At 62.0% G+C, this 57,330-nt stretch carries 49 protein-coding genes (1 of these 49 only partly in view); 27 read left to right on the forward strand and 22 right to left on the reverse strand.

Features of this window, described 5'->3' with window-relative positions:
• The first annotated feature begins 168 nt into the window (after positions 1–168).
• On the forward strand, positions 169–1,314 hold the full coding sequence (locus K7431_RS21320) for a MalY/PatB family protein (protein WP_012723977.1): 1,146 nt from the start codon (positions 169–171) through the stop codon (positions 1,312–1,314).
• Between the two features lie 55 nt (positions 1,315–1,369).
• Here the strand turns inward: K7431_RS21320 and K7431_RS21325 are convergent, their stop codons facing one another.
• Positions 1,370–1,585, reverse strand: coding sequence for a TOBE domain-containing protein (locus K7431_RS21325; RefSeq protein WP_003173733.1), 216 nt, complete (start codon positions 1,583–1,585; stop codon positions 1,370–1,372).
• A gap of 318 nt (positions 1,586–1,903) precedes the next feature.
• On the opposite strand from K7431_RS21325, the gene K7431_RS21330 reads away from it, so the two are divergent.
• From K7431_RS21330 to K7431_RS21340, 3 genes are read left to right on the forward strand one after another with little or no spacing between them, the layout of a single operon-like run.
• Positions 1,904–2,860 carry an aliphatic sulfonate ABC transporter substrate-binding protein gene (locus K7431_RS21330; RefSeq protein ID WP_043205280.1) on the forward strand — a complete coding sequence of 319 codons (957 nt, stop codon included), beginning with the start codon at positions 1,904–1,906 and terminating at the stop codon, positions 2,858–2,860.
• A 22-nt stretch (positions 2,861–2,882) separates the two neighbouring features.
• Positions 2,883–3,704: an ABC transporter permease gene (locus K7431_RS21335; RefSeq protein WP_043205279.1), complete on the forward strand. Its 822-nt coding sequence runs from the start codon at positions 2,883–2,885 to the stop codon at positions 3,702–3,704.
• Positions 3,701–4,417 carry an ABC transporter ATP-binding protein gene (locus K7431_RS21340; protein WP_012723974.1) on the forward strand — a complete coding sequence of 239 codons (717 nt, stop codon included), beginning with the start codon at positions 3,701–3,703 and terminating at the stop codon, positions 4,415–4,417. The genes K7431_RS21335 and K7431_RS21340 overlap by 4 nt, the downstream gene beginning before the upstream one ends.
• A gap of 159 nt (positions 4,418–4,576) precedes the next feature.
• Here K7431_RS21340 and K7431_RS21345 read toward each other — a convergent pair whose 3' ends face one another.
• The gene (locus tag K7431_RS21345) at positions 4,577–5,497 is read right to left on the reverse strand and encodes a FecR domain-containing protein (protein ID WP_043205277.1); all 921 of its coding nucleotides are present in this window, start codon (positions 5,495–5,497) and stop codon (positions 4,577–4,579) included.
• Positions 5,494–6,012, reverse strand: coding sequence for a sigma-70 family RNA polymerase sigma factor (locus tag K7431_RS21350; RefSeq protein WP_012723972.1), 519 nt, complete (start codon positions 6,010–6,012; stop codon positions 5,494–5,496). The genes K7431_RS21345 and K7431_RS21350 overlap by 4 nt, the downstream gene beginning before the upstream one ends.
• A 238-nt stretch (positions 6,013–6,250) precedes the next feature.
• On the opposite strand from K7431_RS21350, the gene K7431_RS21355 reads away from it, so the two are divergent.
• Positions 6,251–7,216 (forward strand): threo-3-hydroxy-L-aspartate ammonia-lyase, encoded by a 966-nt coding sequence (locus K7431_RS21355; protein WP_012723971.1) that lies wholly within the window; start codon positions 6,251–6,253, stop codon positions 7,214–7,216.
• On the forward strand, positions 7,213–7,593 hold the full coding sequence (locus tag K7431_RS21360) for a RidA family protein (RefSeq protein WP_012723970.1): 381 nt from the start codon (positions 7,213–7,215) through the stop codon (positions 7,591–7,593). Before K7431_RS21355 ends, K7431_RS21360 begins: the two co-directional genes overlap by 4 nt.
• Here the strand turns inward: K7431_RS21360 and K7431_RS21365 are convergent.
• Positions 7,581–8,207, reverse strand: coding sequence for a helix-turn-helix transcriptional regulator (locus K7431_RS21365; RefSeq protein WP_012723969.1), 627 nt, complete (start codon positions 8,205–8,207; stop codon positions 7,581–7,583). The genes K7431_RS21360 and K7431_RS21365 overlap by 13 nt on opposite strands.
• 258 nt (positions 8,208–8,465) lie before the next feature.
• Here K7431_RS21365 and K7431_RS21370 point away from each other — a divergent pair, with 258 nt between their 5' ends.
• From K7431_RS21370 to K7431_RS21390, 5 genes are all read left to right on the forward strand, one after another.
• Positions 8,466–9,716, forward strand: a complete 1,251-nt coding sequence (locus K7431_RS21370; RefSeq protein ID WP_005788524.1) for a ribonucleotide-diphosphate reductase subunit beta — start codon at positions 8,466–8,468, stop codon at positions 9,714–9,716.
• A gap of 150 nt (positions 9,717–9,866) precedes the next feature.
• Positions 9,867–10,355, forward strand: a complete 489-nt coding sequence (locus K7431_RS21375) for a DUF1289 domain-containing protein (protein WP_012723968.1) — start codon at positions 9,867–9,869, stop codon at positions 10,353–10,355.
• A gap of 168 nt (positions 10,356–10,523) precedes the next feature.
• Positions 10,524–11,438, forward strand: coding sequence for a class I SAM-dependent methyltransferase (locus K7431_RS21380; RefSeq protein WP_043205274.1), 915 nt, complete (start codon positions 10,524–10,526; stop codon positions 11,436–11,438).
• A gap of 148 nt (positions 11,439–11,586) precedes the next feature.
• Positions 11,587–12,303: a phosphatidylcholine synthase gene (gene pcsA / locus K7431_RS21385; RefSeq protein WP_012723966.1), complete on the forward strand. Its 717-nt coding sequence runs from the start codon at positions 11,587–11,589 to the stop codon at positions 12,301–12,303.
• 183 nt (positions 12,304–12,486) lie between these two features.
• A complete protein-coding gene (locus K7431_RS21390) occupies positions 12,487–13,266 on the forward strand; it encodes a TSUP family transporter (protein WP_012723965.1) in 780 nt (259 codons plus the stop codon).
• On the opposite strand, the gene nudC is transcribed toward K7431_RS21390, so the two are convergent.
• Together nudC and K7431_RS21400 are read right to left on the reverse strand one after the other, a co-directional pair.
• Complete coding sequence (nudC, locus tag K7431_RS21395; protein ID WP_012723964.1) at positions 13,234–14,067, reverse strand: NAD(+) diphosphatase; 834 nt, start codon at positions 14,065–14,067, stop codon at positions 13,234–13,236. The two genes, K7431_RS21390 and nudC, sit on opposite strands and share 33 nt — an antisense overlap.
• Before the next feature lie 5 nt (positions 14,068–14,072).
• Positions 14,073–14,885: a crotonase/enoyl-CoA hydratase family protein gene (locus K7431_RS21400; protein WP_012723963.1), complete on the reverse strand. Its 813-nt coding sequence runs from the start codon at positions 14,883–14,885 to the stop codon at positions 14,073–14,075.
• A gap of 302 nt (positions 14,886–15,187) precedes the next feature.
• Between K7431_RS21400 and K7431_RS21405 the strand changes: the two genes are divergently transcribed.
• The 3 genes from K7431_RS21405 to K7431_RS21415 all read left to right on the forward strand — a co-directional run bounded on the left by K7431_RS21405 (position 15,188) and on the right by K7431_RS21415 (position 17,624).
• Positions 15,188–15,751 carry a YecA/YgfB family protein gene (locus K7431_RS21405; protein ID WP_043205273.1) on the forward strand — a complete coding sequence of 188 codons (564 nt, stop codon included), beginning with the start codon at positions 15,188–15,190 and terminating at the stop codon, positions 15,749–15,751.
• Between the two features lie 197 nt (positions 15,752–15,948).
• Complete coding sequence (locus K7431_RS21410) at positions 15,949–17,205, forward strand: 3-phosphoshikimate 1-carboxyvinyltransferase (RefSeq protein WP_043205272.1); 1,257 nt, start codon at positions 15,949–15,951, stop codon at positions 17,203–17,205.
• Between the two features lie 32 nt (positions 17,206–17,237).
• On the forward strand, positions 17,238–17,624 hold the full coding sequence (locus K7431_RS21415; protein ID WP_043205271.1) for a hypothetical protein: 387 nt from the start codon (positions 17,238–17,240) through the stop codon (positions 17,622–17,624).
• Between the two features lie 64 nt (positions 17,625–17,688).
• Here K7431_RS21415 and K7431_RS21420 read toward each other — a convergent pair whose 3' ends face one another.
• Positions 17,689–17,952, reverse strand: a complete 264-nt coding sequence (locus K7431_RS21420) for a hypothetical protein (protein WP_012723958.1) — start codon at positions 17,950–17,952, stop codon at positions 17,689–17,691.
• A 111-nt stretch (positions 17,953–18,063) separates the two neighbouring features.
• Positions 18,064–18,663 (reverse strand): NAD(P)H-dependent oxidoreductase, encoded by a 600-nt coding sequence (locus tag K7431_RS21425; protein WP_012723957.1) that lies wholly within the window; start codon positions 18,661–18,663, stop codon positions 18,064–18,066.
• Between the two features lie 69 nt (positions 18,664–18,732).
• Here K7431_RS21425 and K7431_RS21430 point away from each other — a divergent pair, with 69 nt between their 5' ends.
• On the forward strand, positions 18,733–19,335 hold the full coding sequence (locus tag K7431_RS21430; RefSeq protein ID WP_012723956.1) for a TetR/AcrR family transcriptional regulator: 603 nt from the start codon (positions 18,733–18,735) through the stop codon (positions 19,333–19,335).
• On the opposite strand, the gene K7431_RS21435 is transcribed toward K7431_RS21430, so the two are convergent.
• Positions 19,307–19,996 carry a GNAT family N-acetyltransferase gene (locus K7431_RS21435; RefSeq protein ID WP_012723955.1) on the reverse strand — a complete coding sequence of 230 codons (690 nt, stop codon included), beginning with the start codon at positions 19,994–19,996 and terminating at the stop codon, positions 19,307–19,309. The genes K7431_RS21430 and K7431_RS21435 overlap by 29 nt on opposite strands.
• 21 nt (positions 19,997–20,017) lie before the next feature.
• Positions 20,018–20,923 carry a LysR family transcriptional regulator gene (locus tag K7431_RS21440; RefSeq protein WP_012723954.1) on the reverse strand — a complete coding sequence of 302 codons (906 nt, stop codon included), beginning with the start codon at positions 20,921–20,923 and terminating at the stop codon, positions 20,018–20,020.
• Positions 20,924–21,035: 112 nt separating this feature from the next.
• Between K7431_RS21440 and K7431_RS21445 the strand changes: the two genes are divergently transcribed.
• From K7431_RS21445 to K7431_RS21455, 3 genes are all read left to right on the forward strand, one after another.
• Positions 21,036–22,250, forward strand: coding sequence for an MFS transporter (locus K7431_RS21445; RefSeq protein ID WP_043205269.1), 1,215 nt, complete (start codon positions 21,036–21,038; stop codon positions 22,248–22,250).
• An 81-nt stretch (positions 22,251–22,331) separates the two neighbouring features.
• Positions 22,332–23,183, forward strand: a complete 852-nt coding sequence (locus tag K7431_RS21450; protein WP_012723952.1) for a CAP domain-containing protein — start codon at positions 22,332–22,334, stop codon at positions 23,181–23,183.
• A 152-nt stretch (positions 23,184–23,335) separates the two neighbouring features.
• On the forward strand, positions 23,336–25,516 hold the full coding sequence (locus K7431_RS21455; protein WP_012723951.1) for a GAF domain-containing hybrid sensor histidine kinase/response regulator: 2,181 nt from the start codon (positions 23,336–23,338) through the stop codon (positions 25,514–25,516).
• Between the two features lie 3 nt (positions 25,517–25,519).
• On the opposite strand, the gene K7431_RS21460 is transcribed toward K7431_RS21455, so the two are convergent.
• Genes K7431_RS21460 through K7431_RS21475 form a run of 4 tightly spaced genes read right to left on the reverse strand, consistent with a single transcriptional unit; the run spans position 25,520 to position 34,342 of the window.
• The gene (locus K7431_RS21460) at positions 25,520–26,686 is read right to left on the reverse strand and encodes a GGDEF domain-containing protein (protein ID WP_012723950.1); all 1,167 of its coding nucleotides are present in this window, start codon (positions 26,684–26,686) and stop codon (positions 25,520–25,522) included.
• 51 nt (positions 26,687–26,737) lie between these two features.
• Complete coding sequence (gene glgB / locus K7431_RS21465; protein ID WP_012723949.1) at positions 26,738–28,975, reverse strand: 1,4-alpha-glucan branching protein GlgB; 2,238 nt, start codon at positions 28,973–28,975, stop codon at positions 26,738–26,740.
• A complete protein-coding gene (gene treS / locus K7431_RS21470) occupies positions 28,972–32,319 on the reverse strand; it encodes a maltose alpha-D-glucosyltransferase (RefSeq protein WP_012723948.1) in 3,348 nt (1,115 codons plus the stop codon). Before treS ends, glgB begins: the two co-directional genes overlap by 4 nt.
• 34 nt (positions 32,320–32,353) lie before the next feature.
• Positions 32,354–34,342, reverse strand: a complete 1,989-nt coding sequence (locus tag K7431_RS21475) for an alpha-1,4-glucan--maltose-1-phosphate maltosyltransferase (protein ID WP_012723947.1) — start codon at positions 34,340–34,342, stop codon at positions 32,354–32,356.
• A gap of 205 nt (positions 34,343–34,547) precedes the next feature.
• Here K7431_RS21475 and K7431_RS21480 point away from each other — a divergent pair, with 205 nt between their 5' ends.
• Complete coding sequence (locus tag K7431_RS21480) at positions 34,548–34,724, forward strand: hypothetical protein (protein WP_163825743.1); 177 nt, start codon at positions 34,548–34,550, stop codon at positions 34,722–34,724.
• Here the strand turns inward: K7431_RS21480 and K7431_RS21485 are convergent.
• A complete protein-coding gene (locus K7431_RS21485) occupies positions 34,702–35,193 on the reverse strand; it encodes an MgtC/SapB family protein (RefSeq protein WP_012723945.1) in 492 nt (163 codons plus the stop codon). The genes K7431_RS21480 and K7431_RS21485 overlap by 23 nt on opposite strands.
• A gap of 121 nt (positions 35,194–35,314) precedes the next feature.
• Here K7431_RS21485 and K7431_RS21490 point away from each other — a divergent pair, with 121 nt between their 5' ends.
• The 3 genes from K7431_RS21490 to mapR all read left to right on the forward strand — a co-directional run bounded on the left by K7431_RS21490 (position 35,315) and on the right by mapR (position 38,626).
• A complete protein-coding gene (locus K7431_RS21490) occupies positions 35,315–35,554 on the forward strand; it encodes a DUF3203 family protein (protein WP_012723944.1) in 240 nt (79 codons plus the stop codon).
• Between the two features lie 185 nt (positions 35,555–35,739).
• Positions 35,740–37,149, forward strand: coding sequence for a cytochrome c oxidase accessory protein CcoG (gene ccoG, locus K7431_RS21495; RefSeq protein ID WP_012723943.1), 1,410 nt, complete (start codon positions 35,740–35,742; stop codon positions 37,147–37,149).
• A gap of 67 nt (positions 37,150–37,216) precedes the next feature.
• On the forward strand, positions 37,217–38,626 hold the full coding sequence (gene mapR, locus K7431_RS21500) for a GntR family transcriptional regulator MpaR (protein WP_012723942.1): 1,410 nt from the start codon (positions 37,217–37,219) through the stop codon (positions 38,624–38,626).
• A 101-nt stretch (positions 38,627–38,727) separates the two neighbouring features.
• On the opposite strand, the gene K7431_RS21505 is transcribed toward mapR, so the two are convergent.
• The 7 genes from K7431_RS21505 to tpx all read right to left on the reverse strand — a co-directional run bounded on the left by K7431_RS21505 (position 38,728) and on the right by tpx (position 51,648).
• Positions 38,728–39,474 (reverse strand): SDR family oxidoreductase, encoded by a 747-nt coding sequence (locus K7431_RS21505; protein ID WP_012723941.1) that lies wholly within the window; start codon positions 39,472–39,474, stop codon positions 38,728–38,730.
• 54 nt (positions 39,475–39,528) lie between these two features.
• The gene (locus tag K7431_RS21510; RefSeq protein ID WP_012723940.1) at positions 39,529–41,625 is read right to left on the reverse strand and encodes a putative bifunctional diguanylate cyclase/phosphodiesterase; all 2,097 of its coding nucleotides are present in this window, start codon (positions 41,623–41,625) and stop codon (positions 39,529–39,531) included.
• Positions 41,626–41,841: 216 nt separating this feature from the next.
• The gene (locus tag K7431_RS21515) at positions 41,842–43,254 is read right to left on the reverse strand and encodes an efflux transporter outer membrane subunit (protein WP_224265944.1); all 1,413 of its coding nucleotides are present in this window, start codon (positions 43,252–43,254) and stop codon (positions 41,842–41,844) included.
• A gap of 155 nt (positions 43,255–43,409) precedes the next feature.
• Positions 43,410–46,517 (reverse strand): efflux RND transporter permease subunit, encoded by a 3,108-nt coding sequence (locus tag K7431_RS21520; protein ID WP_012723938.1) that lies wholly within the window; start codon positions 46,515–46,517, stop codon positions 43,410–43,412.
• Positions 46,514–49,615 (reverse strand): MdtB/MuxB family multidrug efflux RND transporter permease subunit, encoded by a 3,102-nt coding sequence (locus tag K7431_RS21525; protein ID WP_012723937.1) that lies wholly within the window; start codon positions 49,613–49,615, stop codon positions 46,514–46,516. The genes K7431_RS21520 and K7431_RS21525 overlap by 4 nt, the downstream gene beginning before the upstream one ends.
• Positions 49,612–50,916: an MdtA/MuxA family multidrug efflux RND transporter periplasmic adaptor subunit gene (locus K7431_RS21530; protein WP_012723936.1), complete on the reverse strand. Its 1,305-nt coding sequence runs from the start codon at positions 50,914–50,916 to the stop codon at positions 49,612–49,614. The genes K7431_RS21525 and K7431_RS21530 overlap by 4 nt, the downstream gene beginning before the upstream one ends.
• 231 nt (positions 50,917–51,147) lie before the next feature.
• Positions 51,148–51,648, reverse strand: coding sequence for a thiol peroxidase (gene tpx, locus K7431_RS21535; protein WP_012723935.1), 501 nt, complete (start codon positions 51,646–51,648; stop codon positions 51,148–51,150).
• Between the two features lie 158 nt (positions 51,649–51,806).
• Here tpx and K7431_RS21540 point away from each other — a divergent pair, with 158 nt between their 5' ends.
• From K7431_RS21540 to K7431_RS21560, 5 genes are all read left to right on the forward strand, one after another.
• Positions 51,807–53,096, forward strand: a complete 1,290-nt coding sequence (locus K7431_RS21540; RefSeq protein ID WP_043205267.1) for a glycosyltransferase — start codon at positions 51,807–51,809, stop codon at positions 53,094–53,096.
• Between the two features lie 72 nt (positions 53,097–53,168).
• Entirely contained in the window at positions 53,169–54,074 is a 906-nt protein-coding gene (locus K7431_RS21545) for an AraC family transcriptional regulator (protein ID WP_012723933.1), read from the forward strand.
• 218 nt (positions 54,075–54,292) lie between these two features.
• A complete protein-coding gene (locus tag K7431_RS21550; protein ID WP_370636162.1) occupies positions 54,293–55,576 on the forward strand; it encodes an ABC transporter substrate-binding protein in 1,284 nt (427 codons plus the stop codon).
• Between the two features lie 93 nt (positions 55,577–55,669).
• Entirely contained in the window at positions 55,670–56,560 is an 891-nt protein-coding gene (locus K7431_RS21555; protein ID WP_052308663.1) for a carbohydrate ABC transporter permease, read from the forward strand.
• Positions 56,561–56,570: 10 nt separating this feature from the next.
• Positions 56,571–57,330, forward strand: the 5' portion of a protein-coding gene (locus K7431_RS21560) for a carbohydrate ABC transporter permease (RefSeq protein WP_012723930.1). The gene runs 71 nt beyond the window's last position; 760 of the gene's 831 nt are visible here — the first part of the coding sequence; its start codon is at positions 56,571–56,573; the stop codon falls past the right edge of the window.

The raw sequence follows: 57,330 nt of genomic DNA on the forward strand, positions 1-57,330 counted from the left end.
CAGATGCATCAACTGACACACCGCCATCGGGAGCAAGCCCCCTCCCACAGTTTTAACCCAGTACGGCACACCTCAACAACGGTAAGCACCAATCAACCCTGGCCTATAAAAATAATGACGCTAGAATCAGCCCCATTCCCGCGCCCGACGCCCTGACACGAGCCCCCCATGAGCTTTGATTTCGACACGATCCACCCCCGCCTAGGCACCGGCAGCACCAAGTGGAACCGCTACCCGCACGACGTTTTGCCGATGTGGATCGCCGACATGGACATCGCCGCCCCACCCGCCGTGCTGCAAGCCTTGCACGCGCGCCTCGACCAGCAGGTGCTCGGCTACAGCGTCGCCGGCCCGGATGTGCGTGAGGCGATCATTGCCGATTTGTGGGCCAAGTACGCCTGGCGCGTGCAGCCGGATGAGTTGCTGTTCCTGCCCGGCGTCGAACCGGGTTTCAACATGGCACTGCACGCCTTTGTACAACCCGGCCAACCGGTGGTACTGCAAACTCCCAACTACCGGCCGATCCGCCTGGCGCCGGGACACTGGAACCTGCCGCGCATCGAAGTCCCCTTCGAGCTGGTCGACGGCGAATACCTCACGCCCCTGCCAGCCATGCGTCAGGCGCTGACCGGTGCCGGCGCGCTGCTGTTGAGCAACCCGCATAACCCCATGGGCAAAGTCTTCCCCCGCGAAGAACTGCTGGCCGTGGCCAACGCCTGCCTGGAACACGGCGCGCTGATTATCTCCGACGAAATCCACGCCGAGCTGTGTTTTGACGGCCGTCGCCACATTCCCACTGCCAGCCTCAGCGATGAGATCGCCCAGCGCACGATCACGCTGATGTCGGCGAGCAAGGCGTATAACGTCGCTGGCCTGAAAACTTGCTTTGCAGTGGTCCAGAACGCCGAGATCCGCGAGCGCTTCAACCAGGCGCGTTGCGGCATGGTCGACAGCGTCAGCCCCCTGGGCCTGGAGGCCACCCGCGCCGCCTACAGCCAGTGCGGCGACTGGCTTGATGCGTTGGTGCAGTACCTGCAAGCAAACCGTGACTACCTGCTCGAGGCCGTGCAAACCCGCCTGCCCGGCGTGGTGATGCAGGTGCCGCAAGGCACGTTCCTGGCGTGGCTGGATTGCAGCGCCCTGGGCCTGGATGATCCGCAGCAGTTTTTCCTGGAGCAGGCCAAGGTCGGGTTGAGCGCCGGTATCGAGTTCGGCGATGACAGCCAACAGTTCGTGCGACTGAACTTCGGCTGCCCACGAACGATGCTGGAAGAAGGCCTGCAACGCATGGAACGCGCCCTTCGCCAACGCTGAAGCGTGCATCTATTAATGAGGGCTCCGGCTTGCCAGCGCCCTCATTCGATTGGGTTCACAACTTGGCGATGGACACTTCCGTCGATTTCACAAAGGCAATCACTTCACTGCCCACTTTCAACTCCAGGTCACGCACCGAGCGGGTGGTGATCACCGAGGTGACGATGCCGGACGCGGTCTGCACGTCGATTTCCGACACCACTTCCCCCAGCAGGATTTCCTTGATGACGCCCTTGAACTGGTTGCGCACGTTGATCGCTTTAATGGTCATGTCGGCTTTCCTTTTGGCTGTTGGGTCAATCCGCACGAATGCGCAGGCCCTCAACATGCGCCACCCACGAAAACATTAAAAGGAATATATAACTATTTATTTATTCGATACAGATATATAAGAACTGTTGCATCACCAACAGCTGATCAACAGTTTGCGCATTCGCGCTACAGCTTTAGCCCCTTCAAGCCCCGTAAACACGCCTCCGAACCAGATGGCACAGAGACTGCATATTCCCGAAAAGCATGATGGAACATGCCGTTTAATTTTTCTGGATATAAGAAAAGCCTTCTCTCAACGCCTTGCCGGAGCTGTTCCATGAACCCCTTCACCCGACGTTTACTCGGCGCCTGCGCCCTCGCCCTCTGCCTGCAACCGCTGGCCCATGCCGCCGACACCGACCCCGCTGAAGTCAATCTCGACTATGCCTACTACTCGCCCGTGAGCCTGGTGCTCAAGCATTTTGGCTGGCTGGAACAGGCCCTGCCGAACAGCAAGATCGGCTGGGTCCTGAGCCAGGGCAGCAACCGGTCGCTGGAATACCTCAACAGTGGCGGCGTGGATTTCGCTTCCTCCGCCAGCCTGTCGGCGGTGTTGAGCCGCGCCAACGGCAGCCCGATCAAATCGGTGTATGTGTACAGCCGCGCCGAATGGACGGCCCTGGTAGTGCGCAAGGACTCGCCGTTCAAGAGCGTCACCGATCTCAAGGGCAAGAAAATCGCCGCCACCAAAGGCACCGACCCGTACCTGTTCACCCTGCGCAGCCTGCAAAAGGCCGGGCTGAAAAAAGACGATGTGGAGCTGGTACACCTGCAACACCCGGATGGCCGCACCGCCCTAGAGAAAGGTGACGTGGACGCCTGGGCCGGTCTTGACCCGCACATGGCCGCCAGCGAAATCCAGGCCGGTTCGCGCCTGCTGTACCGCAACAAGGATTTCAACAGTTATGGCGTGGTCAGCGTCACCGAAAAATTTGCCAAAGCGCATCCGCAGACCATCACCAAAGTGCTCGGCGCCTATGAAAAGGCCCGCGACTGGGCGGTGAAGCACCCGGATGAATTCGCCAAGCTGCTCGCCGACGAATCCGGCCTGCCGCTGGAAGTGGCCAAGCTGCAACTGTCGCGCACCGACCTGAGCACGCCGTTCCTGAGCAGCAAGGATGTGCTGTCGTCCAAGGCCGCCGCGCCGATCCTGGTGTCCGAAGAGTTGGTGCGCAAAGGCGTGAATGTGGACCAGGTGATCGACCAGTTGATCGACACCTCGTTCGGCCACTGACACTAAGGAGAAGGAGCGCGTGATGACCAGCAAAACCCAAGCATTGCCCCTTGCCGCGCCCGTGGCGATCAACCGCAGTGCCTGGCCGAGACGGCTCAAGGGCCTGGTGGTGCCGGCGCTGATCCTGCTGGTGTTGGAAGTGGTGGTACGTGTGGGTTGGCTGCCGTCGTACCAGATGCCGGCGCCCAGCGAAATCGCCGTGACCCTGACGGACCTCGCCGAAGGTGCACTGTGGAAACACATCAGCGCCAGCCTCGGCCGGGTGCTGCTGGGCTTTGCCATCGGCGCCAGCCTGGCGTTGGTGTTTGCCGCGTGGGTCGGCTTGAGCCGTGAGGCCGAAGCCTATCTGGAACCGACCTTCGCCGGGCTGCGCTCGATCCCGAGCCTGGCCTGGGTGCCGCTGTTGCTGCTGTGGCTGGGCATCGACGAAACGTCGAAGATCGTGCTGATCGCAATCGGCGCGTTCTTCCCGGTGTACCTCAATGGGGTTGCGGCCATCCGCGATATCGACCGCAAGCTGGTGGAAGTCGGGCAAATGTATGGTTTCAATCGCCGCCGCCTGGTGCGCCGCATTTTATTGCCCGCCGCCCTGCCCGGCCTGTTTACCGGGTTGCGCAGCGGCTTGAGCCTGGCGTGGATGTTTTTGGTGGCGGCTGAGTTGATCGCGGCCACCAAGGGCCTGGGTTATTTGCTCAGCGACGGGCGGGAAACCTCGCGGCCGGATATCGTGCTGGCCGCGATCATTGTGTTGGCGCTGCTGGGCAAGGTCAGCGATGGCCTGCTCGCGGCACTGGAGAAGCGCTGCCTGGCCTGGCGCGATACGTTTCAGGGAGCCGGACAATGAGCGCACAGCCTCTGCTGGACATTCACGTGGCGCGTAAAAGCTTCGCCCACACCACCGTACTGAACGAGGTGCGCCTGACGTTGCACCCGAGGGAAGCCGTGAGCCTGCTGGGCCCCAGCGGCTGTGGCAAAAGCACCTTGCTGCGCATCGTCGCCGGCCTGGAAAAGGACTTCCAAGGCGAACTGCACAGCCCGGAGGGCGAAGTCGCCTTTGTGTTCCAGGAACCCCGGTTGATGCCCTGGCTCACGGTGGAACAGAACATCGGTTTCAGCGATGACAACCACTACGACAGGGCCTGGGTCACGCAACTGATCGAGGAAGTCGGCCTCAAGGGGTTTGCCCAGGCACTGCCCAAGGCGTTGTCCGGCGGCATGGCGCAGCGGGTCGCCATCGCGCGGGGCCTGTATTCACGCCCGCAGGTGTTGTTGCTGGATGAACCCTTCAGCGCAGTGGACGCGTTTACCCGCATGAAGTTGCAGGACCTGCTGCTGCAACTGGCCAAACACCATGCCATCGCCTTGCTGTTGGTGACCCATGATGTGGACGAGGCGCTGTACCTGAGCGACCGTGTGCTGGTGATGGACAACCGGCCCAGCAGCATTCGCCAGGAACTGGCGGTGGACCTGCCGCACCCAAGGGACCGGCGTGATCCGCTGCTGGCCCGGCTCAAGGCACTGGCCTTGACCGAGCTGCACCGCGCCCACGTGATCTAACACCACTGAGACTTGTAGTGAGCGGGCTTGCCCCGCGCTGGGCTGCGAAGCGGCCCTAAAACCAAACACCGCGCTCTGTCTGACAGACCGCGGTGTTTTTATTGGGGCCGCTTCGCGCCCCAGCGCGGGGCAAGCCCGCTCACTACACAAACGGGGTGATCAGCTCATTGCTTTGCGCAATGTCACCCAATACCGTGTCCGCGCCTGCAGCTCGAGCCCCAGGGTCGAGGCAAGCAAATTGAGGATGCGGTCGGTGTCGTCGAGGCGGAAGCTGCCGGTCACACGTAAATTCTCCAGGCTCGGTTCCCAACGCAAAACACCTGGCCGATAACGTTCCAGCTCCCGCAAAAAATCGCCCAGCGCCTGGTTCTGCGCCGTCAGCACACCGTCGCGCCAGCCCAGCTGCGACACATCAAACGGCACCCAGGCACCCAGCCCGCCGGCTTTCAGCGGCGCTTGCTGCCCCCCCTGCAGGGTCGCCATCTGCCCGTTCCGGTCGCGCACTTGGACTGCGCCCTTGAGCACAGACACCAGACAGCCGGCCGCCTGTTGTCGTATGCACACGTCGGCCTGGCTGACGCTCAACTCGCCGTAGCGGGTCTGCACGGTCATCGCGGTCGCGCCGGGAAGATTCAGCGCCAACTCACCGTCCACCAGCGTGATACGCCGCTGTGCCAGGTCCACATCCACCGCCGTGGCGGTATTGAGTTGCAGGTTGCCGCCGTCATCCAAGGGGATACGCTTGCGCTCACCGGTGGCGGTGTGCAGGTCGGCGCGCCAGACCTCGATGGGCAATTGACGGCTGACCAACCAGGCCGTCGGCACTAAGGCCGCGATACCCAACGCGCGCTTGAGCACGGCGCGGCGTCCCGGTTGCGGGCGGTCGAGGCTGGCCATCGCCAGGGCCTGGGGCAAGGCGCTGAAACGCTGGCGCAGGGTCTGGGCTTTTTGCCAGGTCTGTTCGTGCTGAGGGTGGCTGTCCCGCCAGTGCTGCAAGGCGGCGTGATCATGCTCGGTGGCCGCGCCAGACTCCAACAGCGCCAGCCATTGGGCGGCGGCGCGGGCCACGTCACGGCTCACAGGTCCACCAACAGGCAATGTTCGTAAGCCTGGGCCATGTAGCGTTTTACCGTGCGTTCGGAGACGTCGAGGCGCTCGGCGATCTCCCGATAGCCCAGGCCTTCCAGTTGGCTCCAGAGAAAGGCGCGGCGGACCAGCACCGGCAAGCCATCGAGCAATTCATCCAGGGCTTGCAGGGTTTCCAGCACCAGCCAGCGCTGCTCGGGCGACGGCACACAGGCTTCCGGCAGGTTCGCCAAGGCCTGCAGATAGGCCTGTTCGAGGCTGCGCCGCTGATGGAAATTCACCAGCAGGCGCTTGCCGACGGTCACCAGATACGCGCGCGGCTCCTGCATCTGCGCAATCGGCTGGGCGCTGGCGAGTACCCGTAAAAACGTATCCTGGCTCAGGTCCGCGGCATCCCAGGCATTGCCCAAGCGCCGGCGCAGCCAGCTTTCCAGCCAGCTGCGATGGTCGCGGTACAGGCACGACAACGTCAGCTCGGGGGCGTGGGTCGAAACAACAGCATCATTCATGGCAAGCGACCTGCGCGGCGCGAGTGAGTCTCAAATGAGATTCATTCTATTTAATATCGCAGCGAGACACCATGATCTTTTCAACCTTGCGCTAAGTGGGCGATGCAGTCGGCGAGTCGGACCAACATCGTTCCCTCCTGCGATCAGAGAGGTTCGAAACGCTAGCACTCCCACACGAATCTTTACTATCTGTCTTGTTATGGATATTTTATCCAGACATGCCATTGAGGTCCGTCCCATGCACCTGCCGACTTACCAAGACGTCATCGCCGCCGCCCAACGCCTGGAGGGCGTTGCCTGCCTGACGCCGGTGTTCACCTCTCGAACGCTCAACGCACAGACCGGCGCCGAGGTCTTCATCAAATGCGAGAACCTGCAACGCACCGGCTCATTCAAGTTTCGCGGCGCCTTCAATGCACTGTCGCAGTTTGACGCACGGCAGCGCGAAGCCGGGGTGGTGGCGTTCTCGTCGGGCAACCATGCCCAGGGCATTGCCCTGGCGGCGCGTTTGCTGGGCATACCGGCAACGATTGTGATGCCCGGCGATGCGCCTGCCGCCAAGGTCGCGGCCACCCGCGAGTATGGCGCCAGCGTGGTGCTGTATGACCGCTTTACCGAGGACCGCGAGCAGATCGGCCGTACCCTGGCGAACGAACACGGCATGACCCTGATCCCGCCCTACGACCATCCGCATATCCTCGCCGGCCAAGGCACCGCCGCCAAGGAACTGCTGGAATTCACCGGCCCCCTGGACGCGTTGTTCGTCGGCCTGGGCGGTGGTGGCATGCTGTCGGGCACGGCGCTGTCGACCCGCGCCTTGTCGCCGGAGTGCCAGTTGTACGGCGTCGAACCCGAGGCGGGGAACGACGGCCAGCGCTCGTTTCGCACCGGCAACATCGTACATATCGACACCCCGGCGACCATCGCCGACGGCGCCCAGACCCAGCACTTGGGCAACTATACCTTCCCGATCATCCGCGAGCAGGTGAACGACATCCTTACGGTGTCGGACGCACAGTTGGTGGCCTCGATGAAGTTCTTCATGCAGCGCATGAAAATGGTGGTGGAACCCACCGGCTGCCTGGGCCTGGCCGCACTGTACGCGTTGGGCGACCAGCTCAAGGGCCAGCGCGTGGGCATCATCGTCACCGGCGGCAACGTCGATCTCCAGAAGTACGCCACCCTGCTCAGCGAGGCGCCATGAACATCATCCACACCCCCACAGCGGCAAAGCCTGCCGGCCATTATTCCCAGGCCATCCGCCACGGCGACACGCTGTATATCTCCGGGCAACTGCCGGTCAGCCCGGGCGGGCGGCATAACCTGTCGGCGCCGTTTGCCGAACAGGCCCAGGTCGCACTGGCGAATGTGTTGGAAATCCTCAAGGCGGCCGGCGGCACGCCGCAGGATCTGGTGAAAGTCACGGTGTACGTGGCGGGGGTCGAACACTGGCCGGCGTTCGACCAGGTCTACGCCGGCGCACTGGGTGATCACCGCCCGGCACGCGCGGTGGTGCCGGTGCCCGAGCTGCATCACGGGTATCTGGTGGAGATTGAAGCCGTCGCGCGTTACTTGGCGTAGGTGTAGACCGCCGCGCGCGACACGCCCAGGTGCGAGGCTACGGTTTCCATGGCCCGACGCACATCCATGCAGCCGGCGTCCTTGAGCTCACGCATCAAGGCACGCCGGTCCGCGGTCTTGAGCGCGCGCGGCGTGGTGGCCAGGCGTGCGGCGAACTGATCGATGCGCGCACGAATGGCGTCGGCGCCGGACGGGTCGAGAGACTCACGGGGCGTGTCGCCACTGACGGAGCCGAACTGTTCCAGCATGCCCTGCAAGCCTCGGAACAACGAGAGGTCGACGTTCATGCACAAGGCCGCGACGTATTGGCCGCGAGCGTCCTTGATGCCGATCGAGGTGCTCTTGACCTGGCGGCCGTCGGCGAACTGGTTCTGATAATTGGCAATGACTTGCGGGTACTCGGGATCGGCAATCCGCGCCAGGCCCAGCTCAGTGGCCGGGTCGCCAGGCTGGCGGCCCGAGAGGTTGTTATGGATGGCCAGGATCGCGTGCTGCGGGTCGCGCAAGTCGTGCAGCACCACTTCGCAGAACGGGCTGAAGGTTTTGCTCAAGCCTTCGGCGATCTGTTCGAGCTGGCTGATCAGGTGGGTGTCTTCGGGCAGGGTCTTTTTCATGCAAGACAACATATCCAGTCCTGGACAGGGCGTCAATCAAGCGCCCGACAGCGACCCAAGACCGCACATCTTGTGCGTTGACCATCGTCACCACACCCCATATAGTGTGCCCATAAACAGAACAGACCACTACATAGTGTGCAGTATCGGTAAATACCGACCACACTATGCGCCGTATTTCAATGCCTAACCGCCTGCAAATTTTATATTTTGGACGGCCCCATAGGCCGTCAGAACAGACCAGAAGGGAGTATTTCAATGCTGAGTTGGGATGAAGTCGACAACGAAGACACCGGTGCAGCGGTGATCAAGGGCGCCAACGCCGGCCACGCCAGCGAAGCCAACATGGACCGCCTCGACGGTGCCGGCGCCGCCGCCGCGCTGGAAGCCCGTAACGTGACCGCCAACGACTCCGCTGCGATCATCCGCGCCAAGGCCGCCCTCGACAAACTCGACGTCGCCGAAGGCCTCGCCGAACTCGAAGGCTCCGCCGCCCGCGTCGCCGTCGACGAAAAGCGCATGATCAACTGCCGTGCCGACCTCAACCAACTCGTGCCCTTCAAGTACGACTGGGCCTGGCAAAAGTACCTCGACGGCTGCGCCAACCACTGGATGCCGCAAGAGGTCAACATGACCGCCGACATCGCCCTGTGGAAAAACCCCGAAGGCCTGACCGACGACGAACGCCGCATCGTCATGCGCAACCTCGGCTTCTTCTCCACCGCCGACTCCCTGGTGGCCAACAACCTCGTGCTGGCCGTGTACCGCCTGATCACCAACCCGGAGTGCCGCCAGTACATCCTGCGCCAGGCCTTCGAAGAAGCGATCCACACCCACGCCTACCAGTACTGCATCGAATCGTTGGCCATGGATGAAGGCGAGATCTTCAACATGTACCACGAGATTCCATCGGTCGCCAAAAAGGCTGCCTGGGGCCTGAAGTACACCCGTTCGATCTCCGATCCGAAGTTCGAAACCGGCACCGTCGAGACGGATAAAGAGCTGCTGCGCAACCTGGTCGCCTACTACTGCGTCCTGGAAGGCATCTTCTTCTACTGCGGGTTCACCCAGATCCTGTCCATGGGCCGTCGCAACAAAATGACCGGCGTCGCCGAGCAGTTCCAGTACATCCTGCGCGACGAGTCGATGCACCTGAACTTCGGTATCGATGTGATCAACCAGATCAAAATCGAAAACCCGCATTTGTGGGATGCCGAGATGAAGGAAGAAGCGACCCAGATGATTCTGCAAGGGACTCAGCTGGAGATTGAATACGCTCGCGATACCATGCCACGCGGCGTGCTGGGCATGAACGCGGCGATGATGGAAGACTACTTGAAGTTCATCGCTAACCGTCGCTTGTCGCAGATTGGCTTGAAGGAAGAGTATCCAGGCACCACCAACCCGTTCCCGTGGATGAGCGAGATCATGGACTTGAAGAAAGAGAAAAACTTCTTCGAGACCCGCGTGATCGAATACCAGACCGGCGGCGCGTTGAGCTGGGACTGATCCACGGACGATGCCCCAACATGTGGGAGGGGGCTTGCCCCCGATGATGTTCGTTCAGTTCAAGCTTCAGTGACTGATGCACCGCGACCGGGGGCAAGCCCCCTCCCACAGGGGTTGCGGTGCGCTATAGATCTTTGCAAATTGCCTCTTATGCCCAATCAAACCATCAAGACACCTTGCGTCGGCCTGTGCTCCACCGTTTACGGGGACCTGGTCTGCCGGGGCTGCAAGCGTTATCACCATGAAGTGATCCAGTGGAATGGCTACAACGCCGAGGAAAAACAAGCGGTGTGGCTGCGCCTGGAGCAATTGCTGGTGCAGGTGATGGCCAGCAAACTCGAGGTGTTTGATGCGCACCTGCTGCGCCAGCAACTGGAAAATCGCAAGATCCGTTTTGTACCGCACCAATCGCCGTATTGCTGGGCGTACCAGCTGATTGCCCGGGGTGCGCGGGTGATTTCCAAGCTGGATGCGTATGGGCTGGCGTTGCTGCCGGAATTTCGTGAGCGCAGCCTGGCGGATTTGCGCGATGCGATTGACCGAGAATTTTTCCTGCTGTCCGAAGCGCATTACGAGCGGTATATCGCGCCGGGCTTTCTCAAGGAAGCGTTTGGGCCGGCCCTGATCGCCACGTTCTAGACAACACCCCATTTGGATTTGCATCGCTCAGCAGGTCAATGACCTGCCGCGCCCGCGCGGGGCCGGCGTTGGCCACCAGCGAAGCCAGGGCATCGCGCCATTCATCCAGCCCCCTCGCACCGGCAATTGTGTTTAAAATGCCGCCCGCTCAACGAACGACGTTTAACGATGAACCCAGACGCACTCGCCACCCTGCACGCCCACTTGCTCACAGCCCTGGCTACCCCACCGGCGGAAACCCGGCGCCTGTTCCACGGCCGTGGCCGCTGCTGGCCGGGCCTGGAGCAATTGACCGTAGACTGGTTGCAAGGCGTGCTGCTGGTGGCGTTGTTCAAGGCGCCGGAAGCGGCGCAGTTGCAAGCCTTGAAGCAACTGCTGCAAACCCGATTCGGCACTTACACCGTCGCCCTGCAACACCGCTACCTGCCGCAAAGCACCACCGAATGGCTGGTGGGCGGCCCCGTCGACGAGCTGACCATCACCGAAGGCGGGCTGCGTTACCTGATCGACCTGGGTAAAAAACAGAACAGCGGGCTGTTCCTCGACATGCGCTACGGGCGCAATTGGGTGCGCGAACAGGCTAAAGGCCAGCGGGTGCTCAACCTGTTCGCCTACACGTGCGGGTTTTCGGTGGCGGCCATCGAAGGTGGCGCCGACCACGTAGTGAACTTGGACATGGCCCGTGGCGCCCTGAGCCGTGGCCGCGACAACCATCGCCTCAATGGTCATGACCTGAGCAAGGTCAGCTTCCTGGGCCACGACCTGTTCAAGTCCTGGGCCAAGGTCACGCATGGCGGCCCCTACGACCTGGTGATCATCGACCCACCGTCGTTCCAGAAAGGCAGCTTCCTGCTGACCAAGGACTACCAGCGCGTCCTGCGTCGCCTGCCGGATCTGCTCACGCCACAGGGCACGGTACTGGCCTGCATGAACGACCCGGCCTTTGGCGAAGACTTCCTGATCGACGGCGTGACACGCGAGGCCCCTGGGCTGCGCTTTGTCGAACGGCTGCAAAACCCGCCGGAATTTCCTGATATTGACGCGCAAAGTGGCTTAAAGGCACTGGTGTTCCGCCAAGGCTGATGCCGAAACTGCCTACGCTTGCTACGCTAAGTGATACGCCGGGTGGTGAACCTTCTTACCCCCTTCCCGGTCGATACCTGCATCCCCCGGCCAGACTCGACGGCGTCACGTCGTCGGCTGCCCTGTTTCACCTTTTGGAGATCCGCCCGTGATATCGACCCTGCATGTAGCCAGACTCAAAGCCTGGGGCGCCCACGGCTTCACCGCCACCGGTGTGGTATTGGCCTTCCTGGCCACCCTGGCGCTGCTGGAAAACTCACCCAAGGCCTGCCTGCTCTGGCTGGGCCTGGCATTGGTGGTGGACGGTGTCGACGGCTCACTGGCGCGACGGGTGAATGTCAGCACGGTACTGCCCAGTTTCGACGGCTCGGTGCTCGACCTGGTGATCGATTACCTCACCTACGTGTTTATTCCGGCACTGTTTATCTACCGCTATATCGACCTGCCGGAATTTACCCACCTGCTGACGGTGTCGGTGATCCTGGTGTCGTCGCTGTTCTGCTTCTGCAACGTGAACATGAAGAGCAAAGACAACTACTTCGTCGGCTTCCCCGCCGCGTGGAACGTGGTTGCGCTGTGCGTCTATATCATCCAGCCGGAAGCCTGGGTGACCTTGCTCACCGTGATCGGCCTGGCGCTGCTGACGGTGACGCCGATGAAGTTCCTGCACCCGTTCCGCGTCAAGCGGTTCATGCCGATCAATATCGCCGTGACCACGATCTGGTTGCTGTGCAGCTTCTTGATGGTGGTGGACTATCCCAACACCAACCCGTGGACGTTTGGGTTGTGGTCGCTGATGTCGGCGTATTTCCTTGGGATTTGTATCTGGCGCACCGCCCTGGAGTGGCTGGGAACACACAAATGACCCGGTGAACACTCTGTAAATGTGGGAGGGGGCTTGCCCCCGATAGCGGTAGTTCAGCTAAAGATGAGTCAGCTGGAGCACTGCCATCGGGGGCAAGCCCCCTCCCACATTTGGATTTGCAGACTCCCCGCGAGTAAGATGGCGGCCTTTCGCTTAGCGCCCTGCCAATAATAAGCCCTGACCATGCCCTTCGAACTCAGCGTAGACCTCACCACCCTTGCCATCCTGGCGGCGGTCGCCTTTATCGCCGGTTTCATCGATGCCATCGCCGGCGGCGGGGGCTTGCTCACCACGCCCGCCCTGCTCACCGCCGGCATGCCGCCGCACTTGGTACTGGGCACCAACAAGCTCAGCTCCACCTTCGGCTCGGCCACCGCCAGCTTCACCTTTTACCGCCGCAAGCTGTTCCACCCGCGCCAGTGGGTGCACGCCATCGTCGGCACGCTGATTGGCGCCCTCGCTGGCGCGGTAGTGGCCCACTACCTGCCGGCTGAAACCCTGAACAAGATGCTGCCGGTGATCGTGTTCGGCTGCGGCCTTTACCTGTTGTTCGGCGGCACGCCCAAGGCGCCGCTGGATGCCGACGCGCCGATCAAGAAGAAGTGGCAATCCACCCAAGGCTTCGGCCTGGGCTTCTACGATGGCGTGGCAGGTCCGGGCACCGGCGCGTTCTGGACCGTCAGCACGATGCTGTTGCACCCCATCGACCTGGTGAAGGCCAGCGGCGTGGCGCGCAGCATGAACTTCGTCAGCAACGCGGCGGCACTGTCGGTGTTTATCTTCAACGGCTCGGTGGACTGGATCGTCGGCCTGGCCATGGGCGTGTCGGTGATGTGTGGCGCGTTCTTTGGCGCACGCAGCGCGATCAGCGGCGGCGCCAAATTCATTCGCCCGGTGTTCATCACCGTGGTCCTCGGCCTGACGGTGCGCCTAGCCTGGCAGCACTGGTTCAGCGTGGCCTAGGCGACGGGCCAGGTAGAGGTCGATCAGGTAACGCGCAATCGAGCGTGACGCCGGCAGCGGCGGCAGGTTGTGGATGTTGAACCACTGCGCGTCCTCGATCTCGTCAGCCTGGGGCACGATGTCGCCACCGGCGTACTCGGCATGGAAGCCGAGCATCATCGAATGCGGGAACGGCCAGCACTGGCTGCCCATGTACTGGATGTTCTTGACCTCCACCTGCACTTCCTCGAGGACCTCGCGGATCAGGCAGTCTTCGGCCGACTCACCCGGCTCGGCAAACCCCGCCAACGTGCTGTACACCCCCGTGACAAAGCGTGGCGAACGCGCCAGCAGGATCTCGTCGCCACGGGTCACCAGCACGATCATGCTCGGCGAAATCCGCGGGTAGCTGCGCAGGTCACAGGCCTGGCAATACATCGCACGCTCGCGCGGCACCTGGACCATGGGCTGGCCGCAACTGCCGCAAAACCGATGCTCGCGCGCCCACGTACCGATCTGCGCGGCGTAACCCAGCACTTTGTACAAGGTGTGGTCGCCTTGCAGCATGAAGCCGCGCAGGCCTTGCCAACTGCAGCCCGGCACTTCACCGGCGCTATTGAGTTCCAGCAGGTACACCGGCTCACCGTCGAGGTGGCCGATGCCGTGTTCGGCGAACACCGACAGGTCCTGGCGCTTAAGCCATTCCCGGGGGAACAAGGGACCATTGGTGTCATGCAAAAAGCCGTCGCGGCTGCGGGCAACGGCCCAGCCGCCAGGGGTGTCGTTGTCCAGCAGCGTTGTGGTAATCCAGCCTGGGGTCATGTCAGTCAATCCACGAATTCGGGTTTCTGCTTACTCATATGGGCCGCGATGGCCACGCGCAGGTCGTTGGATTGCAACATAGCCGAGTTCCAGGTGGCAACGTATTCCAAGCCGTCATTGACCGTATGGTCACGCATGTAGCTGATCATGGCCTTGGTGCCGGTGACCGCAATCGGCGATTTGGCGGCGATTTCATGGGCGATTTCCATCACGCCGGCCAACAGGCTGTCCTGATCGGGATAAACGCGATTGACCAGGCCGATGCTGCGCGCCTCCTCGGCGCCGAACTGGCGGCCGGTATAGGCCAACTCGCGCAGCATGCCGTCACCGATGATGCGCGGCAGGCGCTGCAGGGTGCCGACGTCGGCCGCCATGCCGATGTCGATTTCCTTGATCGAGAACTGCGCGCCTTCAGCCGCGTAGCGCATGTCGCAGGCGCTGATCAGGTCAATGGCACCGCCGATGCAATAGCCCTGGATCGCCGCCAGCACCGGCTTGCGGCAGTTATCGACGGCATTGAACGAGGCTTGCAGTTCAAGGATTTTGCGGCGCAAAAGGCGCGCGTTGCGGCCCACGTCCTTGCCGAACTCGTTGGCCACCGAAGCCAGCATCATCAGGTCGATGCCGGAGGAGAAATGCTTGCCGGCACCGCTGAGCACCACGGCGCGTACGGCGTCGGTGTCTTCGACCCATTGGAAGATGTCGATGATTTCGGTCCAGAACGCCGCATTCATCGCGTTGATCTTTTCCGGACGGTTGATCTGCACATGGGCAACGTTGCCGGCGAGTTCGACGACGAAAGCTTGGTATTCGGACATGGCAGTGATCCCTGACTGGCGAGTGATGAGGCCCGAACTATAACAAGGGTGCACCACGACGCATCAGCCAAAAACAGGACGGGCAAACGTAATGAAATGTTGTGGGCGCACCGTTATCGACCTGGCCAATGGCGCACTGCTGGCGATCATCCTCGCCGTGGTCGGTTCGGTCTGCGTGAGCAAGCTGTGCCAGCCGCGCAGGTAAAAACCCTGCAAAGCGCTGGATAAAACCCTGCACACACGCCATCCTTCGCGCTTTAAGCCGCCTCACCTGCGGCGCTCGACGTTTAAAGGATATGCCCATGCACGCCCACCCCCTGACCGCCGCCGACTTCGAATTCATCGAAGACACCCTGCTCAAGTACGGCGACGACCATTCGGTCCTGAACCTGGCCGAACTCGACGGCTACTTCACCGCGCTGGTCTCCAGCCCGGTCCAAGTGGATGTGGCAGAGTGGTTCCCGGCGATCTGGGGCGGGCAAAACCCCGAGTGGGACAACATGGACGAAGCGCAAAGCTTCCTCGAACTGTGCGTGCGCCACATCAACACCCTGGCCAGCCAACTGGCCACCGACGCGCAAGGCTTCAAGGCCCGCTTCGACGAAACCGAACACCAGGGCCAGAACGTCACCCTCGCCGAAGAATGGTGCTTCGGCTACATCCGCGGCGCCGCCATCGGCAACTGGCCGGAACTGCCGGCAGAACAGGCCGCCCTGCTGGAAAAAATCTCCTGGTGCGCCGAACAAGACAACTTCGAACTGCCCGCCGACCTGGACGTACAAGCACACCAGCAACGCGTCAGTGAAATCGAACCGGCAGCGCGGGCGTTGCATGATTATTGGTTGGCAAAGCGATACGTGCTGTAGATCTTGATCTCAAGCGCCCCGTCAAACACGCTGGCCGGGATTCGACGGGGATTTGGGGGCGGCCCCCCCAAATAACGGATAGGCACACCGCACCACCGCCATCGCAAGCTCGACAAGCACCACACCTATACCCGATCATTCAAATCCGCCCGTCGGCCACTCCATCCCACCTTGCCTTGAATCAGGAGCCTTGTACCTTGAGTTCGCAGAAAACCGTGACCGTTACACCGCCCAACGCCCCCCTCAACGGCAAGGTTGCCCCCCCCGGCTCCAAATCCATCACCAACCGCGCCCTGCTGCTGGCCGCCCTGGCCAAGGGCACCAGCCGCCTCAGCGGCGCCCTCAAGAGCGACGACACCCGCCACATGTCAGTGGCCCTGCGCCAAATGGGCGTCACCATCGACGAACCAGACGACACCACCTTCGTCGTCACCGGCCAAGGCAAACTGCAACTGCCGCCGCAGCCCCTGTTCCTCGGCAACGCCGGCACCGCCATGCGCTTCCTCACCGCCGCCGTGGCCACCGTTGAAGGCACCGTGGTGCTCGACGGCGATGACTACATGCAAAAACGCCCAATCGGCCCGCTGCTGGAGACCCTCGGCCAGAACGGTATCCAGGTCGACAGCCCCACCGGTTGCCCACCGGTCACCGTGCACGGCGTGGGCAAGATCAAGGCCAAGCGCTTCGAGATCGACGGCGGTCTGTCCAGCCAATACGTATCGGCCCTGCTGATGCTCGCAGCCTGCGGCGAAGCGCCGATTGAAGTGGCGCTAACCGGCAAGGACATCGGCGCCCGTGGCTACGTGGATCTGACCCTGGACTGCATGCGTGCCTTCGGAGCCCAGGTTGAAGCCGTCAACGACACCACCTGGCGCGTCGCCCCTGGCGGCTACACCGCCCATGATTACCTGATCGAACCTGACGCCTCCGCCGCCACTTACCTGTGGGCCGCAGAAGTGCTGACCGGTGGCCGTATCGACATCGGCGTGGCCGCGCAGGATTTCACCCAGCCGGACGCCAAGGCCCAGGCCGTGATCGCGCAGTTCCCGAACATGCAAGCCACGGTGGTTGGCTCGCAGATGCAGGACGCTATCCCGACCCTGGCGGTGCTGGCTGCGTTCAACAACACCCCGGTGCGCTTCACTGAGCTGGCCAACCTGCGCGTCAAGGAATGTGACCGCGTCCAGGCGCTGCATGATGGCCTGAACGAAATCCGTCCGGGCCTGGCGACCATCGAGGGCGATGACCTGCTGGTGGCCAGCGACCCGGCCCTGGCCGGCACTTCCTGCACCGCGCTGATCGACACCCACGCCGACCACCGCATCGCCATGTGCTTTGCGCTGGCGGGCTTGAAAGTGTCAGGGGTCAAGATCCAAGACCCCGACTGCGTGGGCAAGACCTATCCTGAATACTGGAATGCCCTGGGTAGCCTGGGCGTTCAACTGACCTACTAATCTGTCGGCAACGGTGTGGGGAGGGAGTGATCATGACAATTCGCCAACCCTGCCCACCTGCGTTATGTGACTGCGAGCGCGAACAACTGCTTGGCACCCCCTCGGCAGACCAACGCATCCTGCGGCTGACCCGCCAGGAAGAGAAGAAGCTGCTGGAGCGCCTGGAAAACCTTCAAAGCCTGGAAGACCTGGAACACATGCAGCGCTTGATGTACCTGCAACTGGGTATCCGCGTACATGTCGCACCCGGCCACACTGAAGTCAAAAGCATGCGTGGGATTCAGATTGTGATCGACAAACTGCCAGGCTTGTGTCGCAAGACCCGGTTGTCGATTCCGGCCGCAATCCGTAAAGGTATGGAAAAACGGCCGGAGGTTGCTTATCGGTTGCTTGATGCACATGACCTGTTTGGACAGTAGTCAGCCCGTTAAACGCGTCAGCACCCAGTTGCCGCAGGCACAGCGTCTGTCGTAGCTAAACCCGTTACCAGACGAAACCGTTGGCAAACACCATTCCATGCCCACCCCTCACGTCCTGATAGCTCATATCGGGATATTTGTTGAGCCTCTGCAGTTGCTCGCTGTTCAAGGTCTGCAGTTGTTCAGGCGAGACGTTCGGAAAGGGATGGTTTTTTTTCGCATCGTTTTGTTGATCTTGCCTCACTTGATCTTGCGTGGGCTTTCCGTAAGACGTATCGATGGTGGGGGCAATGAACGCGGTTCCAGGTGCAGAAGAAATTGACGTCATTAACTTTATCTCAAGTGTGTGTGAACACCATGAGTGATCGTCCAATCGTTCCAAGTTCCATGCCCGCCACACCCTCTTCACTGCCCGTCTGCTGGATTCGCGAAGGTTGAATCAACCGGCGACTGTCTCGACGTCGAACAAACCCTGCCCCACGGCCCACGCCTTCTCCAAATGCGCCTGCGCCCCGCCGCTTTCCGAGTCGAGCAACAGCGCCGAGGTCAGCACCTGCGCGCCACAGTAATCGAAGATCCCGTAGTCGATCTGCGTGCGCATCGCCTGGGCATAGCCGTGTCGATCAAACGCATCGTCATCCGCTGCGCCCAAGGCCAACAGATGCACGTTCAGGTGCCGCAGCTTTTTCACCACCGGCGTATCGGGGCTGTATTCGATGGCCCAGCCGTTGATGAATACGCGGTCGATCCAGCCTTTGAGCAGGCCCGGCAATGACCACCAATAAATCGGGAACGCCAGCACCAGGGCGTCTGCACGGTCGATGCGGGCCTGTTCGGCCCGCACGTCGGCGGGTGGCGTGGCGCGGGTTCGGTGAACCGCATGGTCGGCGGCGGTGTAGCGCGGGTCAAAACCTTCGGCGGCAAGGTCGGCGATTTCAACAGTGTGGCCAGCGGCAGTGAGCCCGGCGGCCACCTGCGCAGCCACGCTGTGGGTGAGGGATTGCGGGTCGTGATGTGCAACAACGATAAGTGCGTGCATGACAAGGACTCCCTTTGGGGTTACGCTGGGCTTAAGTTACGATTAGTAAGTTACTTTTGGTATATAAGCATGTCAAGCAGCGAATCCCCTGCCCCACGTCGGCGCCTGTCCCGTGAAGAACGCCTGCGTCAATTACTCGATGTGGCCTGGCAACTGGTGCGCGATGAAGGCACCGAAGCACTGACGCTCGGACGCCTGGCGGAACTGGCGGGCGTGACCAAGCCGGTGGTCTACGACCATTTCGTCACCCGTGCGGGGTTGCTGGTCGCGTTGTATGAGGATTTCGATGCGCGCCAGAACCAAGTGTTTGTCGACGCCATAGAGGCCAGCAGCGCCACCCTTGAGGATCGCGCCGGAGTGATCGCCGCGTCCTATGTGGAGTGCGTGTTGTTGCAGGGCCGGGAAATCCCGGGGGTGATTGCAGCCTTAAGCAGCTCGCCGGAGCTGGAAACCCTCAAGCGCCACTACGAGGCGATCTTCCTCGATAAGTGTCGCGACGCGCTATCGCCCTTCGGCCACGTGTCCAAGGCTGGCTTAAGGGCGATGCTGGGCGCTGCGGAAGCGCTGTCCCAGGCGGCGTTCAGTGGCGAGATCAGCCGTGAAGAAGCGCAGCAGGAATTGCTGGCGACTATCCTGGCGATGGTCAATCGCGGCCGTGTTCACCGCGAGTAATAAATGCCTGGACCTTACGTGCCAGTTGATCCAGGTGGCGGTCACGCTGCTTCTCGGCATCCACCATCGCGCGCTTGCCGTGCTTTTGCAGCAGGTAGGTATGAATCTGCCGCACCTCCAGCGAGCTATAGATCGCCGCCACATCCAGCACGCCCATCAGGCCGTCGGTGCCGTAGTCCCGCGTGTTCATCAGCACTTGAGTCTCACGCGCGCCACGTACCCGAAAGCCCATGCTTTCAAACGCTGGCACCTTCTCTATGGAGCAGGCCAGTTCCGCATGGGGATGACGGCTCAGCACGTCGCGCATCATCCCGCGAGCCACGCCCTGGCGCCGATAGCCGACTTGCACCGCCATGAAAGCGATTCCGCAGGCCTCGGGAGCCTCCTTCACCGGCAGGTACAGCACAAAGCCCATCACCTTCTGCGGGTCTTGCGGATCGGTGGCCACGACCAACTCGACGGCAACGCCCTTTGAACCGTCCAGCGCTTCCAGGTACAGATGCACCTCAAAGCCAATCGCGTACTGGTAGATGTTGTACAGCAGGTTACTCGGCGGCAGCGCCACGCTGCTGATGTCGGTGAGGTTGTCCACCACCATCTGCAGGATCTGAGCATTGATAGGCTCCGGGCACGGTGTGGTGTAGCGGGTAAGGCTGAACATGCAGATTCCTGGGGTTAAGCATCAAGGCAGCGCGGATTGTACCTGCTCGGCACACACCTCGCGCAAACACCCGCGCAACCAGCGATGGGCCAGGTCGGCATCGAGCCTGGGGTGCCACAGCATCGCGACGGTGAAGGTCGGCAGCGCCACCGGCAGCTCAAAGCGATGCAGGCCTTCCCGTTGATGGAAGGTGTAGCGTTCGGGCACGCTGGCGATCAGGTCGGTGTCGCGGGCCAGGGCAATGGCGGTGGCGAACCCGGCGACGATGGTGCTGATCTGTCGCGTCAGGCCCTGGGCCTCAAGCGCGTCGTCGATTTGGCCACGGTCCTGGCCACGGCGTGATACGTAGACGTGCTGGCCCTCGGCATACCGCCGGGCGCTGACGTCGCCCTGGCTGAGCGCATGGCCGCTGCGTACCACGCCAACCAAACGGTCACGGAACAGCGCCTGGGTCAGCACTTCGGGGCTGGCCGCAGGGTCAACCACGCCGGTTTCCAGGTCGACGCTGCCGTCACGCAGCAGCGCACTGTCCTTGTCGGTTTTATGGATGAAGCGCAGGCGCACACCGGGTGCTTCCCGTGCCGTACGTGCCAACAACGCCGCACCGACATTTTCGACGAATTCTTCGCTGGTACGCAGGGTAAAAGTGCGCTCGACCTGAGCCATGTCCAACGTGTGCACGGGCCGCAACACGGCACTGGCTTCCTGCACCAGGCGGCTGACCTGTTCGCGCAGCTCCATCGCCCTCGGCGTAGGCACCAGGCCGCGACCGGCGCGCACCAGCAACGGGTCGCCGGTGGTTTCGCGTAAACGCGCCAAAGCGCGGCTCATCGCCGAGGGGCTCAGGCGCAAGCGTCTGGCCGCGCCGGCCACACTGCCTTCGGCGAGCAATACATCCAGGGTGATCAGCAAATTTAAATCGGCCATCGGTGCTCCTTATCAGGCGTCAGATGCAGGTATTAACTGCAACCCATGCGTCTTCCGCCATGGTAGGTCACGCCGTAGATTTGTGACAGTTGCCTTCGCTCAAGGATTACCCATGCCCCCCTCTTCTCGCGGCAGCCTCGTCAGCCTGTCCCTGTCCATGTTGCTGGCCTCCCTCGGCACCAGCATCGCCAATGTCAGCCTGCCCAGCCTGGCGCAGGCGTTTGATGCGTCGTTTCACGCGGTGCAGTGGGTGGTGCTGGCCTATCTGCTGGCAATCACGGCAGTGATCGTCAGCGCCGGGCGCCTGGGTGACCGCTGGGGCCGTCGACGCGGATTGCTCGCCGGCTTGCTGCTCTTCGCCGTGGCGTGCGGGCTGTGCGGGCTGGCCCCCTCGCTGGAGGGTCTGGTTGCTGCGCGCGTCCTGCAAGGCCTCGGCGCAGCAGTGATGATGGCCATGGCCCTGGCAATGGTGGGCGATACCGTCACCCGGGAACGTACCGGCCGGGTCATGGGATGGCTGGGCACGATGTCCGCCGTCGGCACTGCCATGGGTCCCAGCCTGGGCGGGGTATTGCTGAGCCTGTGGGGTTGGCGCGCGATCTTCCTGGTCGGGGTGCCGTTGGGGCTGCTGGCCGCCACCCTCGCTTATCGCTGTTTGCCGGTTGATCGTGCGCAGGTACCCGCCGGTGCGGCCTCTGGTGTCTGGTCTTTACTGAAGGACGCGTCATTGCGCAGCAGCCTGGCCATGAGTGCCTTGGTGGCCGCCGTGATCATGGCCACCTTTGTGGTCGGGCCCTTTTATTTGTCCAGGGGCCTGGGGCTGGCCCCGGAGTGGATGGGCCTGGCCATGGCCGTCGGGCCCTGTGTGGCGGCTCTCACCGGCATCCCGGCCGGCCGCCTGACCGACCGCCTCGGTAGCCGGCGCATGACACTCGCCGGGCTGGGCGTGCTGGGGTGTGGGGCGCTGCTGCTGTCGCTGGCGTCTGGACTGATCGCCTATCTGGCCGCACTGGTCATTCTGACGACGGGCTACAGCCTGTTCCAGGCGGCCAACAACACGGTGGTGATGAGCGATATAGAGGCGGCGCATCGCGGCACGGTGTCGGGCCTGCTGAACCTGTCACGCAATCTAGGCCTGATCCTCGGTGCTTCAGCGTTGGGGGCGGTGTTCGCGTGGGCCAGTCCGGATGTCACCCGTGCGCTCCCGCAAGCCGTGGCCCATGGCCTGCATGTGACCTTCAGCGTGGCACTGGGCTTGATCCTGCTGGCCAGTGTGATGGCATTGCGCCGCGCCAGCGCCTTTAATACCGCCAAGAACACCCATTGAGGCAAAAAAACAAAAAAGGCGTTGCACCAGACCGGGTTACATCGCGCATCATGGGCACTTTCAAGCTCAAGGGTAACGTCCATGCGCGTTCTGTCATTGATGATGGGTCTCACGACGCTGGCCGCCAGTACGGTGTTCTGCGCCAGCGCGATGGCGAATGAAGAGAGTCAGTTAGTACAACAGATCAACCAATACCGCAGCCAGGTACAACGCTGCGGCGACCAGGGTTCCCAGGAACTGCCACCGCTGGCCAGCGATACGCGGCTGGTGCTGCCGGCCACCAACGTCGGCGATTTGCAGCAAGCGCTGGCCCGGGCCGCGTACCCGATGGTCAACGTGCAGGCCATCAGCCTGTCCGGGCCCAAGGATGCCCAGTCAGCCATGAAGGCCGTGCGCGAAAGCTTCTGTCGGGTGGTGCTGGACCCGCAATTTGTCGATATCGGCGTAAGCAACAGTGGCCAGGACTGGCGCATCGTGCTTGCCCGCCCACTGCTGACCAGCGGCCTGGGCGATTGGCAGACCGAAGGCAAACAACTGCTCAACCTGATCAACACCGCGCGTGCGCAACCGCGCCAATGCGGCACCCAGGCGTTTACCGCAACCGCACCCTTGTCCTGGAATGACGCCCTGGCCGACGCCGCCAACAGCCACACGCGTAACATGGCCAACGGCAATTTCTTCGACCACCTCGACCACGACGGACGCACCCCCGGTGACCGTGCCGAACTGGCCGGGTATAGCGCGAAGAATATCGGCGAAAACATCGCCGCCGGCCTGGATACGCCGCGCAAGGTGGTGGACGGCTGGCTGGCCAGTCCGGGCCATTGCGCCAACCTGATGAACCCGCAATTTCGCGAACTGGGTGCGGCGTATGCCATGGACCCGAAAAGTGATGCCGGGATTTATTGGACAGGGGTTTTCGGCGCGCAATAAACACGCTCACAGATCTATCCGAACGGAGGAGGCATCAATTTGCCATCTCATGGATAATGCCGCTGAACTTGGCAGCGGCCATGCCGGTCTGTTGATTGCTGCCTGACCCTCTCAGGCGTTCGACAGACTGTGGCAAACAAGGTGTTCTTGCGATGATGAATTGGCTGCAAAGTAGCAGCGACATGGCTGAGCGGGTCCGCCTGCATGATTGGGCGAGTACGCCGCTGGGACCGCTGGAAGAGTGGCCGGATGTGCTCAAGACCACCGCGGCGCTGTGCTTTGCGTCGAGCTTCCCCCAGGCCATCATCTGGGGGCCGAGCCTGATCACCCTTTACAACGATGCGTTTATTCCAATCCTGGGCAACAAACCTGACGCCCTGGGGCGCCCGTTCAGCGAAACCTGGCGCGAAGTCTGGGAGCAGGTGCGCCCAATCGCCGACGCGGCGTTCGACGGGCATGCGACCTTTATTGAAAACTTCCCGCTGATGATCGAGCGTGGCGACGGGCCGGAGCAGGCGTATTTCACTTTTTGCTACAGCCCCATCCGCGACCCTCAGGGCCAGGTAGTGGGGATGCTGGATACCGTCACCGAAACCACCACCACCGTCTTCCTGAACCGTCGCCTGGCGGTGTTGGATGCCGTCGGCAGCGCCGTGGCGAATGCCACCGACGCCGAAAGCATCATGTCCACCACCACGCGTTTGCTGGCCGAGCACCTGCAGGTGTCCAACTGTGCGTATGCCGACATGGATGCCGATGAAGACGGCTTTACCATTCGCGGCAACTGGGCAGCGCCGGGCTCGCCGAGCATCCTGGGCCACTACAGCCTGGCGTCATTCGGCGCATTGGCGGTGCAGCGCCTGCGCGCGGGCGAGCCGCTGGTGGTCCAGGACAACCGATTCGAATTCGCTCCCGAGGTCGCCGCCAGTTATCAGGCCTTGGGCGCGCTCGCCACCGTGTGCTTCCCGCTGATCAAGGACGGTCGCCTGACCGCACTGATGGCCGTGCACCACAAAACGGCCCGCGCCTGGTCGCCCTACGACCTGGCACTGGTCGGCGAGGTCACCGAGCGCTCGTGGGCCCATATCGAGCGGGTGCGCGCCGACGTCGCTGTGCGCGAAGGCCTGGCAGCCTTTACCGAGCTCAACGCCACCTTGGAACAGCGGGTGCAAGAGCGCACCAACGCCCTCACCCAGGCCGAAGCCGCGCTGCGCCAATCGCAGAAACTCGAAGCCATCGGCCAATTGACCGGCGGCGTCGCCCATGACTTCAACAACCTGTTGACCATCATTCGTTCGTCGGTGGACTTCCTGCGTCAGCCCGGACTCTCCGAGGAGCGGCGCCAGCGCTACATGGGCGCGGTGTCCGACACGGTGGAGCGCGCCAGCAAGCTCACCAGCCAATTGCTCGCCTTCGCCCGGCGCCAACCGCTCAACCCGGAAGTCTTCGATGCGGGCCAACGGGTCAAGAACATCGGCGAGATGCTCGAAAGCGTTACCGGTGCGCGCATCCATGTGCAGGTGCAGTTGCCAGAGCGCCCTTGCCACGTGCGCGTCGACGCGAGCCAATTCGAGACCGCACTGATCAACATCGCCCTGAATGCCCGCGACGCGATGGACGGGCAAGGCACCCTGACTTTACGCGTGGCGAATGTGGACTCGATGCCGCGTATCCGTGGCGATGAAGAGGCACACCAGCCCTTTGTGAGCATTTCCCTGGCGGATACCGGCACAGGTATTTCCTCTGATACCTTCGAGCGCATTTTCGAGCCTTTCTTTACCACCAAGGCTGTAGGCAAAGGCACCGGGCTGGGGCTGTCCCAGGTCTTCGGGTTTGCCAAGCAGTCCGGGGGTAACGTCGACGTCGCAAGCCGCCCTGGCGAAGGCACCGTGTTCACCCTGTACCTGCCCGAAGTGGCGCAGCAGGTAGAGCAGCCCGACCCGACGCCGGAAAGCCAGTCGCCCACCCATGATACGGCGCAGTGCCATATCCTGATCGTGGAAGACAACCTCGAAGTCGGCCGCTTTGCCAACCAGATCCTTCAGGACCTCGGTTACCAGACCACCTGGGCCACCGATGCCGAGCAGGCACTCACGCTGGCCGGCGCGGATGCCCTGGCGTTCGACGGGATCTTTTCGGACGTGGTGATGCCGGGCATGACCGGCGTGGCCATGGCCAAAGTGCTGCGCCAACGGCGCCCGGACTTGCCGGTGGTGCTCACCTCCGGCTACAGCGAAGAGCTGGCCGACAGCGGTTACGAAGGGTTCGAATTCCTCGCCAAGCCCTACTCCGCCGATCAGGTTGCGCGGGCCCTGGCCAAAGCGATGCTTTGAGCCCTACTCCGCCACTGCCACCTGATTGCGGCCTTGGGCCTTGGCGCGGTACAGCGCTTTGTCGGCGGTGTTCATCAGCCCGTGCAGGTCCTGGTCCTGGGTGTGGGTAGATGCAACGCCCAGGCTGGCGCTCAACCCATGCACCGGCTCGGAAGCCAGGCCCGAGATCGCCTTGACCAACTGCTCGGCGATAGTGCGCGCGGTGTCCAACGACGTATTGGGCAGCAGTACCGCAAACTCCTCGCCGCCCAAGCGTCCGTACACATCGGCCTGACGGAACGACGCACTGATCACCCCACCAATCTGGCGCAGCACTTGATCACCGGCCTGGTGGCCGTAGGTGTCGTTGATTTGCTTGAAGTGATCCATGTCCATCATCAGCGCGCACAGCGGTTGCCGGTTGTGGCGGCATTGCTCGTACAGCACCTGGGCATGTTCGAAAAACGCACGGCGGTTCATCAGGCCGGTGAGCTCATCGGTCTGGGCCGCGCGGGTGGAAATAGTGTGGGCACGTTCCATTTGCCGGGTCAGGCGGAAGGCCTTTTCCAAGGCATCCGAGAGTTTGCGCGTGGCGCTGACCACAAAGGTGGAAAACACCAGCACCGCGATGGCCACGCCGACTTGCATGGAAGACGGCTGGAACAACAGCCACAGCGTACACGGCAGCAACACCAGGGCCAGGGAGGCCAGGGTCATGTAGCGGTAAGCCGAATAACAGGACACGGCGCTGACGGACATGCCCACGGTGAACAACATCACCAGTGCCTGGGACAGCCGGTCATCGGTGGGCATCACCGCCAGGGCGCCAGCGCCCCAGATCCCGGCAGACAGCATCAGCGTCAGCCAGTAACGGCGTTCCCAACGCTCGGGCGTGCGCTCGGCGTTGGGGCAGCGAAACCACTCCATGAACATCTTCACGCGCAACAGCGAGGACACCGCCAACGCGCCCAGCCAGACCAGGATGACCTGATGGTCAAACCGGTCCCAGCATAGCCAGCAGAGCATGAGAGCGGCCAGGTAACTGCCGAATATCGCGGCAAAGGATTGCCGGAACAGCTGGTGCAAACGGTCAGTCCGCACCTGCTCCTCTATAAAGCAATCCTGGTCCTGCCCACGCCCAAGGCCATTCATGAAATCCGCCTGATTCGACTGCCACGACAAAGGCGCCATTGTGGCACCCTGCCACCAGCGTGGACAACAGAATCCAGCAAGATAGAGCCTTTAAAGCGGTTCCGGCCGCAGAATCAGTACCCCCAATGGCGGCAGATTCAACGCCAGTGACACCGCTTGCCCATGGTTCGGTTCATCTTGGGTAAACACCTCGCCTCCGTTACCGTAATTGGAACCTGCGTACATGTCGGCGTCACTGTTGATCACTTCGCTCCAACGCCCCGCAAAGGGCACGCCGACCTTGTAACCCTCACGCGGCACCGGGGTGAAGTTGGCGACCACCAGCACCGGCTTACCGTCCTTGCTCCAGCGCAGCCAGGCATAGACGCTGTTGATTGCGTCGTCGCCGATCAGCCATTGGAAGCCCTGCGGCGCGTCGTCCTGCTCATGCAAGGCCGGTTCTTCGCGGTACAGCCGGTTCAAGTCGCCGACCAGCTTTTGCACGCCTTTGTGTTCGGCGTACTGCAACAGGTACCAGTCCAGTTGCTGGTCGTGGTTCCACTCGCGCCACTGGCCGAATTCGCAGCCCATGAACAGCAGTTTCTTACCGGGGTGCATCCACATGAACGCCAGGTAAGCGCGCAGGTTGGCAAATTTCTGCCAGCGGTCGCCGGGCATCTTGTCGATCAGCGAGTGCTTGCCGTGCACCACTTCATCGTGGGAAATCGGCAGGATAAAGCGCTCGGACCACGCATACACCAGGCCGAAGCTCAACTCGTTGTGGTGATGGGCGCGGTACACCGGGTCCTGCTGGATGTAGTGCAGGGAATCGTGCATCCAGCCCATGTTCCACTTGTAGTTGAAGCCCAGGCCGCCCTGTTGGGTCGGCTGGCTGACACCTGGCCAGGCCGTGGATTCCTCGGCGATCACCAGCGCGCCGGGCGCTTCCAGGGCCACCACGTCGTTCAAGTGGCGCAGAAAATCAATCGCCTCCAGGTTCTCGCGACCGCCATGACGGTTCGGCACCCATTCGCCGGCCTTGCGCGAGTAGTCGCGGTAGAGCATCGACGCGACGGCATCCACACGCAGCCCGTCGATATGGAAGTGCTTGAGCCAATGCAGCGCCGAAGCGAGCATGTAGCCGTGCACTTCGGTGCGACCCAGGTTGTAGATCAGCGTGTCCCAATCCTGGTGAAAGCCTTCCAGCGGGTTGGCGTATTCGTACAACGCGGTGCCGTCGAATTGCGCGAGGCCGTGGGTATCGGTGGGAAAATGCGCCGGCACCCAGTCCAGGATCACACCGATGTCGGCCTGGTGCAGGGCATCGACGAAATAGGCGAAATCTTCCGGCGAGCCGAACCGCGCCGTCGGGGCGAATTGCGACAGTGCCTGGTAGCCCCAAGAGCCGCCAAACGGGTGCTCCATGATCGGCATCAGCTCGACGTGGGTGAAGCCCAGTTGCTGCACATAGGGAACCAAGCGCTCAGCCAGCTCACGCCAGTTGTACTGGCGGGCCACTTCGCCCGCTTCATCCAACTCGCATTGCCAGGAGCCCACATGCAGCTCGTAGATCGACAGCGGCGCCGTGGGCTTTTGCTTGTCGACCCGCGACTGCATCCAGGCGTGGTCCTGCCAGTCCACTTGCAACGGTTCGGCCACCTTCGAGGCGGTGTCCGGCGGCAACTGGGTGGCCAATGCCATGGGGTCGGCCTTGAGCGGCAGGATCCCATTGGCGCCAAGAATTTCGTACTTGTAGGCCGCGCCCGGTTGCAGGCGTGGGATAAAGATCTCCCACACGCCGGACGGATGACGCAGGCGCATCGGGTGACGGCGGCCGTCCCAGATATTGAAGTCGCCCACCACCGACACCCGCCGCGCATTCGGCGCCCACACGGCAAAGCGCACACCCTGCACGCCATCGACGCTGGTCACCTGGGCACCCAGGCAACTGCTGAGGTCACGATGGTTGCCTTCGCCGAACAGGTACAGGTCCATTTCCCCCAGCAACAGTTGCTGGAAGCTGTAAGGGTCTTCAGTGATCTGCTCACCGCCGGCCCACTGGATTTTCAACAAATAGGGTTCGCGGGTCTTGAACTGGCCGACGAACAACCCCGGCACCTGGCTCGCGTCCAGGCTGCCGAGCTGTTCACCGCTGTCGCGTGCCAGCACGTGGACACTTAAGGCCTCCGGCAGGAAAGCGCGGATAAACTGGCCACCGTGCTCATCATCGTGCGGCCCGAGAATCGAAAACGGGTCGTGATGCTCGGCGCGTACCAGCGCTTCGACGTCCTTGGACGCCGGCAATGCAGTCAACTTCGCTTGCAGCGGTTCTTTATTTGTAAAGCTCATGACGTCTCCCCACCGCGTGCAGTGTTCGATATAGGTGCAAGCCCGCTCAACAGTCCGTGCAACCCTTGCAGGGGCACCGGCAACCAAGTCGGGCGGTTTTCCGCTTCGTAAGCCACTTCATACGCGGCCTTCTCCAGGCTGAACAACGTCAGCGCTGCGTCCTGGCCTTTGGCATCCTGCCAGTCATGCGCCAGTGTAGACGCAGCAGACTGATACGCCTGGATAAAGGCCTGGCGTGCTTCTTTCAGGTAACGGTCCGTCACGCGTTTGCGCGCCTGGTCCGCTTCGGGCGAGTGATCCACCCCTTGTACATTCAGAGCCATGGCCGCCGCGTAATCGAAGGAGCGCAACACGCCGCTCACATCTTTATACGGGCTGTGCTTACCGCGTCGTTCGTGCAGCGGTCGCGCCGGCTCACCTTCAAAGTCGATCAGGTAGGCATCGCCCTTCACCACCAGCACCTGGCCCAGGTGCAAGTCACCATGCACCCGAATACGCAACCCACCCAGGGTGGCTTTCGCCAGCGCCTGCACATGGCGGGTGATGGCTTTTTTCTGCGCCAGCAACTCAGTGACCAGCGCTTGATCCGCCGGGTTCAACTGGTTTTGATGAAGGTTGAGCAAGTGCAACGCACGGTCCAGCTGCGCGCCGACATCCTTGGCCCAGGCCTGGGTGTCCTTGGCGGTGGTGACTTCAGGCTTGAAGTCCTTGTGAGTGGTTTTCGCACCGAGCACCCCGTGCATTTCGCCCAGGCGCTGGCCGAGCAACCCGGCAAAATCCGCCAGCTCGCCCAGGGCGTTGTAGTGCTGTTCCTGCTCGGAGATGGCTTCGGCCAGCTCGTCGCGAATCGCCCGTTCCAAGTTGTTCTGAGTCCAGCCCCAGGCGTCGCCCTGGTTACTCAGGTAGCCTTGGGCAATCATCAGCAGGTTGTCCTGGCCCTCGGCGTCGTGGCGAATCATCGAGCCCAACAACGGCGAGATGTTCGGGTAGCCGGCTTCGGTCAGGTAAGCACTCATCTCCAACTCAGGGTGCACGCCGGAGGCGACTTTGCGGATCAGCTTGAGCACCAGGCTCTCGCCCACTACTACCGAACTGTTGGACTGCTCGGCCGACAAATAGCGCACCTCGGACTCATCCGTCAGTTGCAGCTTGGCCAGATGAGGCGTAGCGGTGAAGCGCAGCTCGCCTTCGCTTGAGTCGAGCACGGTGCCCGCTTGCAAACCCTGGATCACGGCGCGGATAAAGTGCTCGAGGCTGAAGGCATCGGTCACCAAGCCTACCTGGCGCACCCGGCGTACACGGGCCAAGGCTAATTGCTGAGGCAAGGCGCTGGTGAACTGGTCTTCACCGAGGAAACCGAACGGCAGCTGATAGCGGCTGAATTGGCCACCCGCACTGACCTCAAGCTCGCTGAGCAATACCGGGTGCTGCGGGTCGCCAAAGCGCACGCCATAGGCGATGCGCACGCTGTCGATCGCCGTGTCCTTGCCCGCGAACCAGCGGCGTTTGGGCAGCCAGGCCGGCAGTGCCGTTTGTTCCAGCGAGGCGCGGCAGGGTTCTTCCAGCAGTTCTTCCATGCGTTTTTTCAATACCAGCGTGGTGAAGTCCGGCATGCTCTGGGCCGGTTCCACATGCCAGCTGGGCATCTGGTTTTCCGGCGCCAGCACAAACCAATAGAAGCCGTAAGGCGCCAGGGTCAGCAGGAAATTGAGTTGGCCGATGGGTGGGAAGGCATTCCCGCCGAGCATCTCCACCGGCACCATGCCAGCAAACGCCGACAGGTCCAGTTCGGCCGCCTGGGCGCTGCGCGACACGTTGGCCACGCAGAGGATGATCTCGTTGCGCCCGTCTTCACCGGTGAACTCGCGGGTATAGGCGAGGATGCGCCGGTTACTCGGCGAGAGCATTTTCAGGCTGCCACGGCCAAACGCCTTGGACTGCTTACGCACCGCCAGCATGCGCCGGGTCCAGTTCAGCAACGAATGCGGGTCCTGGGCCTGGGTCTCGACGTTCACCGACTGGTAGCCGTATTGCGGGTCCATAATCGGCGGCAGCACCAGGCTGGCCGGGTCGGCGCGGGAGAAACCGCCGTTGCGGTCGATGGACCACTGCATCGGCGTACGTACGCCATCGCGGTCACCCAGGTAGATGTTATCGCCCATGCCGATTTCATCGCCGTAATACAGGGTCGGTGTACCGGGCATCGACAGCAGCAGGCTGTTGAGCAGTTCGACACGACGGCGGTCACGTTCCATCAACGGCGCCAAGCGCCGGCGGATGCCGAGGTTGATGCGCGCGCGGCGGTCGGCGGCGTAGTAGTTCCACAAGTAGTCGCGTTCTTTGTCGGTGACCATTTCCAGGGTCAGTTCATCGTGGTTGCGCAGGAAGATCGCCCACTGGCAATTGGCGGGAATCTCCGGGGTCTGGCGCAGAATGTCGGTGATCGGGAAGCGGTCTTCCTGCGCCAGCGCCATGTACATGCGCGGCATCAGCGGAAAGTGGAAGGCCATGTGGCATTCGTCGCCGTCGTCGCCCTTTTTGTCACCGAAATACAGCTGGGTGTCTTCCGGCCATTGATTGGCCTCGGCCAGCAGCATGCGGTCCGGGTAATGCGCGTCGATCTCGGCACGGATCTGCTTGAGCACATCGTGGGTTTCGGGCAGGTTTTCGTTATTGGTGCCATCGCGTTCGATCAGGTACGGGATGGCGTCCAGGCGCAGGCCGTCGATGCCCATGTCCAGCCAGTAGCGCATCACCGACAACACCGCTTTCATGACCTGCGGGTTATCGAAGTTGAGATCGGGCTGGTGGGAATAAAAGCGGTGCCAGAAATACTGGCCCGCAACCGGATCCCAGGTCCAGTTGGACTTCTCGGTGTCGAGGAAGATGATGCGGGTGCCGTCGTATTTCTGGTCGTCATCCGACCACACGTAGAAGTCCCGCGCCGCCGAGCCGGGCTTGGCCTTGCGCGCACGCTGGAACCAGGGATGCTGGTCGGAGGTGTGGTTGATCACCAGCTCGGTAATGACCCGCAGCCCGCGCTTGTGCGCCTCGGCAATAAACCGCTTGGCATCGGCCATGGTGCCGTAGTCGCTGTGCACGCCACGGTACTCGGCGATGTCGTAGCCATCGTCACGGCGTGGCGAGGGGTAGAACGGCAGCAACCAGATGGTGTTCACACCCAGGTCGGCGATGTAGTCGAGCTTGGCGATCAGGCCTGGAAAATCACCGATACCGTCGTTATTGGAATCGAAATACGATTTGACGTGGACTTGGTAGATCACCGCATCTTTGTACCAGAGCGGGTCTTTGATAAAAGTGGCAGCGTTGGGTTTCTTCGCCATTGGAAGCTCCTGGAATACGTGAACCGCGCTGGGATTAAGGGGTGGTGATACGCCAGATCCCAAACGGCATCTGCGGCTCCAAACGCGTCCACTGGTGCTTGCCATACCAGGTCCAGCGATGGCCATTCATCAAGTCTTCACCCTGAGTCTCGGCATCGTCCGGCAGGCCCAGCTCCCAGAGTGGCAGCTCGAAGTTGGCCTCTTGGGCGTTATAGGGATCAAGGTTCACCGCCACCAGAATGAAGTTGCTGCCATCCTCGCTGCGCTTGCCGAAATACAGGATGTTGTCATTCCAGGCGTTGTAGAGCTTCAGCCCCAGGTGCGTCTGCAACGCCGGGTTTTGCCGGCGGATGCGGTTGAGCTGAGCGATTTCAGCGATGATATTGCCGGGGGCGGTGAAGTCCCGTGGACGGATCTCGTACTTCTCCGAGTTCAGGTATTCCTCTTTGCCCGGTACCGGCGCCGCTTCGCACAGTTCGAACCCCGAATACATGCCCCACAGGCCCGAGCCCATGGTGGCCAACGCGGCACGGATCAAAAAGCCCGGACGCCCGGATTCATGCAAGAACGGCGGGTTGATGTCCGGCGTGTTGACGAAGAAGTTCGGCCGGTAGCATTCGCGCCAAGGCGACTGGTTCAACTGGGTCAGGTATTCGCTCAACTCGGCCTTGGTATTGCGCCAGGTGAAATAGGTGTAGCTCTGGGAGTAACCGACCTTGCCCAGGCGCGCCATCATCGCCGGCGTGGTAAACGCCTCGGCGAGGAAGATCACCTCGGGGTATTTGGACCGCACATCGCTGATCAACCATTGCCAGAACGGCAGGGGCTTGGTGTGAGGGTTATCGACGCGAAAGGTCTTCACGCCCTCTTCCACCCAACCCACCACGACGTCGCGCAGCTCGGTCCACAGGCCCGGGATGGCGTCCGCCGCATAAAAGTCGACGTTGACGATGTCCTGGTACTTTTTCGGCGGGTTTTCCGCGTATTTGATCGTGCCGTCGGGGCGCCAGTTGAACCAGCCCGGATGCTCCTTGAGCCACGGATGGTCCTGGGAGCACTGGATGGCGAAGTCCAGGGCGATTTCCAGGCCGTGGTCGGCCGCGGCCTGCACCAGGCGGCGGAAGTCATCGCGGCTGCCCAGCTGCGGGTGGATGGCCTCGTGGCCGCCGTCCTCGCTGCCAATTGCGTAGGGGCTGCCCGGATCATCGGGGCCGGCGGTCAGTGAATTGTTCGGGCCTTTACGGTGGCTGCGCCCGATCGGGTGGATCGGCGGGAAGTACAGAACGTCGAAGCCCATGTCATGGATCATCGACAACCGCGAGTGCACGTCATTAAACGTGCCGTGGCGCGCAGGATCGTCGGTGATCGAACGTGGAAACAGCTCGTACCAGCTGGCAAACAGCGCAGCCTCACGCTCAACGTCAATCGGGTAAACGGTGCTGATGCTCAGGTAGGCACGGTGATCGGCCTGCGTCATCAAATGTGCACTGTCTTCGTGCAGGAACTGCGCAACCTGCTCGGTTTCCAGCAGCCCGGAGAGTTCATGATGCAGCAGCATCAGGCGATCGCGCAGCTCGTTGTCACTGCGTTCGGCGGCTTGCAGCACCAGGCTGCGACCTTCCTGCAATTCCAGGCTGACCGGTACGCCGGCCTCGTGTTTCTTGCGCAACTCGTAGCAGAAGCTGGCGAAGGTATCGATCCAGGCTTCAATGCAATATTCATGAGGGCCCTGCTGGGTGACGGTAAACGCGCCTTCCCAGCCATTGTTGCCCACATCGGTCATCACGACGCTGTGCCAGCTTTCATCCTGCAGCGGGCGCCAGCGGATCAGCACGGCGAGCTTGTCATGGCCGTCGGCAAACACTTTGCTGGTGACGTTGACCCGTTGGCCGACCACGGCCTTGACGGCGAATTCGCCGCCGTCAATCACGGGAGTGGTGCTTTCGATGGCGATCCTGGGCAGCAACAGCGCCTGGGACAGCGGCAATATGGACGTGCCTGGAACCTGTGTTTCAGCAGTCATCGAGCATCTTCCCCTTACGCCCTGTGGACGCTCTTTGCTTGATCCGAATTCTTCAGGCGGCCGAGCTCTCCCTGAGCACGGCCGTAATAGGTCCGAACCTGTGCCGTCGATAAAAGTTCAGGTGGATGTGTCGCCATTGAGCGGGGAATCAATTCGCCCGGCCCACTGTCCACCGGTAGAGCAAAGCACAAAGGAGGCCACACCGATGAATATCCCGATCCCGGCTGAAACACCCGACCCGAATATCGACAACCCCACCCTGCCGCCCACCGAGCCCGCACCGATTCCGGAAAAGGAACCGCCGGAGAATGAGCCGCCGCCGGTTGAAGAACCGCCGACGACCATGCCACCGGTGATCGTCAGTCCTTCTCAAAGCGCTTGACGATTTTTGGCATCACGCTGAACACCGCCAAGGCCAGCAACGTACTCAGTACCGCTGTCGATTCCCGGCCCAACCCGGCCGAGACCCCAATCGCAGCGGTCATCCACAAACCGGCTGCGGTGGTCAGGCCTTTGACATGGCCTTCCTCATCATCCTTGCCCTTGATGATGGTACCGGCACCCAGGAAGCCGATCCCGGCAATCACGCCCTGCACCACCCGGCTCATGGCATCCGCCTGATTACCGGACATCTGCGGCACCATCACGAACAGTGCCGCCCCCAAGGCCACCAGCATATGCGTGCGCACCCCGGCGGCCTTGCCCTTGCTCTCGCGTTCAAACCCCAGAATGCCGCCCAGGATCGCGGCAATCAGCAGGCGCACCGTGATCTGGGTGAGCTGCTTCGCGTCACCGATATCGGCGAATTCGGCCTGCAGGGTTTGCCACACTTCATGCCACCAGGCGTCCATGGATGCCGTCCTTTGTCATTGTTGGTAAAGGATGGACAGCAGCGACCGCCAGTCAGTTGCCTGGAACCCCTGCACATCGGTGGCCCCTAACTTTACATAGCTCACGAATAAGGAGAACGGCATGCCCCTACGTATCGAAAACCAGCTGTGTTACTTCATGCTCGATGACAATGGCCAGGAACAGAGCGTGCCGGCGACCCGAGTCAATATCGTGACCGACACTGAAAAATCCATGTCCTACGTCGAATTGGCCGCCGAGCGCATCTACATCACCGAAGCCGAGGCAGACGCCTTGACGGTCGCCGGGGCGCACGATGGCCGCCAGCATGTAAAGGCCGACGAACCTGGTTCGCTGATTTAATTGATCTGTATCAGTTCCCCCCCAGACACTGCTGCACCCCAGGCGCCATGGGGTGCAGCACATTGACGCAGGCCCTTGCGCCCTTGTCATCTGATCCGCTTTTTATCGCCCTACCTGAGTCTGTTATGCACACAGGCCCGCGCGCATAGTTCGTCCGCCTGATGGAGGCTGATGAGCGAACGACCATGAGCGATAGAATCCCCACCGTGGACACCTTTGAGCCCTTGCACCCAAAGAAGGTGAAGGCCAAATCCAGCGACAACCTGATTCATACCCGCAGTTTCACCGGCCTGTTCCGCACCTTGCGCGTGGCCGGTGGAGGCGTTCTGTTCCTGGCGTTTTTCGGCACCGTGTGGCTGAACTGGGGCGGCCGGCAAGCGGTGCTATGGGACTTGGCTGAGAGCAAATTCCACATCTTTGGCGCGACGTTCTGGCCCCAGGACTTCATCCTGCTCTCGGCGCTGCTGATCATCTGCGCGTTCGGCCTGTTTGCGATCACAGTGTTTGCCGGCCGTGTGTGGTGCGGCTACACCTGCCCGCAAAGCGCGTTTACCTGGCTGTTCATGTGGTGCGAAAAAGTCACCGAGGGCGAGCGCAACCAGCGTATCAAGCTGCACGCCGCACCCTGGAGCCTGAACAAACTGGCGCGGCGCTCGGCCAAACACACGTTGTGGCTGGGTATCAGCGTGCTGACAGGGCTGACGTTCGTCGGCTATTTCACGCCGATCCGCCCCCTGGCCGCCGAACTGCTGAGCTGGCAAATGGGCGGCGTCAGCCTGTTCTGGGTGCTGTTTTTCACCGGTGCCACCTACCTCAACGCCGGCTGGCTGCGTGAAGCGGTGTGCATGCACATGTGCCCGTATGCGCGGTTCCAGAGCGTCATGTTCGACAAAGACACCTTGACCATTTCTTACGACGTGGCGCGCGGCGAACACCGTGGCCCGCGCAAGCGTGAAGTCAAACCCGCCGATGTCGGCCTCGGCGATTGCATCGACTGCCAACTGTGCGTGCAGGTGTGCCCCACCGGTATCGACATCCGCGACGGCCTGCAAATGGAGTGCATCGGCTGCGCGGCGTGCATCGACGCCTGCGATTCGATCATGGAGAAAATGGGCTACCCGCGTGGCCTGGTGAGCTACACCAGCGAACATCAATTGCAAGGCGGCAAGACCCACCTGCTAAGGCCACGCCTGATCGGCTACAGTGCCGTACTGCTGGTGATGATCGCGGCGTTGGTGGTGGCGCTGGTGGAACGGCCGATGGTGTCGCTGGACGTGACCAAGGACCGTGGCCTGTTCCGCGAGAACGCTCAGGGCCAGATCGAAAACATCTACAGCCTCAAGGTGATCAACAAGACCCAGCAGCGCCAGGATTACCGCCTGGCGTTGGTGGACGCCGATGGCTTCCAGTTGCAAGGCAAGACGGAAATCAGCCTGGCAGCGGGGGAAATCAGCGATGTGCCGGTGTCGGTGGCGTTGTTGGCGGATAAACCGGCGAGCAGTTCGCAGACCTTGCGCTTCAAGGTCTCGGATGTGGATGAGCCCGGGATCTACAGTGCTGCCGAGAGTCGCTTCGTGGCGCCGCTGAACCGCTGAGGTCTGTCAGGCGAGCCAGCTCCCCCATTTAGCCCTGCGTACAATTTAAGAAAGTGATTAGGCCCCCATGAAACGCTACGAAAAATTCGCCGACGACATCGCTGAACTGATCCGCACCGGCGTGCTTGGCCCCGGCCAGCGGGTGCCTTCGGTGCGCTATGCCAGCCAGACTTACGGCATCAGCCCGTCCACGGTGTTCCAGGCCTACTACCTGCTGGAGCGCCGTGGCCTGATCCGCGCGCGGCCGCGCTCCGGCTACTTCGTCAACACCCATGCGCCCAGCCCGTTTTCCGAGCCGGAGGTGAGCGAACAGGTGCATGAGTCCACCGAGGTGGATGTCAGCGAGCTGGTGTTCTCGGTGCTCGACTCGATCAAAGACCCGAACACCGTGCCTTTCGGTTCGGCGTTCCCCAGCCCGATGTTATTCCCGCTGCCGCGCCTGGCCCGTTCCTTGGCCAGCGCCAGCCGTGAGATGGACCCGCGCCTGGTGGTCACCGACATGTCGCCGGGCAACCCGCAACTGCGTAGGCAAATCGCCCTGCGGTACATGGTCGGGGGCCTGATGCTGCCCATGGAGGAACTGCTGATCACCAATGGCGCGCTGGAGGCCTTGAACCTGTGCCTGCAAGCCGTCACTGAACCCGGTGACCTGGTGGCCATCGAAGCCCCGGCGTTCTATGCCTGCCTGCAAGTACTGGAACGCTTGAAACTCAAGGCGGTGGAAATTCCCGTGCACCCGCGCGATGGCATCGACCTCAACGCCCTGGCACAGACGCTGGAGCGCTATCCGATTAAGGCCTGCTGGACCATGACCAGCTTCCAGAACCCCATGGGCGCGACCCTGCCGGAAGCCAAGAAACAGGCATTGGTGGAGCTGCTGCGGGGCCATCAAGTGCCGCTGATCGAAGACGACGTGTATGCCGAGCTGTATTACGGGCAACAGGCGCCAAAACCGGCCAAGGCCTTCGACACCGAAGGCCTGGTGATGCATTGCGGCTCGTTCGCCAAAAGCCTCGCACCCGGTTACCGGGTGGGCTGGGTCGCGGCCGGGCGCTTTGCGCAGAAGGTCGAACGGCTGAAATTGATGACCTCGTTGTGCCCGTCAATGCCGGCCCAGGCGGCGATTGCCGATTATCTGCAGCACGGTGGCTATGACCGGCACCTGCGCAAATTGCGCTATGCCCTGGAAGAACAGCAAAGCGCCATGCTGGCCGCCATCGCGCGCTACTTCCCGGCGCAGACCCGCGTCAGCCAGCCGGCCGGCGGGTACTTCCTGTGGCTGGAGCTGCCGGAGCAGACGGATTCATTGAAGTTGTTCCAGATGGCGCTGGCGCAAGGCATCAGCATTGCGCCGGGGCCGATCTTCTCGGCGACCCAGCGCTTTCGCAACTGCATTCGCCTGAACTATGGCAGCCCGTGGACCGAGGCGTCGGAAAAGGCCATGGAAACATTGGGGCGGATTGTGCGGTCGTTCTGAGCCAAGGGTCGCCTGCACTGGCGCCATCGCGGGCAAGCCCGGCTCCCACAGGGTACGCATTCCACGTGGGAGACGGGCTTGCCCGCGATAGCGTCAGTCGGTCAACGACCGCCCCCCAGGTCCAAAAACGTTCCGGTGGCATACGAGGCCTTATCCGACAGTAACCAGATAATCGCTTCCGCCACTTCATCCGGGCGCCCGCCTCGGGCCATGGGAATGCCGGACTCAAGCTTGCTGACGCGGTCCGGGTCGCCGCTCAGGGCATGGAAGTCGGTGTAGATATAGCCGGGGCGCACCGCGTTGACGCGAATGCCCTCGCCGGCGACTTCTTTCGACAACCCCAGGGTGAAGGTATCGAGCGCGCCTTTTGACGCCGCATAGTCGACATACTCGCCCGGCGAACCCAGGCGCGCGGCCACCGACGACACGTTGACGATGCTGCCACCCTGCCCGCCATGCTTGGGCGACATGCGCAGCACCGCGTGCTTGGCGCACAGGATCGGCCCGAGCACGTTGGTCTTCATGACTTTCAGGATGCGAAACTCGGACATCTCATCAACGCGGGATTTATGCCCCACCGTGCCGGCATTGTTGACCAGCGCGGTGACCCGGCCCAGTTCGCTGTCGACGCGATTGAACAGCGCGATCACTTCATCCTCGATGCTCACATCCGCCCGCACCGCAATGGCCTGGGCGCCCAACGCACGCACTTGCTCAAGCACGCGGTGAGCCGCTTCTTCGTCGGACTGGTAGTTGATGCAGATGCGATAGCCCTGGTGAGCGGCCAGCAATGCCGTCTCGGCGCCAATCCCACGACTGCCCCCGGTGATGATGAGGACTTTGTCCATGCGTGCGGTCTCCTGATTCAACCTGGTGTTTAGGGTCGGATCCAAGAATACCCGTCACGCACGGCTTTTGTCAGGCGCTACGGCGTTTTCGGCGCGCACGATATCGGCCATGAAAACGTCAGCCGGCAGCGGGTGGCCCAACAGGTAACCTTGCAGGGAGTTACACCCCAGCCGCGTCAGGAAACTCTGCTGCACATCGGTTTCCACGCCTTCGGCAACAATCCGCAACCCCAAGGCCTGGCCAAGGGCAACGATGGCCGAAACGATGGCGGCGTCGTCGCTGTCGTGCTCCAGGTCGCGCACAAAACCGCGGTCGATCTTCAGCTCATTGGCCGGAAGACGCTTGAGGTACATCAGGCTGGAGTAGCCGGTGCCAAAGTCATCGATGGACAAATCGACACCCATGTCCGACAGCTGCTGCAACACGGTCATGCTCGCATCGGCATCGCTCATGGCCGTGGTTTCGGTGATTTCCAGGGTCAGGCTGTTGGCCGGCAACTGGTGACGTTCCAGGGCCGCGGCCACGCTTTTGACCAGCCCGACGTGGCAGAACTGCAACGCGGACAGGTTCACGGCGATGCGCCAGTGTTCGTAACCTTCTGCATACCACAGGCTCATTTGACGACAGGCTTCGTTAAGCACCCATTCGCCGATGGGAATGATCAGCCCGGTCTTTTCCGCCATGTCGATAAACATCGCCGGCAGCAGCAGGCCCTGTTGCGGATGCTCCCAGCGCAGCAGCGCTTCGGCACCCACCGGGATACCGCTGAGCGCATCGAACTTGGGCTGGTAGTACAGGCGGAACTGCTGCTGCTCCACCGCGTTGCGCAAGTCCTGCAACAACTGCAATTGTTTGCGCGCATTGGTGTTCATCGACGCATCAAAGAAGCTGTAGCCGTTCTTGCCCATGCCCTTGGCGTGGTACATCGCGGCGTCGGCGTTCATCAACAGCTCCTGGGGGCTGTTGCCATTGCCGGGGAACATGGCGATGCCGACACTGGCGGAGATCTTCAACTCATGCTCGGCCACCCGGAAGGCGCGGTTGATCAGCACCACCTGGCGTTCGGCGAGGCCGAGGGCATCGTCCGGCTGGGTCAGTTGCACCAGCAACACAAACTCATCGCCGCCGATGCGCGCCAGGGTGTCCTGGCTGCGCAGGTCTTCGCGCAGGCGCACCCCTACTTCGCTCAGCAACTGGTCACCCATATGATGGCCGAAGGCATCGTTGACCGGCTTAAAGCCATCCAGGTCAATAAACATCAGTGCGAAGCAGCCACCCTGCTCCTTCACCGCCTGCATGGCTTGCTGAATACGGTCAGCGAGCAAAGTGCGGTTGGGCAGACCGGTGAGCATGTCGTGCAGGGCCAGGTGGGTCAGCTCTTGGTTGGCTTGGGTCAGGGAGTCGGCAAGCACCGCAGTGCGGGCTTCCAGACGCGCATCGAGCAACGACGTCAGCAAAGCGATGGCCAGCACCGCCAGGGTCGTCACCAGCACCAGATTATCCAGGCCCTTGCCGCTCAGGCCGTTCAGCGCAGCACCGCAGAAACTCTCATCGGCAAACCGTGCCGCCGCCATGCCGGTGTAATGCATGCCGACGATGGCAAAACCCATCACCACCGCCGCCCCACCGCGCGCGAGGCGTACGTACGGGGTATTGCGCCGCAGGTTATAGGCGATCCACAGCGCAGCGCCGGACGCCGCGACCGCGATCAGCAGCGAAGCGCCGAATAAGGCGGGGTCGTAGTCGATACCCGGCGTCATCCGCATCGCGGCCATGCCGGTGTAATGCATGCTGGCAATGCCGGTGCCCATGATCAGCGCGCCCAATGCCAGCTGCCAGGCCGGTAAGCGCGGCTGGCTGACCAGCCACAAGGCAAAGCCGCTGGACAACACCGCAATCAACAACGACAACGCAGTGATGCCTACGTCGAACCCCAGGGCAAACGGCAAACGCAACGCCAGCATGCCGATGAAGTGCATCGACCACACGCCCACGCCCATCGCCATGGCGCCGCCGGTTATCCATAAATAGACACCGCGTCCCTTGGCGGTGGCGATCCGGCCGGAAAGGTCGAGCGCGGTGTAGGAAGCCAGGATCGCGACGAACAGCGAAATCACGACCAGTGAGGGTGAATAACTACCGATGAGCATGGGACTTCTCGTGCGCCACGGGCCTGAGACGCCCGTGCCAAGTGGCAAAGCGGGCGATTGTAGCGAGAATAATTCTTGAGTACTCGATTAATTATCAGAGGGCCATTAGTGGCTTTTTGACGCCAATCGTATGGCTCAGTAACGACTCAAATACCAGGGTTGGCTGAGTTCAAAATGTGGGCGCGCGGTTGCTCCCATATTGGATCGCGTTCATGTTTAATTCTTGTCGGCGATTGGCGTCTGCCCGTCCCAACCACCGCCCAATGCCGCGATCAGTTGCACGCTCGCCACCAGGCGTGTCTGCAGCAAGGTCAGCACCGTGCGTTCGTTGCTCAGGGCGGTGGCTTGTACGGTGACCACGTCCAGGTAGGCAATCAGGCCGGCCTCGTACTGGTTCTGGGTCAGGCGCAGCGACTCGCGTGCGGCCTCCAGCGCTTCGTTGCTGACCACCGCCTCGTCTTCCAGCACCTTGAGTTGCACCATGTAGTTTTCCACTTCGCGGAAACCATCCAGTACGGTCTGGCGGTATTTGGCCACGGTCTCGTCATAGGAGGCCACGGTACGGTCGACTTCCGCCGAACGCTGGCCACCGTCGAACAGGGTCATGGCCAACTTCGGTCCTACCGACCAGAAGCGGTTCGGCAGGCTGATCCAGTCGGCGTAGGTGCTGCTGGAGTAACCACCGGCCAGGCTCAGGCTCAGGTCCGGGTAGTAGGCGGCCTTGGCCACGCCGATATTGGCGTTGGCGGCGATCACTGAGCGTTCGGCCGAGGCGATGTCCGGGCGGCGCTCCAGCAGTTGCGAGGGCAGGCTCACTGGAATCTGCGGCAGCGCCGGGATGTCTTTGCTCACCGCCAGGTTGAAGTTGGCCGGCGCCTCGCCGATCAGCACGGCAATCGCGTTTTCCAGTTGGGCACGCTGCCAGATCAGGTCGATCAGGCTGGCCTGGGTGGTCTTCAGTTGGGTTTGCGCCTGGGCCACCGCATCCTTGCCGGACACACCGGCGCGGTATTGGTTTTCGGTCATTTGCAGGGAGCGCTGGTAGGTCTCCAGGGTGGCTTGCAGCAAACGTGTCTGTTCATCCATGACGCGCAGTTGCAGGTAGCTTTGCACCAGTTCCGACTGCTGGCTCAGGCGCATCGCCGCCAGGTCTGCCGAGCTGGCTTCGGCGCTGGCCTCGTTGGCTTCCAGGCCACGGCGCAGCTTGCCCCAGATGTCCGCCTCCCAGCTCACGCCCAATTGCGCGTTGAGGGTGTCACGGATGCCGCTGCTTGAACTGCTGAGGCTGGCGCTGCTGCTGCCGGTGCCCTGGCTGGCACGGGTTTTCCCGACGCTCAGGTCGACGCTGGGGTAAAACGCCCCGCGGGAGCTGCGCACCAGGGCCTGGGCCTGGCGGAAGCGGGCCTCGGCCTGGGCCACGGTCTGGTTGGAGGTGTTCAGGCGCAGCACCAGGTCATTGAGCTGGCGGTCGCCGTACAATTCCCACCAGGCGCCACGAGCCAGGGAGTCACTTGGGGTAGCCTGGCGCCAGCCCTGGGCTTCCTTGAATTGGGCCGGTTCGATGACGTCAGGACGCTTGTAGTCAGGCCCGATGGCGCAGGCGCTGAGCAACACGCCACACAGCACCATCACCAACAGTTTGGCACCCTTATTGTGGTGAGGGAGCTTGCTCCCGCTGGAGTGCGAAGCGCTCCCCAGCATTTTGGGGGCTGCTGCGCAGCCCAACGGGAGCAAGCTCCCTCTCCACAGGATACCGGTGCCTACGGGGGCGTTGATTGGATCGGTCATAGCGCAGTGTCCAGGGCAGCATCGGTCCGCACGCCGCGCCAGGCGTTGAAGCGATGGCGCGCGCGGTCGAGATAAAGGTAAACCACCGGGGTGGTGTAAAGGGTCAGGACCTGGCTGAACACCAGGCCGCCGATAATGGTCAGGCCCAGGGGGCGACGCATTTCCGCGCCATCGCCCGTGCCCAGCAGCAAAGGCAAGGCGCCGAGGATGGCCGCCAGGGTGGTCATCAGGATCGGGCGCAAACGCAACAGGCAGGCGCTGCGAATCGATTCCAGCGGGCCCAGGCCGTCGTTGCGCTCCAACTGCAACGCCAGGTCGATCATCAGGATCGCGTTCTTCTTCACCACCCCGATCAACAGGAACAGCCCCAACAAGGAAATCAGGCTGAATTCGCCCCCCGTCAGGTAAATCGCGAGCATGGCACCGACCCCCGCCGACGGCAGGGTCGAGAGAATCGTCAGCGGGTGAATGTAGCTTTCATACAGAATGCCCAGCACCAGGTACACCGCCACCAGCGCGCCGAGGATCATGAACGGCTGGCCCTTCTGCGTGGCCGCAAAGGCATCGGCGGTGCCGGCCATCTTGGCGATCACGTCTTCCGGCAACCCGACTTTGGCAATCGCCCGCTCGATGGCGGCCGTGCCCTGCTCCACCGTCACGCCGGGCGCCATGTCGAAGGCAATGTTTTCCGAGGCGAACTGGCCTTCGTGGCTGACGCGGTCATCGGCCAGGCTGTTCTCATAGTGGGCAATGGTCGACAACGGCACCCGTGCACCCGTGGAAGTAATCACCTGCATCTGGTTGAGGGTGATCGGGTCCTGGGCGTACTTGGGATTGACCTCCATCACCACTTGGTACTGGTTGAGGCTGTCGTAAATGGTGGAAATCTGCCGCTGGCTGTAGGCGTTGTTAAGCACCGCCGTGACCATGTCCATGTCGATACCCAGGCGCTTGGCCTGGTCGCGGTCGACAATCAGCGTGACCTGCGCCGCACCCCGGCCTTCGCGGGCGTCGATGGCGGTGAGCTCCGGCAGCTCACGCAAGGCGGCGACCACTTTCGGGTACCACAGGCGCAGTGCCGCGAGATCGCCGCTTTGCAGGATGTAGGAATACTGCGCGCTGGTTTGGTCGCGGCTGCCACCGAATTGCAGGTCCTGGTCGGCCATCAGGAACAGACGACCGCCCGGCACCAGCGGCACGTCCTTGCGCAGACGCTCAATCACCGCCTGGGCGGAAATCTTGCGTTCGCTGATGGGCTTCAGGCGTACCAGCATCACCGCGTTGTTGGTGCCGTTGTTGCCGCCGATAAAGCCGGCCACGCTGAGCACCGCCGGGTCCTTGAGCACCGCCTGGCGAAAGGTCTCCATCTTCGGCTGCATCACGCTGAACGACAGCCCGTCATCACCGCGCACAAAACCGATCAACTGGCCGGTGTCCTGCTGGGGCATGAAGGTTTTCGGCACCACCACGTACAACGCCACGTTCATACCAATGGTCAGCAACAGGCTGAGCAGGGTCAGGCGACGATGGCGCAGCACCCAGTCCAGGCTGGTGGCGTAGCCGGCGACCATACGGTCGTTGATCTTCTGGCTCCAGCGCTGCAAACCGGTCATCCGGTCTTTGACATGCGGCTTGAGCCAGCGCGCGCAGAGCATCGGCGTGAGGGTCAACGAGACGATCAGCGAGACAATGATCGCCGCCGACAAGGTGATGGAAAACTCGCGAAACAGGTTGGTGACAATCCCGCCCATGAACAGGATGGACAGGAACACCGCCACCAGCGACACGTTCATCGACAACAGGGTAAAGCCGACTTCCTCGGCCCCCAGGTACGCCGCTTTCATAGGCGGCACGCCTTCGTCGATGTGCCGGGAAATGTTCTCCAGCACCACGATGGCATCGTCCACCACCAGGCCGGTGGCCAGGATCAGCGCCATCAGCGAGAAGTTGTTCAGCGAGAAACCGTAGAGGTACATGATCGCGAACGTGCCCACCAGCGACACCGGCACCGCCAGGGTCGGGATCAACGAAGCGCGGAAGTTGCCCAGGAACAGGTACACCACCAGGATCACCAGCCCCACCGCGATCAACAGGGTCATCTCGGCTTCGTGCAAGGTGGCGGTGATCACCGGCGAGCGGTCCATCGCCAGGCTGAGCTTGACACTGGACGGCAGCACCGCTTGCAACGCCGGCAGTTGTGCCTTGATCTGGCGGACGGTCTCGATGATGTTGGCACCGGACTGGCGGTTAATCACCAGCAGCACCGCCGAGTCATTGTTGAAGAAGCCGCTGTTGTAGCGGTCTTCCACGCCGTCGCTGATCTTGGCGACATCCCCCAGGCGCAGGGCTGCGCCGTTCTGGTAGCGAATCAGCAGCGGCTCGTAGTCCTTGGCTTTCTCCAACTGGTCGTTGGCCTGGATCTGCCAGTTACGCTGGCTGTCTTCCAGGGAGCCTTTGGGCCGCCGCTGGTTGGCGTTGGCGATGGTGTTGCGTACATCGTCGAGGGCCACGCCGTACTGATCGAGCGCCTTGGGCTCCAGCTCGATGCGCACCGCCGGCAGGGAGCTGCCGCCGATCTGCACTTCGCCTACACCCGGCACCTGGGACAGGCTTTGCGAGAGGATGGTCGAGGCCAGGTCGTACAGCTGGCCTTTCTGCAGCACGTCCGAGGTGAGCGACAGCACCATGATCGGCGCCTGGGACGGGTTGATCTTCTTGTAGGTGGGCATGCTGCGCATACCGCTGGGCAGCAGGTTGCGCGAGGCGTTGATCGCCGCTTGCACCTCCCGCGCCGCGCCGTTGATATCGCGGTCGGAATCAAACGCGAGGATCACCCGGGTGGAACCCTGGCTCGACGAACTGCTCATGGTGGTAATGCCGGCAATCGCGCCAAACGAGCGCTCCAGCGGCGTGGCCACGGTAGACGCCATCACCTCGGGGCTGGCGCCGGGCAAGCTGGCCGACACCACGATCACCGGGAAGTCGATCTGCGGCAGCGGCGACACCGGCAGCAGGTTGAAGCTGACACCGCCCAGCAACATGATCGCCAGGCTCAGCAGCATGGTCGCTACCGGCCGACGGATGAAAGGTCCGGACAGGTTCATGACTCAACCGGCTCCAGGCTTTGCGGCTCTTTGCGCCAGCGGCGGCCGAGACGGTCGAAGTACAGGTAGATCACCGGGGTGGTGAACAACGTCAACACCTGGCTTACCAGCAAGCCGCCGACCATCACCAAACCCAGCGGTTGGCGCAATTCCGCGCCGGAACCGGTGGCCAACATCAAGGGCACCGCACCAAACAGCGCCGCCAGGGTGGTCATCAGGATCGGCCGGAAACGCAGCAGCGCCGCCTGGTAGATGGCGGTCTGCGGGTCGAGGCCCTGGTTGCGTTCGGCGTCGAGGGCGAAGTCGATCATCATGATCGCGTTCTTCTTGACGATACCGATCAGCAGAATGATGCCGATGATCGCGATCATGCCCAGGTCATTGCCACTGAGCAGAAGGGCCAGCAATGCCCCCACCGCCGCCGAAGGCAAGGTCGAGAGAATGGTGATCGGGTGGATATAGCTCTCGTAGAGCACACCAAGCACGATGTACATGGTGACCACCGCCGCCAGGATCAGCAGCAAGGTGCTCGACAGCGACGCCTCGAACGCCTGGGCCGCGCCCTGGAACTGGGTCTGCACGCCCACCGGCATGCCGATGTCTTTCTGGGTCTGGTTGATCAGCTCCACGCCTTTGCCCAGCGCAACGCCGGGGGCCAGGTTGAACGACATCATCACCGCCGGGAACTGGCCGATGTGCGCAATCGCCAACTGGGCCTGGCGCTGTTCCACGTGGGCCAGGCTGGACAAGCGCACCTGGCCGCCGTCGGTGGTCTTCACATGGATCTGGTTCAGCGCCTCGGGCCCCAGGGTTTCGCCGGATTGGGCCTGCAATACCACGCGGTACTGGCTGGCCTGGGTGTAGATGGTGGAAATCTGCCGCTGGCCGAAGGCGTCATACAGCGCGTCGGTGATGGTCGATACGCTCACGCCCAGCCGCGAGGCGGCATCGCGGTCGATCACCAAATACACCTGCAGGCCCTTGTCCTGCAGATCGCTGGCCACGTCGGTGAGTTCGGGCAACTGGCTCAACGCGTGGACCAGCTTGTCGCTCCACAGCGCCAGCAGCTCGGCATCCGGCGAGGACATGCTGAATTGGTACTGGGTGCGGCTGACGCGGTCTTCGATGGTCAGGTCCTGCACCGGCTGCATGAACAGGCGGATGCCCACCAGCTTGTCGATTTCCGGCTGCAGGCGGGTGATCACCTGGGCTGCGCTCAGGTCACGCTGGCCGTGGGCCTTGAGGTTGATCAGCAAGCGCCCGCTATTGAGGGTGGCGTTATCGCCATCCACGCCAATATAGGACGACAGGCTTTCCACCGCCGGGTCGGCCAGGATGATCTTGGCCAACTGTTGCTGGCGCTGGCTCATGGCCGCGAACGAAATCGACTGCGGCGCTTCGGAAATGCCCTGGATCACCCCGGTGTCCTGCACCGGGAAGAAGCCCTTGGGCACCACCAGGTAAAGGCATACGGTCAGGCCCAGCGTGGCAATGGCAACCAGCAGGGTCAGCGGCTGGTGCTTGAGCACCCACTGCAACATGCTCCCGTAACGCGCGATCAGCCAATCGATCCAGGCGCCGCTGGCCTTGTAGAAGCGGCTCTGCTCCTCGATCTTGGGTTCACGCTTGAGCAACCGCGCGCACATCATCGGCGTGAGGGTCAGGGACACCACCAGGGAGATCAGGATCGCCACCGCCAGGGTGATGGCGAATTCGCGGAACAGCCGCCCCACGACGTCAGCCATGAACAACAGCGGGATCAGCACCGCGATCAGCGACAGCGTCAGGGAAATCAGGGTGAAGCCGATCTGCTTGGCGCCCTTGAGCGCGGCGGCCAGCGGCGTTTCGCCTTCTTCGATGTAACGGGAGATGTTCTCCAGCATCACGATGGCGTCGTCCACCACAAAGCCGGTAGCGATGGTCAGGGCCATCAGCGTCAGGTTATTGATGGAGAAACCCGCCAGGTACATCACGCCAAAGGTGCCCACCAGCGACAGCGGCACGGCAATCGAGGGAATGATCGTTGCGCTGACCCGACGCAGGAACAGGAAAGTCACCATCACCACCAGGGCAATGGCGATGAGCAATTCGTGCTGCACGTCTTTTACCGAGGCGCGGATGGTCTGGGTGCGGTCGGTGAGCACCGTCACGTCGAGGCCGGCCGGCAAGTTGTCGGTGATACTCGGCAGCAATGCCTTGATACGGTCCACCACCTCGATCACGTTGGCCCCCGGCTGACGCTGGATATTCAGCAGCACGGCCTGGTTTTCGTTGGCCCAGGCAGCGAGGCGTTCGTTTTCGGCACCGTCGACGATCTGTGCCACGTCTTTAAGGCGCAGCGGCGCGCCATTGTTGTAGGCCAGGATCAATTCGGCGTATTGCTGGGGCGACACCAACTGGTCGTTGGCGTCGAGCATCGACACCCGCGTCGGGCCGTCGAAGTTGCCCTTGGGCTGGTTGACGTTGGAGGCGGCAATCAGGGTGCGCACGTCCGACAGGTTCAGGCCGTTGGCCGCCAGGGCCTCGGGGTTGACCTTGATGCGCACGGCCTGGCGCTGGCCGCCGGCGATGCTGACCATGCCGACGCCGCTGATCTGCGCGATTTTCTGCGCCATGCGCGTATCGACCAGGTCATTGAGCTTGGGCAGCAGCATGGTATTGGAGGTGATTGCCAAGGTCAGCACCGGGGTGTCCGCCGGGTTGACCTTGTTGTACACCGGCGGCGCCGGCAGGTCCTTGGGCAGCAGGTTGGTGGCAGCGTTGATCGCAGCCTGCACCTGCTGCTCGGCGACATCCATATTGATGTCGAGGTTGAAACGCAGGGTCAGCACCGACGCGCCGCCGGAGCTGGTGGACGCCATCTGCGTGAGGCCAGGCATTTGCCCGAATTGGCGTTCCAGCGGCGCGGTGACCGCACTGGTCATCACATCCGGGCTGGCGCCGGGGTACAGGGTCATCACCCGGATGGTCGGGTAATCCACCTGGGGCAAGGCCGATACCGGCAGCAAGCGGTACGAAATGATGCCGGCCAGGACAATGGCCAGCATGCTCAGCGTGGTGGCGACCGGGCGAAGGATAAACAGCCGCGACAGGTTCATGAACCGACCTTTTGCGCCTTGCCGGCGGTGCTGCCGGTCTCCCCTTTAGCCGCAGGCTTGCCTTGCAGGTGTTCGGTCGGGGTGGTCGGCACTTCGCTGCTGTCGTTGACCACTTCGATCTCGCTGCCGTCCTTGAGGCGGTCGGTGCCTTCCAGCACCACCCGATCGCCAGCCTTGAGGCCCTCTTTGATCACGGTGTTGTCGCCGTCGGTGTCTCCCACCACCAGCGGTTGCACCTTGACCTTCTTGTCACCGTCGAGCACGTAGACGAAGGTGCCGGTGTTGCCGAACTGGATCGCCGCCGAGGGTGCCAGCACCACGTCATGCAGGGTGTCGGCCAGCAGGTGCACATTGACGAACTGGTTGGGGAACAGCGCCTGGTCCTTGTTATCGAAACGGGCCTTGAATTTCAGGGTGCCGGTGGTGACGTCGATCTGGTTGTCCAGGCTCTGCAGCACGCCAGTGGCCTGTTTTTTCACGTCGCCACGGTCCCAGGCTTCCACGGGCAGCTTATTGCCGGCGTGGTAGCGGGCGAGCACGGTTTCCAGGGTGTTCTCCGGCAGGGTGAAGGCCACGCTGATCGGCTGGGTCTGGGTGATCACCGCGAGGAAGGTGGTGTCGTTGGCCGCCACCAGGTTGCCGACGTCCACCTGGCGCAGGCCCACACGGCCACTGATCGGTGCGCGGATCTTGGTGAATTCGAGGTTGAGCTTGGCGTCATCCACCGCGCCCTGGTTGGTCTTGACCGTGCCCTGGTATTGCAGCACCAGCGCTTCGGCGGTGTCGAGGGTCTGCTTGGCGATACTGTCCTGGGCGTACAGGTCGCGATAACGCTGGACATCGACCTGGGCGTTTTTCAGCTGGGCCTGGTTCTGCATCAACGTGCCCTGGGCCTGGAGCAGAGCATTCTGGTAGCTGCGCGGGTCGATCTCGGCGAGCAGGTCGCCGGCCTTGACCATCTGGCCTTCTTCAAAGGCGATCTTCACCAGCTCGCCGCCCACCCGGCTGCGCACATTGATGGTGTTGAGCGCGGTGACCGTGCCCAGTGCCTTGTAGTAGACCGGAAACTCCCCCAGCACCGCCGGTGCCACGCGCACCGGCACCGGGCCGGTGGAGCCACCGAAACCCGGGCGCATCATCCCCGACTTGCCGGCATGCCCGGCGGGCTTCTGCTCGGCACCCTCCTTGTGGCTGCCGGGCCAGAATTTCCAGCACAGGCCGGCGATAACCAGCAGCACGAGCAGGCCAAACAGCCAGCGGCGGGACTTACGGGGGGAGGATTGCATGGATTGATCAACCATTGGGCGCGAGAGCTTCTTCTTTGGGAGGCTGAAAGATAAGCACTGGGGCGCATTAAGAAAAGCGCCTTTACCGGCTATTTACCTTGGGCTTACAACTTTTAACTTCTGGGCTTAGTCCGTTCGCTATTTCGCTAAGCCCCTGAGGCACAAATAAAAACGGCCTGGACTAGGCCAGGCCGCAATTATGCAGCAAGCGTGTTACTGCAAAACGGCAGTAACGTACCGAAACAGTTACTTCAAAACAGCCAGGGCTGCTTCGTAGTTCGGCTCCTGGCCGATTTCGCTGACCAGTTCGCTGTGCAGCACGTTGTTGTTTTCGTCCAATACCACGACGGCACGGGCGGTCAGGCCTTGCAATGGGCCGTCGGCGAGAGACACACCGTAGTCAACAGCGAAGTCGGCGTTGCGGAAGTCCGACAGGCTCAGCACGTTGTCCAGGCCTTCGGTGCCGCAGAAACGCTTCTGGGCGAACGGCAGGTCAGACGAGATGCACAGCACGACAGTGTTGCTCACGTCGTTGGCCTGGGCGTTGAACTTGCGCACCGAGGTGGCGCAGGTCGGGGTATCAACGCTTGGGAAGATGTTCAGTACTTTGCGCTTACCGGCGAACGTTTCCAGGGAAGCTTCCGACAGGTCGACAGCGACAAGGCTGAACTCAGGGGCGGTGGAACCGGTTTTCGGCAGTTCGCCTTCAACCTGGACGGGGTTACCACGAAGAGTGACTTGGGCCATGAACAGAATCCTTATGCTGGGTTTGATAAAACGAATTCGAGAAGCGGAAGTTAACCACAAAGTGCGATGGCTACCTACCGCTAGACATAAATTGTCATGTCGCCGGTTATGGTTTAATTGCGCGCCTTCCGCCCTGCCCTTCAAGGAACCTGTTGTTGATGAATCAGCCTGCCACCAAAGTCCTGGTCATTGGTTATGTCTGGCCGGAACCACGTTCCTCGGCCGCAGGCGGGCATATGATGCAAATTCTTGAAAGTTTTCTTAAGCAAGGTTGGGACATCACCTTCAGCAGCCCCGCAACCCTCGGCGAGCACAAGGCCGATTTGCCTGCGCTGGGCATCGCCGAATGCGCCATCGCGCTCAATAACAGCAGTTTCGATGATTTTATCCGCGAACTGGCCCCGGATATCGTACTGTTCGACCGCTTCATGATGGAAGAACAGTTCGGTTGGCGCGTCGAGAAATGTTGCCCCGACGCCCTGCGCGTATTGGAAACCTCCGACCTGCAAAGCCTGCGCGATGCACGTCACCAGCGCTTCAAGGATCACCTGAAGGCCCACCCCGACAGCGACGACTTCAGCGCGCTATTTTCCCCGGCGTTGCAGGAGGAATTCCACTTGATGGCCGAATCCGACCTGGCCAAGCGCGAAATCGCCGCGATTTACCGTTGCGACATCAGCCTGATGATCTCCGACGTGGAAATCCGCCTGCTCACCGAGCACTTCAAGGTCCCGGCCGCCCTGCTCCACTGGTGCCCGCTGATGCTGGAACCGCCGACCGCAGCCTTCGCGCCGTTTGAAGAGCGTGCGCACTTTCTCAGCATCGGCAACTTCCGCCACGCGCCCAACTGGGACGCGGTGCTGTGGATGAAAAACAGCCTGTGGCCGCTGATCCGCCAGCAATTGCCGGGGGCGCAGTTGCACATCTATGGCGCCTACACCCCGCCCAAGGCCACGGCCTTACACAACCCGACGCAGGGTTTTCATGTGATGAACTGGGCCGAAGACGCCTTGCAGGTGATGACTGCCGCGCGTATCTGCCTGGCGCCCCTGCGTTTCGGCGCCGGCATCAAGGGCAAGCTGGCGGATGCGATGCTCTGCGGCACACCGAATATCACCACGCCCATCGGCGCCGAGGCCATGGGTGATGAACAGCCATGGCCGGGCGTGATCGAACACAGCGCGCCGGCCCTCGCCGCCGCTGCCGTAGCGCTTTACCAGGACCGCGAGCGCTGGAACCAGGCCCAGGAAGACGGGCGCCAACTGCTGGGCCGCCGCTACGACCAGGCTGTTCACGGACCGGCGCTGGTGGCGTGCCTGGAACACTGCCGTCGCCACCTCGCAGACCACCGTCGCGACAACTTCACCGGCAGCATGCTGCGCCACCACGCGCATAAAAGTACGCAGTACATGTCCCAGTGGATCGAGGCGAAAAACCGTTTGGTATAAACAGCGGCGCTGGCGAGGTCGCGCGCGAGGGGGCATTATCCTACGCAGCAACCACAATAAAGCGACGGCAGCATGACCCGAGCAACGCGCATCACCGACCCTTCCTACGAGCTGATGGACGACCACAACGGCCTGTCCATCATCTATCGCCAGCACGGTTTCCCCTGCCCGCTGGTGCGCTGGCACTTTCACAAGGAATACGAGCTGCACCTGATCGTCGCCAGTTCCGGCAAGGTGTTCATCGGCGACTATATCGGTAACTTCTACCCGGAAAGCCTGTTCCTCACCGGTCCCAACCTGCCCCACAACTGGATCAGCCAGGTGGAGGAAGACGAGGTGGTGCCCAAGCGCGACATGCTGGTGAACTTCACCGATGAGCTGTTCGAGCAAGGCAGCCACATCTTCGCCGAACTCAAGAGCCTGGCGCCGTTGCTGGAGCGCGCGCAATACGGCATCGAGTTCCGCTGCAAGAAGACCATCGCCCAGGCCATGACCCTGATGCAGCGCATCGAAGACGCCCAGGGCATGGCGCGCCTGGGGCACTTCTTTATCCTGCTGGAAGTGCTGAGTGCGTGTGAGGACTACCAGTTGCTTTCAGGGGTGACGACACCGCAGTTGGCAGACGAGCACAGTATCGACCGCACCAACCGCGCGGTGGACTACATCTTTGCCCACTACGCGCGTGAGCTGTCCCTTGAAGAGGTTGCGGAATACCTGGGGATGAAGCCCACCTATTTCTCACGGGTGTTTAAACAGGCCACCGGGCGCACGTTTATCGAATTCGTCAATCGGCTGCGCATCAGCAAGTCGTGTGAGCTGTTGGCCGATGGTGATAAAGCCGTGACCGATGTGTGCTTTGAATCGGGCTTCAACAACATCTCCAACTTCAACCGGCGTTTTCAACAGCTTAAAGGCATGACCCCTTCCCACTACCGGCGCCTGGCGGTGCAGCGCTTGACCGAGCAGAACTTGGCTTAATGGTTTCAGCTGCTGTGTGAACGAGTGCAAAAAAGTATCAGTCCCAGTGCGCCCAAGGATTTGTCATAACCCCATTTGAAGGCTGTAATCAACGCACACTCTTCCTGACGACCTGTAGGAAGACACAACAACAATAACTGTCCTTCTGTAGCCCCCTGGGCGCGGAAATGGAGTGCGCGATGAAGTTCACAGCAAAAGCACTGCTTGTCTCTACCTGCATGACCACCTGCATGACCCTCAGCGCCGTCAGCTTTGGCGCGCAGACCCTGACCATTGCCACCGTCAACAACAGCGACATGATCCGCATGCAAAAGCTCTCGAAAACCTTCGAGGCTGAGCATCCGGAGATCAAGCTGAACTGGGTGGTGCTCGAAGAAAACGTGTTGCGCCAGCGCCTGACCACCGACATCGCTACCCAGGGCGGGCAGTTCGATGTATTGACCATCGGCATGTACGAAGCAGCACTCTGGGGCGCCAAAGGTTGGCTGGAGCCGATGAAGGACCTGCCTGCGTCCTACGACCTCGACGATGTATTCCCTTCGGTGCGTGACGGTTTGTCAGTCAAGGGTTCGCTGTACGCCCTGCCGTTCTACGCCGAAAGCTCGATCACCTACTACCGCACCGACCTGTTCAAGGACGCCGGGCTGACCATGCCCGAGCACCCGACCTGGACTCAGATCGGCGAATTCGCGTCCAAACTCACCGACAAGAGCAAAGAGCAATACGGCCTGTGCCTGCGCGGCAAAGCCGGTTGGGGTGAGAACATGGCGCTGATCACCACCCTGGCCAACGGCTACGGTGCGCGCTGGTTCGATGAAAAGTGGCAACCTGAATTCAGCGGCCCTGAATGGAAGGACGCGCTGAACTTCTACGTCGACAACATGAAGAAATCCGGCCCGCCGGGGGCTTCCAGCAACGGTTTCAACGAAAACCTGGCGCTGTTCAACAGCGGCAAGTGCGCCATCTGGGTCGATGCCAGCGTGGCCGGCTCGTTCGTCACCGACAAGACCCAGAGCAAAGTGGCTGACCATGTTGGCTTTACCTTTGCCCCTCACGAGAAGACCGACAAAGGAACCTCGTGGCTGTACTCCTGGAGCCTGGCAATTCCGACCAGTTCCAAAGCCAAGGACGCCGCCAAGGTGTTCACCAGTTGGGCCACTTCCAAGGAATATGGCGCCTTGGCCGCCAAGACCGACGGCGTTGCCAACGTTCCGCCAGGCACGCGCAAGTCGACCTACAGCGACGAGTACATGAAGGCCGCGCCGTTTGCCAAGGTGACCCTCGAATCGCTGAAAGTCGCGGACCCGACCAAGCCGACGCTCAAGCCGGTGCCGTATATCGGTATCCAGTTGGTGACCATTCCTGAATTCCAGGCCATTGGTACTCAGGTCGGCAAGTTCTTCTCCGGCGCGCTGACCGGCCAGCAGACGGTGGACCAAGCCTTGGCCGCCGCGCAGACCACCACCGAGCGTGAAATGAAGCGGGCGGGTTACCCCAAATAACCCAGACCCACCCACAGTCAAATGTGGGAGGGGGCTTGCCCCCTCCCACACTGACCGCACTCCGATTCTTGCTCTGTACCGGTCGTGAATACCATGAATACACCCGCCAAAAACCGCCTGGCCAACCCCGGCTGGTTCCTCGTCAGCCCCTCGGTGGCCTTGCTGCTGCTGTGGATGATCGTGCCCCTGGGCATGACCCTGTACTTCTCGCTGATTCGCTACAACCTGCTCTACCCCGGTGAAGACCAATTCGTGGGGCTGGAGAACTTCACCTACTTCGTCACCGACTCGGGCTTCCTGCCCGGCGCCACCAATACCCTGTTGCTGGTGGGCAGCGTGCTGCTGATCAGTGTGGTGTTCGGCGTGTTGATCAGCGCCCTGCTGGAGGCCAGTGAGTTCTTCGGTCGCGGCCTGGTGCGGGTGTTGTTGATCTCGCCGTTCTTCATCATGCCCACCGTCGGCGCGCTGATCTGGAAGAACCTGATTTTCCACCCGGTGTCGGGGATTCTCGCCGCCGTGTGGAAGTTCTTCGGCGCAGAGCCCGTGGACTGGCTGGCACACTACCCGCTGCTGTCGATCATCATCATTGTGTCGTGGCAATGGCTGCCCTTTGCGATCCTGCTGTTGATGACCGCCATGCAGTCCCTCGACCAGGAACAAAAGGAAGCCGCGCGCCTGGACGGTGCCGGCGCCATCGCGATCTTCTGGCACCTGACCCTGCCCCACCTGGCCCGCCCGATTGCCGTGGTGGTGATGATCGAGACGATCTTCCTGCTCTCGGTGTTCGCCGAAATCTTCACCACCACCAACGGTGGCCCCGGTTACGCCTCGACCAACCTCGCCTACCTGATCTACAACCAGGCGCTGGTGCAGTTCGACGTGGGCATGGCCTCGGCCGGCGGCTTGATTGCCGTGGTCATCGCCAATATCGCGGCGATCATCCTGGTGCGGATGATCGGCAAAAACCTGACTGACAAGCCTTGAGGGCCGTGCCATGACGCTTCAACAATCACGCCGCCTGCAAAGCCTGTTGCTCGGCACGTTGGCATGGGCCATCGCGATCCTGATCTTCTTCCCGATCTTCTGGATGGTGCTGACCAGCTTCAAGACCGAGATCGACGCATTCGCTACGCCGCCGCAGTTCATCTTCACGCCGACGCTGGAGAACTACCTGCACATCAACGAACGCAGCAACTACTTCAGCTATGCGTGGAACTCGGTGCTGATTTCCTTCAGCGCCACCGCCCTGTGCCTGCTGATCTCGGTGCCGGCCGCCTACTCCATGGCGTTCTATGAGACCCAGCGCACCAAGGGCACGCTGCTGTGGATGCTCTCCACCAAGATGCTGCCGCCGGTGGGCGTGCTGATGCCAATCTACCTGCTGGCCAAGAGCTTCGGCCTGCTGGACACGCGCATTGCGCTGATCATCATCTACACCCTGATCAACCTGCCGATTGTGGTTTGGATGGTTTACACCTACTTCAAGGACATCCCCAAGGACATCCTTGAAGCCGCCCGCCTGGATGGCGCCACGCTGTGGCAGGAAATGGTCCGCGTGCTGCTGCCGATCGCCAAGGGCGGCCTGGCGTCCACCGTGTTGCTGTCGCTGATCCTGTGCTGGAACGAGGCGTTCTGGTCGCTGAACTTGACCTCATCCACCGCTGCGCCGTTGACCGCGTTGATCGCCTCCTACTCCAGCCCCGAAGGGTTGTTCTGGGCCAAATTATCCGCCGTTTCGACCCTGGCCTGCGCGC

Origin of the sequence: Pseudomonas fluorescens group sp., from assembly GCF_020093335.1 — a bacterium.
Taxonomy (GTDB): Bacteria; Pseudomonadota; Gammaproteobacteria; order Pseudomonadales; family Pseudomonadaceae; genus Aquipseudomonas; species Aquipseudomonas petroselini.

Excerpts from the sequence above, each read along its gene's own strand:
- K7431_RS21320 (WP_012723977.1), top strand. The coding sequence starts at position 169 with ATGAGCTTTGATTTCGACACGATCCACCCCCGCCTAGGCACCGGCAGC.
- K7431_RS21325 (WP_003173733.1), bottom strand. The coding sequence starts at position 1,585 with ATGACCATTAAAGCGATCAACGTGCGCAACCAGTTCAAGGGCGTCATC.
- K7431_RS21330 (WP_043205280.1), top strand. The coding sequence starts at position 1,904 with ATGAACCCCTTCACCCGACGTTTACTCGGCGCCTGCGCCCTCGCCCTC.
- K7431_RS21335 (WP_043205279.1), top strand. The coding sequence starts at position 2,883 with ATGACCAGCAAAACCCAAGCATTGCCCCTTGCCGCGCCCGTGGCGATC.
- K7431_RS21340 (WP_012723974.1), top strand. The coding sequence starts at position 3,701 with ATGAGCGCACAGCCTCTGCTGGACATTCACGTGGCGCGTAAAAGCTTC.
- K7431_RS21350 (WP_012723972.1), bottom strand. The coding sequence starts at position 6,012 with ATGAATGATGCTGTTGTTTCGACCCACGCCCCCGAGCTGACGTTGTCG.
- K7431_RS21355 (WP_012723971.1), top strand. The coding sequence starts at position 6,251 with ATGCACCTGCCGACTTACCAAGACGTCATCGCCGCCGCCCAACGCCTG.
- K7431_RS21360 (WP_012723970.1), top strand. The coding sequence starts at position 7,213 with ATGAACATCATCCACACCCCCACAGCGGCAAAGCCTGCCGGCCATTAT.
- K7431_RS21365 (WP_012723969.1), bottom strand. The coding sequence starts at position 8,207 with ATGAAAAAGACCCTGCCCGAAGACACCCACCTGATCAGCCAGCTCGAA.
- K7431_RS21370 (WP_005788524.1), top strand. The coding sequence starts at position 8,466 with ATGCTGAGTTGGGATGAAGTCGACAACGAAGACACCGGTGCAGCGGTG.
- K7431_RS21375 (WP_012723968.1), top strand. The coding sequence starts at position 9,867 with ATGCCCAATCAAACCATCAAGACACCTTGCGTCGGCCTGTGCTCCACC.
- K7431_RS21380 (WP_043205274.1), top strand. The coding sequence starts at position 10,524 with ATGAACCCAGACGCACTCGCCACCCTGCACGCCCACTTGCTCACAGCC.
- K7431_RS21390 (WP_012723965.1), top strand. The coding sequence starts at position 12,487 with ATGCCCTTCGAACTCAGCGTAGACCTCACCACCCTTGCCATCCTGGCG.
- nudC (WP_012723964.1), bottom strand. The coding sequence starts at position 14,067 with ATGACCCCAGGCTGGATTACCACAACGCTGCTGGACAACGACACCCCT.
- K7431_RS21400 (WP_012723963.1), bottom strand. The coding sequence starts at position 14,885 with ATGTCCGAATACCAAGCTTTCGTCGTCGAACTCGCCGGCAACGTTGCC.
- K7431_RS21405 (WP_043205273.1), top strand. The coding sequence starts at position 15,188 with ATGCACGCCCACCCCCTGACCGCCGCCGACTTCGAATTCATCGAAGAC.
- K7431_RS21415 (WP_043205271.1), top strand. The coding sequence starts at position 17,238 with ATGACAATTCGCCAACCCTGCCCACCTGCGTTATGTGACTGCGAGCGC.
- K7431_RS21420 (WP_012723958.1), bottom strand. The coding sequence starts at position 17,952 with ATGACGTCAATTTCTTCTGCACCTGGAACCGCGTTCATTGCCCCCACC.
- K7431_RS21425 (WP_012723957.1), bottom strand. The coding sequence starts at position 18,663 with ATGCACGCACTTATCGTTGTTGCACATCACGACCCGCAATCCCTCACC.
- K7431_RS21430 (WP_012723956.1), top strand. The coding sequence starts at position 18,733 with ATGTCAAGCAGCGAATCCCCTGCCCCACGTCGGCGCCTGTCCCGTGAA.
- K7431_RS21435 (WP_012723955.1), bottom strand. The coding sequence starts at position 19,996 with ATGTTCAGCCTTACCCGCTACACCACACCGTGCCCGGAGCCTATCAAT.
- K7431_RS21440 (WP_012723954.1), bottom strand. The coding sequence starts at position 20,923 with ATGGCCGATTTAAATTTGCTGATCACCCTGGATGTATTGCTCGCCGAA.
- K7431_RS21445 (WP_043205269.1), top strand. The coding sequence starts at position 21,036 with ATGCCCCCCTCTTCTCGCGGCAGCCTCGTCAGCCTGTCCCTGTCCATG.
- K7431_RS21450 (WP_012723952.1), top strand. The coding sequence starts at position 22,332 with ATGCGCGTTCTGTCATTGATGATGGGTCTCACGACGCTGGCCGCCAGT.
- K7431_RS21455 (WP_012723951.1), top strand. The coding sequence starts at position 23,336 with ATGATGAATTGGCTGCAAAGTAGCAGCGACATGGCTGAGCGGGTCCGC.
- K7431_RS21460 (WP_012723950.1), bottom strand. The coding sequence starts at position 26,686 with ATGGCGCCTTTGTCGTGGCAGTCGAATCAGGCGGATTTCATGAATGGC.
- glgB (WP_012723949.1), bottom strand. The coding sequence starts at position 28,975 with ATGAGCTTTACAAATAAAGAACCGCTGCAAGCGAAGTTGACTGCATTG.
- treS (WP_012723948.1), bottom strand. The coding sequence starts at position 32,319 with ATGGCGAAGAAACCCAACGCTGCCACTTTTATCAAAGACCCGCTCTGG.
- K7431_RS21475 (WP_012723947.1), bottom strand. The coding sequence starts at position 34,342 with ATGACTGCTGAAACACAGGTTCCAGGCACGTCCATATTGCCGCTGTCC.
- K7431_RS21480 (WP_163825743.1), top strand. The coding sequence starts at position 34,548 with ATGAATATCCCGATCCCGGCTGAAACACCCGACCCGAATATCGACAAC.
- K7431_RS21485 (WP_012723945.1), bottom strand. The coding sequence starts at position 35,193 with ATGGACGCCTGGTGGCATGAAGTGTGGCAAACCCTGCAGGCCGAATTC.
- K7431_RS21490 (WP_012723944.1), top strand. The coding sequence starts at position 35,315 with ATGCCCCTACGTATCGAAAACCAGCTGTGTTACTTCATGCTCGATGAC.
- ccoG (WP_012723943.1), top strand. The coding sequence starts at position 35,740 with ATGAGCGATAGAATCCCCACCGTGGACACCTTTGAGCCCTTGCACCCA.
- mapR (WP_012723942.1), top strand. The coding sequence starts at position 37,217 with ATGAAACGCTACGAAAAATTCGCCGACGACATCGCTGAACTGATCCGC.
- K7431_RS21505 (WP_012723941.1), bottom strand. The coding sequence starts at position 39,474 with ATGGACAAAGTCCTCATCATCACCGGGGGCAGTCGTGGGATTGGCGCC.
- K7431_RS21510 (WP_012723940.1), bottom strand. The coding sequence starts at position 41,625 with ATGCTCATCGGTAGTTATTCACCCTCACTGGTCGTGATTTCGCTGTTC.
- K7431_RS21515 (WP_224265944.1), bottom strand. The coding sequence starts at position 43,254 with ATGGTGCTGTGTGGCGTGTTGCTCAGCGCCTGCGCCATCGGGCCTGAC.
- K7431_RS21520 (WP_012723938.1), bottom strand. The coding sequence starts at position 46,517 with ATGAACCTGTCCGGACCTTTCATCCGTCGGCCGGTAGCGACCATGCTG.
- K7431_RS21525 (WP_012723937.1), bottom strand. The coding sequence starts at position 49,615 with ATGAACCTGTCGCGGCTGTTTATCCTTCGCCCGGTCGCCACCACGCTG.
- K7431_RS21530 (WP_012723936.1), bottom strand. The coding sequence starts at position 50,916 with ATGGTTGATCAATCCATGCAATCCTCCCCCCGTAAGTCCCGCCGCTGG.
- tpx (WP_012723935.1), bottom strand. The coding sequence starts at position 51,648 with ATGGCCCAAGTCACTCTTCGTGGTAACCCCGTCCAGGTTGAAGGCGAA.
- K7431_RS21540 (WP_043205267.1), top strand. The coding sequence starts at position 51,807 with ATGAATCAGCCTGCCACCAAAGTCCTGGTCATTGGTTATGTCTGGCCG.
- K7431_RS21545 (WP_012723933.1), top strand. The coding sequence starts at position 53,169 with ATGACCCGAGCAACGCGCATCACCGACCCTTCCTACGAGCTGATGGAC.
- K7431_RS21550 (WP_370636162.1), top strand. The coding sequence starts at position 54,293 with ATGACCACCTGCATGACCCTCAGCGCCGTCAGCTTTGGCGCGCAGACC.
- K7431_RS21555 (WP_052308663.1), top strand. The coding sequence starts at position 55,670 with ATGAATACACCCGCCAAAAACCGCCTGGCCAACCCCGGCTGGTTCCTC.